Source organism: Pseudoalteromonas sp. 120-MNA-CIBAN-0494, from assembly GCF_040308885.1.
GTDB classification, from domain to species: domain Bacteria; phylum Pseudomonadota; class Gammaproteobacteria; order Enterobacterales; family Alteromonadaceae; genus Pseudoalteromonas; species Pseudoalteromonas nigrifaciens.
In genome coordinates, this window is record NZ_JBEOOE010000015.1 from 1 (window position 1) to 56519 (window position 56519).

Consider the following 56519-nt stretch of genomic DNA (forward strand, 5'->3'; position numbering starts at 1 on the left):
CTATGTGAAAGTAGGACATTGCCAGGCTCCAAATTGTAGAAAGCCCGACTAGAAATAGTCGGGCTTTTTTACGTCTGGAGAAAAGTGAAATGTGGGTGAGTAATGTACACAAGTCTCCCGCGTAGGTCGGGCGAGCGTAGCGACACCCGACACTCAAATCATAAAAATATCACCACTGACTAATGAGTGTGTCGCATTTGCACTGTGACTCTCCACTGCTGTGGGCACCACGACATTGCCAGGCTTCAAATCGAGAAAGCCCGATTGAAAATATTCGGGCTTTTTTACGTCTGCAGAAAAGTGAAGTGTGGGTGAGTGATGTACACAAATCTCCCACGTAGGTCGGGCGAGCGTAGCGACACCCGACGATAAAGAGCATCAAAAATAGCTCAAGGAGCCTGTAGCCTTTAACAATCGTTGTATTCTCAAGTTAGAAATTCATTTTTAAAATCATTTTGTTGCAACTTCACTGTTGGTTTAATAAGTGACCTGTGTAAAACTACTGAGGTTAATTCAGTAAATCAGGTGACATGAATGTCAAATATTAAAGCTTGGAAACTTCTCAGCCTGTTTTGTTTGTTTGCGGTGCTTATGGGTTGCCAATCTAAAGAAGAGCAACTGCAAAAAACAATTCAAGAATCGATTAAAAAAGCGGAGGTTGAGCTATCACAGCTAGGTACTGCGCTTGATAATGGTAGTTTGCGTAATGCATTATTACTTAAAGAATACGGTGTTCAGCTTAAAAATCAGCAACCAGAACTTTCAAAAGTTGTTGATGTCATTACCCTTGACGCCACTCGTCAAGGTGCACTTTATAGTGGTTTAACACAGCGACTTAAAGATATTAAGGGCACCTACCTTATTCCTCCTTACGAAGATACTTTGCACAGTATTGACTTATTGCGCGAAGCTGCAAAGCCTACGTTATTTTCAGATGCGTTAACCGATCCTATTAATATGCTTGCGGATATGTCTAAAGGTAATTTAGCGCGTATTGGTGCTATTAGTCAGCAAGCTGAAGGCGCTGGAGTTGGTAACCAAATGGTGGGTAATCCTAATTATGGTAACTGGCAATCTAACAGCAATGGTACTAGCTTTTGGCAATGGTACGGTATGTATCGTATTTTAGGGGATGTATTCAATCGTGTTGAATATGGTAGCTGGAGCCGAGGTCGTAAATATAGTTATTACAATGATTACGGCCGCACGCGCTACTCAAGCCCAAAACAAATTAAAGCGCAGAGCACGCTAGAAACACGTACGCGTCAATCATATCAACGCCAAGGTAAGCAGTTTACTAGCCCTTATGCGAGCAAAAAAACGGGGGCGTCAGGCTTAAGCCGAAGTAGCTACACACCACCTAAAAGTCGCAGTAGTTATTCTCGTTCGAGTAGTTATAGCAATAACTCGGGCTCAGTTCGTAACAGCGGTAGTAGAACCTCTCGTGGCGTGAGCCGTGGTAAGTAAAAGAATAAAGTTGGAGTTAGAGTAATATGTATGAATTTAATGGAATAACAATGTGGTCACTACAAGCGCTGGCGATTGATTTTGCAATTATTGTTTTGCTGTTTGTGAGTCTTAAATATATTAAGGGTTGGGTATCTAACCTGCATGCTAATGATGAAATTACTGAGCGTGATAACTTTGCATTTGGTATTAGTTTTGCTGCGGGTTTAGTTGCATTGGCGATTGTGCTTACAGGTGTAAGCAGCGGTGCTTTTGCAGTGTCATTACAGCAAGAAGCTCTGCAAATGTTGGGCTATGGTGCACTGGCTATTTTACTTATTAAGCTTGGGCATTTCTTTCAAGATAAAGTTGCGCTGCGTAAAGTGAGCTTACATAGCGAAATAGTTAAAGGTAACGTGACTGCGGCTGTTATCGACTTTGGCCACGTTGTTAGTGTCGCCATTGTAATTCGCTCGGCATTGCTGTGGGTGGCTACCGACGGTTGGCATGGTTTACCAATTGTGGTTGCTGCTTTTGTTATTGGCAGCCTAGTGCTGTTGTTAGTGAGCCAATATCGCGTACAGCTGTTTAAGCGCACCAATAAAAGTGGTGATTGCTTACAACAAGCAATTATTGATGGCAACTTAGCCGTGGGTATTCGTTATGCCGGTTTTTTAATTGGCAGCGCATTAGCCATTACCGCAGCAACGGGGATTGCGCCTTATGTAGCCGATAATATTAATGCGAGTTTGTTGTACTGGGCTATAAGTGCAGTAGTTAGTTTACTGGTATTTATTATTTTGCACTTAGTGACAATTAAAATAATTTTATCTGGCTGTGATATTTCAGATGAAGTGAACCGTCAAAAAAATGTGGGTGTAGCCGCTATTTCTGCAGCGTTATCATTTGCGGTAGGTATAACTATGGCAACACTATTAGGCGCATAATCGAGTGTCATCAACTATAAAAAGCCCAAGTAAATTTAGTTTACTTGGGCACGATATTTTACTTATTACCGTTATGGCCGTACTCGCAGGGTGTGGCCTTATTTATGAATACTTACTGTCTCATTATGCGGGGCGGGTACTTGGCTCAGTAGAAAGCGCTATTTATGCGATGATCGGCACTATGATAGTAGCAATGGGCATTGGCGCATTTTTAGCACGTTGGTTTAAAGATGCATTTACCGCCTTTGCTTGGCTAGAAAGTATAATTGCTTTGATTGGTATGGGCTGTATTTTAGCCATTGCCGGCGTTATTGCTGTTAGCTATTCACTGCCGCATATGTTTTCGAGTATTTTTAATTTACCTCCCGACGTAGTACTCAATGGCTATGTATTTCAAAAGCTACAAGAGTGGTCGCGTTTTTTACCCTATGTATTTGGCCTTATACTTGGCTTGTTTATTGGTATGGAAATACCGCTTATTGCGCGTATTCGTCAGCATGTTTATGGCCGTTTTTTAGAAAATAACGCAGGAACAATTTATGGTGCCGACTATATAGGCGCCGGAATTGGCGCGGCTATTTGGGTTAGCATTATGTTGTCTATGCCCATAATGCAAGCAGCCGCGTGGACTGCGCTGTTTAATATAATTGCTGGGCTTGCTTTTTTATGGCGGTATCACACCTATGTACGCTTTGCCAAACTGTTATTAGCGTGTCACCTGTTATTACTAGTATTATTTGCGTTTATATTGGTATTGGGCAGTAGTTGGATGGATAACTTGAGCAATGTTTTATACAAAGACAAGGTTATTTATTCTCAAGCCACTAAATATCAACATGTGGTACTAACCGAGCGGTTAAGTAAAAATCAGCCGCAGCCAATAACCGATTTATACTTAAATGGGCGCTTACAGTTCTCTAGTGTTGATGAGCAAATATATCATTCAATGTTAGTTTACCCGGCTATGTTGGCGTCAAACCGTCATGAGCGGGTACTGATCATTGGCGGTGGCGATGGGCTGGCACTTAGAGATGTTTTAAAGTGGCCGGTGAGCAAAGTAACCCTGATTGACCTTGATGGGCAATTGCTTAATTTGTTTGGCCATAAAGATGCTGAATTTACTTCGCCTGAAGATATTAGCCAGCGGTTGTTAAGCCTTAATAGCAAATCTATGCATGATCCGCGTGCAGATATTATTGTTGGTGATGCCTTTTTAGAAGTTGAAAAGTTGCTCGATCAGGCAAAGCAATTTGATACTATTTTAATTGATTTACCTGACCCTAATCATCCCGATTTAAATAAAATGTATAGTGACTACTTTTATAATCATGTACGCCAATTACTAGCACCAGATGGCGCAATGGCGGTGCAGTCAACTTCGCCTTATCATGCTAAAAAAGCCTTTTTAAGTATTGCTAAAACGGTTAAAGCGGCTGGATTTGAATATGTAGAGCAGTATCAACAAAACATTCCTTCATTTGGACAGTGGGGCTGGACTATAGCTACCAAAATGGGGCAATCGGCTAGTGGGCGAATCAACGATGTAACCGCAATGCCGATACCATCAAGGTGGATCAGTAAAGAATATTTACTGGCTAGTTTTATTTTTCCGAATAATTATTTCGAACATATTAAAGATATTGAAGTCAATAGGTTAGGCTCTGGCCAACTGTACGATTATTACCGTACAGCATGGCAAATAGAAAGCGAGTTGTATAAAAACTAATAAAACATGGTTGACATAATATGTCAGCCATGAGAATCTTAACTCAGACATAATATGTCAAACGACAAAAGGCAGAGACATGGAATTAAATGAACTTTCAATAAAATTAGCTTCTTTTGAAACAGAAGGCGCTAACTTTGAGTCTTTCTTGATTGCTAATCCAGGTGAGCAAGATGTATTACAAGTCATTGTTGATGAAAATGATGAGCTTCCAATTTTTGTTACGCAAACACAAGAGCAGTTATTATGCATTAGCTACTTGTTTGACGAAGATGAAGTTAAGCCGGAATTACGTAACGAGTTAAACGAAACATTACTACGTTTAAACGTGCCAATTCCATTAAGTGCATTTGCTAAAATCGATAATAAATACGCGATTTTTGGCGCACTGTCGGTAAATTCATCATTAGATGACATTACCCACGAACTAGTGACATTAGCCGATAATGCTATTGATGCACTAGAAGCCGTGACCATGTATTTAAACGATTAGTAGCGATTTAGTGGAGTTAAGATTATGAGTATTTTAAAAAAATTATTTACAGCAGTACGTGGCGGCGCGCGTGAAGCAGGCGAAGCAATTGTAGATAAAAACGGTATCCGTATTTTTGAGCAAGAAATTGCAGATGCACAAAATGCTTTGCACCGTGCTAAAAAAAGCCTAACAGAAGTTATGGCGAAAGAAATGCAAACTAAGCGTAAAATTAGCGCTGTAGATGCATCTATTGCTGAGCATGAAGCTTATGCTGGGCAAGCGCTGGAAAAAGGCAACGAAGCTTTAGCATTAGAAATTGCAGAAAAAATTGGCGAGTTTGAAGCTGAAAAAGCAGAGAACGAACAAGTATTATCTGGTTTTAGCAATCATATTGTAGCGCTTAAACAGCAAGTTAAAGAAGCTGAAAAGTCGATTAAAGAAAACCAACGCCAGCTAACTATGGTTAAAACCACAGAAAGCGTGCAACAAGCTACTATGGCTGTAAACAGCACATTAAACACTAACAGCTCGTCTATGACATCGGCTCGCCAATCACTTGAGCGTATTAAGCAACGCCAGCAAGACCGTCAAGATCAGTTAGGTGCAGCTAAAGAGCTTGAAGCCGATGTAAACGGCGACGATTTAAAAGCGAAAATGGCAGAAGCCGGAATTGGCGACAGCAGTCCAAAAAGTGCTGATATTTTAGCGCGTATTAAAGCCAAGCAAAATAGCTAATAATTACGTTCATATTTAAAAAGGTAACCAGGCTTTAGCTTAGTTACCTTTTTTGCTTAGAAGGCAGCCTTCCTATGTTTAATTTTTTCAAATCTAAAAAAGAGCCAGAGCGTCAGCTTAATCATGCCAGTGAGCTTAAAAAAGGTGACATGTTTACTGTCATCGATTCATTTGCTTATCCAGCGTGGTTAAAAGGGCAAACTCTTCGCGTTATTGATATACAAACTTACCAGTATCAACACAGTAGTGACACTGAGTTTGTGTTGGAAAGTGACAGCGGCCAAGTGGTATTTTTACAAATAGAGCAAGAAGATGGTGAGCAATGGGCTAACTTTTCTATAAAAGTACAACGTGATGAAGTAGAAGATATATTTGGCCTTGATCAGTTTGCGCGTATTTTTGATGAAGAGTCTTTAACGCATATCACAGTGCAAAATATACCAGAGCGTTTTACGCAGTTTTTAGCTAACAGCTATCAGCAAAGCGAATCGCCATTTGTGTGTTATTTTCATAATAAAGACTATCGCAATCAAGCTCTTCCACGTTATGAGCAAGAAGGTGGTGAGCTGTGTGAAATGATTTGTTTAGAGTCTGATGATAAAGGCTTTGGTTTAAATATTGAGATTTGGGATGGTGGCGAAACCGAAGTATCGCTTACCTTAACGCGGCCAATTACCGACATTGTTGACTTGTTTCCAGGAGACGCTAAGTGAGTGATGCTAAAGAAAAGTGGTTACGCCAAGAGCAGGCAGTGCGTGCCACGCAAATGGCATTTGATCTAAGTAGCGAAGTACAAAAGTCGATAAAAAAGCAAGCGATTGATCAAGAGCTAACACCTTCAGATATGATCCGCAAAATACTCGGTTTGGATGTAAAGTCTAAAAAAACCCGACAGCGTCTATCGTTTAATTTAAACGACGATGAAATAGCACAGCTTGCAAGCCGTTTTGATGTGCAAAGTGATGATAAGCGCGTAGTAAAGCAACGCGTTGCAGAACTTTTGATTGCTCATACAAAAAAAATTAAGTAGTTTTATGTTATAGACGCTATGCCCTTAAACTAAAAAGATAAAATAACGAGTTGCCGTGAATATAATTTTAATTGCTTACTTACTAATTTTTGCATTATTTGGTACTGCGGCAAGCTACTTTGTGCGTTTTATTTATGCGTATTGGGTGCTTAACAAAATGCCAATGCACTATATTATTAAGGCGGGGATTTGTTTAGTAATGGTGGTAATTATTTCAGCGTTAATCCCATATTTAGGATAACGCTGAAATTAAATTGTTTGCAGCATTATTTTATTTCAAAAGGTTGGCATTGCTGATTAATACATAGTGATTGTACTTCAAGCACTGATGGGCAGTCAGTTAAGCCTTGTGCCTTATTTAGCGTGTTTTCTTGTGCTGTTATTTGCTGTGCAATCTGCTCAGCTTGTTCTTGTTGGGTATTAAGTGTTGAGTACACCGTATACTTACTTGGCCCACCGCACGCACGCGCACCTACTTCAAGCACTTTACATTGAAAGCTAGCTGTACAGCTATTGTTACTAACAATATCGTTAAGTTGACTATTAAGACTCGCTAAACTCGTTCCGTGATCATTGCTTGACGATGTTGTGCTAGCACAGCCGCTCAGTAACAAAATACTAGTAGCAATACTTACAATTGATAGTTTAATTGCTGATGGCAAACAACTCATAACCTTATCCTTAAAATACACTTACTGCTGAGCCTTCAAGTTTAACACATTTATTTTCTACACACTGCGTGCTTGGCGCAGTTAAATGTTGGCAAATACTGACCATTTGATTTTGGGCATTATAGTTACTTTCAAAAGTAGTGATTTTTTTACTTAATGCAGTGACTTGCTCAGTTGTTGCTGTTGTCGTTGAATACACTATATAACTACTTGGGCCGCCACATGCTCGGCTACCTACAGCTTCTACTTGGCACTGCGTACTGCTATCACATTGTTTATTAGCAATGAGCGTATTTAATTCATTTTTAGCTGTTTTAATGTCATCAAGAGTAACTGTTTTCATGGCAGTATTTGATAGTTTTTCGGCTGGGGCATGTAATTCTGCTTTGTTACTTTTTTGCAGTTGTTGTAGTTTTTGCTGCGATGACGTTGTTGCTTCGCTGGCAGTTGTTTTTTCTGTTTCTGCTACGGGGTTATCTAAACAAGCGGTTAAACACAGTGGTAAAAATATAGCTAGCAATGGTGTACGCATAACAAATCCTGATAGTGGTGAATTATTCACCACTATCATACACTGTGCATTTGTTACGGCAATAAAAACTCTATTATCAAGCAATTAAAGCCGTTATTAATTACTGTGAATATTTACAGCCCGCCTTGGGTTAACTTGCTGGGGTTAAGTAGCTTTTCGAGCTCGCTGCGCGATAAATCAGTTTCTTGCTCGGCAACATCAATAATTGGGCGAGCTTCTTTATATGCTTGTTTCGCTATTTTGGCTGCTTTTTCATAACCGATCACCGGATTTAGCGCGGTTACTAAAATAGGATTTTTAGCCAGTGCCTTATCAATATTTAGCTGATTTACTGTAAAGCTAGCAATGGCTTTATCTCCCAGTGCTTGGGCGCTATTAGCGAGTAACTCTATACTTTGTAAAATATTATAAGCAATTACCGGCAGCATTACATTTAGCTCAAAATTACCTGCTTGGCCGGCAACGGTAATTGTAGCGTCGTTACCAATTACTTGGGCGCTCACCATAGCTGCCGCTTCGGGGATCACTGGGTTTACTTTGCCGGGCATAATAGATGATCCGGGTTGCAGTGCTTCAAGCTCTATTTCACCTAAACCAGCTAATGGACCAGAGTTCATCCAGCGCAAGTCGTTGGCTATTTTCATTTGCGCTACAGCAAGTACTTTTAATTGCCCTGAAAGCGCGACAATGGCATCTTGCGAACCAATATTGTAAAAAAAGTTACTGCTAGGCGTAAATCTAATACCTACGTTGGCACTGAGATTTTTAGCAAATAGCGGTGCAAATTGTGGATCGGCATTAATACCTGTTCCTACAGCGGTACCACCTTGCGCTAGTTCGCAAACACGCTCTAGGCTATGCCTTATACCAGCCGCGGCATGGTTAATTTGCGTTTGCCAGGCACTTAGAGTTTGCCCAAAAGTAACCGGCATAGCATCCATTAAATGAGTGCGGCCGGTTTTTACTATAGCGCCAACCTCGGCTTTTTTGTGTTCTAAATGCTGTGATAGTTTTTCTAGTGAAGGGAGTAATTCGTACACCACATTTATTGCGCTGCTCAGGGCAATGGCAGTAGGGATCACATCGTTAGAGCTTTGCCCCATGTTTACATCATCATTAGGATGAATGCTTTCATCGCCTAGCCGGCTTGCTAAAGTGGCAATCACTTCATTGGCATTCATATTTGAGCTAGTACCCGAGCCAGTTTGAAATATATCGACCGGGAAATGCTCATAATGGCTACCATCAATAATTTCTTGGCATGCTTGCTCTATTGCTTTAGCTTTAGTTTTGCTTAGGTGCCCAAGCTCAAAGTTGCTCTGCGCTGCCGCTTGTTTAATGTAAGCAAGGGCGGTTATAAACTGCTTAGGCATAGCTAAACCACTGATGGCAAAATTATTCACAGCGCGCTGAGTTTGCGCTTGATATAGTGCATTAGCAGGGACTTGTAACTCGCCCATGCTATCTGATTCTGTTCTAAACTGAGTCATAATATTCTTCCTTAAAAGGATTAAACCAGCGGCTGAGAATGCTCATTACGCACTCGCTTGGTAATTATTTATTGTAAGTAAACCTTGTACTCTATCTGTAGGCTGGTGTGGTAAATTGCAAGGGTTATTTGATAATAGTTATCATTACATTTTGAGCTAGGTGTTTCAATGTAAAGTACAGCTATAAAAGTATAGATTAATTAACTGGCTTTAAAGCGTACATTAGCGCACGACAAAATACGCTAAATTTGTTTTACTGTTGCGCATCAGTCTTTAACCTTGAGAGTAAAAATGATCAAGCCATTCTCACAAGCGTGTGAAAATAATAAACAGCCTATTTTAGCGCAGTTAAAATCTGTGTTAGCGAATGCCAAAACGGTGCTCGAAATAGGCTCAGGTACAGGTCAGCACAGCGTGTACTTTGCTCAGCAGTTGCCGCATTTACAATGGTATAGCAGCGACAGAGCGATTAATCATGAAGGTATTAATTTATGGCACCGCGAGGTTAATTTAACCAATTTACATGCTCCCCTTGAACTTGACTTAAACAATGCGTGGCCAATAGATAAAGTGGATGCTATTTACACGGCTAATACTTTTCATATTGTAAGCTGGCAACTTGTAGAGCATTTTTTTGCGGGTGTAAAACAGCATTTAAATGACCAAGGCATAGTATGTATTTACGGGCCATTTAAATATAAAGGCGAGTTTACTAGCCAAAGTAATAACGACTTTAATCGCTTTTTAATAGAGCGCGACCCACTTAGCGGTATTAGAGATTTTGCAGCAGTTGAGCTATTAGCAAAGCAAGCAGGGCTAACGTTAATAAGTGATATAGCCATGCCTGCTAATAATCAGTTACTGATTTTTAAACGGCAGTAATGCGCTGCATTGATCTTTATAAATATTAATATGCTGGCGTTCACGTTTTAAGTAATCGCTAATTGCGTTGCTAAAGTTATTATCAACTATATGGTGAGCTGAGTAGGTTAATACAGGGGCAAAACCGCGTGCTATTTTATGCTCACCTTGTGCCCCTGAATGAAAACAGCTGAGGTTATGCTTTATTGCAAACTCAATCCCTTGGTAATAGCATAGTTCAAAGTGCAGAGAATCTACCTCTTCGCTTGCCCCCCAATACCGCCCATACAGTGTATCTGCTCCTATTAGGCTAAGGGTTGCGGCAATAATAGCGTCTTCTTTTTTGGCTAGCATAATGACTAGCTTGTCGGCCATTAGCGCATGTAAAAGCTTAAAAAAGGGCATATTTAAATAGCCTAAGTGGCCAGAGCGTTTTAAATAAGTACGTTGATAAAATTCGCAAAATAGCTGCATAATTTCAGGCGTAATTTGCATCCCTTGCAGCCATTCAATAGTAATGTTTTGTTGGGTTATTTTGCTGCGTTCTTTTTTTAGTGATTTACGCTTACGTGAATTAAGCGTATTTAAAAAATCGTCAAAGCATGTAAAGCCTTTATTAAACCACTGAAATTGCACACCCACTCTAAGCATAGCGTGTTGCTCAGTGAGGTGTGTGGCTTGGGCTAAGTTGCAAAAATTAACGTGCCAACCAGACCAGCCTTGCTCTTTGCTGTGCAGGTTTAGTAACTCTGTAATGTATTTATACACTAAACTAGGATTGCTGTGCTCTATAGCAATACGGCTACCTTCAATGGGGCAAAATGGCACACCGCATAACCATTTAGGGTAGTACTCTAAGCCATGTTTCTCGTATGCTTCTGCCCAGGCCCAATCAAACACATATTCACCGTAAGAGTGGCTTTTTAAATAGCCAGGTGCCAGCGCAATAATATTTTCGCCCTCAAAAATAGCTAAGTGATAAGGCTGCCAACCACTTTGTTGATTAACACACTGACTTTGCTCTAATGCGTATAAAAAAGCATGTTGGGTAAATGGCTCGTCGCCAAACAAACGTTGCCAATGCGCTCGCTCTATTTGATTAATACTACTAAACCATTGATGCGAAAATGTCGCCATTACTACTTACCTTGTGCGTGTTCTACGTTTTTTATAAAGGTGCTTATTTGTTTTTTAAGCTCAGGAAAAAAGGGGTTATAGGTTAATCGTTGTAAGGTGGGATATTGCTTTAAGTTAGCAGCTGTACGTTCTCCAAGTTGCGGGCTTTTTGTGGTTTTACAGGTTTTATATAACTTTTCGCCGCCAATAAAACTGCCGCAATTACGATAAGAGGCACTAATACCATAATGCGGATTTTGTGGTGAGTTAACAATGGCAATATGCGATATACCATGGATTTTTAGACATGCTTCGCTGGCACACTGCGGATTTAATACTCTGTAATCTGCTGCAAAATTTGGGGGTAAAATAGTGCTGCTACCATAAAGCACTAGGGTATCGAGTTTTTTATAGCGACTTAAATTAGTATTATGTAGTGCATTTAATAATTTAAGGGTGGCATGGCTATCAATTGTCGCGTCAATATCGCTTATTACGCTAAATACAGGCAATGCCAAAGCAGGGCGCTTACTTAAGTTTTTAATGCTAACCAATGACATTGCATCATATGAGGCTGCTGCAGCATTGAGTGGAAACGACTCATACTTAGCAAAATCAACATCGGCGTCTTTATCTATCCAATTTAAAAATGGGATTAAATCAAGCCACTTGGCTATCCAACCTTGTTTATTATGCGGCTCGGAGCCCGGTGAAAATAACATAAGCGCCGTTATTTTTGATGAAAGCGCTTGCGTGATTGCATAGTCTATAAGTAGTGCGGCCCCCGTAGAGTAGCCCCCTAAAATAACCTCATCAAAGTCTTGTGTTGTGCGCTCTATAGCGTAACGCACAGCTTGTTGCCATTGCTGTAGGTCTACATCTTGTAACGCACTAGCAGCACTGCCGTGGCCGGGTAACAAAATAGTGCGTACGGTATAACCTTGCTGATAATACACTTGGGCTAAATCGTGATAGGTAAAAGGAGAGTCGGTAAGGCCGTGCACGAGTAATACCGCTTTTTTACTTTGTGAATGTTTTAACTCAAAAGGAGCAATAATGTCGGCAATAGTGGGGTTAGGCTTACGACTGCCTTGAGTAACTAGTTGCTGATACGTTTGAGTAAATACAGGGCATGGCATAGCAGCGCGAGGATTAGCTACACTAATATACTGATACGCATGATTGAGGTAGCTATTAAATGGGGCACGCGCTTGGTAATCAAAATACGCTTGGTGGTGATCCTTTGTATAGCGTAATAGGCCTTGCTGTTTACTCTTTTTAATAAATTCAAAATCGCTTGCCTGCGCAATACAATTTTCAGCGACAGCTAAGTGAGGCAAAAAGCTAAGCATACAAGTTAAAAATATTTTTAAAAACACACTATTATTGTTCATAAACCACTGCATATTGAGCAAGACACTCGGTTAGCTTAATTAGTTCAAGCGGTTTTGCAAGGTGTTGATTAAAACCAACCGCCTGAGCGTGTGCTTTGTCTTCGGGCATAACGTCGGCAGTTAAGGCAACAATTGGCAGTTCCTCAGCCGTTTTAAATTGCCTGATTAGGGCCGTTGCTCTATAGCCATCCATTACTGGCATTTGGCAATCCATAAGCACGAGGTCAAAATGCTGTTTTTTTATAATATTAACTGCAAGCTCACCATTTTCAACAACCTGTGGCACAATTTTTAGTGAGCCAAGCATGGCTTTTATAACCATTTGATTAACCGGGTTATCTTCGGCCACTAAAATTTTTAAAGCGGCTATATTAGTATTATCTGTAGGTTTTATAAGAGGTTCTTGCGCTTTAACCGTCTCTATTTCTAATGTAAATGTAAAAGTAGAGCCTTTATCAAGCTCGCTATGTAGCGCTATATTTGCATTCATTAATACACTAAGCTCTTTGGCTATGGCTAACCCAAGGCCGGTGCCACCAAACTGCCGAGAAGTAGAGTTATCGGCTTGAGTAAATGCACTAAATAACTTTTCATGTTGAGTTGCTTTTATACCTATTCCGGTATCAATAACGGCAATTGTTAGCTGTGCTTTATTGGGCGCAATAAGTTGCGTATCTACATTTAAAGTAACACTGCCAGCGTTAGTAAATTTAATAGCGTTACTGCATAAATTAAGCATTATTTGCTCTAATCGCATTGGATCGCCAACAAACCAAGTGTCTTTAGGGATATTGCTATTTATTTTCCACACAATTGCTTTGCTTGCAGCACTTTGTTCAAACATAGTATTAATGCGCTGAATAAGTGAGGTTAAATCAAATGGAATACGTTCAAGCACTAGCCGTTTTGATTCAATTTTAGATATATCGAGAATATCGTTTATCAAATTTAATAAGCTTTTAGATGACGAATTTATTTTATCTAAATAATCAATTAGGGTATTGGCGTCGTCTTCTTTACGGGCAAGCGAAGAAAAGCCAATAACAGCATTTAGTGGCGTGCGTATTTCATGGCTCATATTAGCTAAAAATTGACTCTTAGCCCGGTTAGCCAAATCAGATTGCTTTTTTGCTTGTGCTAACGAATAAGTACGCTCTGCTACTTGGCGAGTAAGTGCAATTTGCTGCTGATTAAACAGTAGTAAAATCAATAAAATTAATGAGCATACAACTACTTGAAGTATCAGCAGCAGTAAGGTGAGTTGATTATTATGTTGAGCTAAAAAGGCATCTTTAAGTGCCAGTTTTACGATCCATTGTTGCCCGCCAAAATCGACATTAAACGATATTAGCTTACTGCCTTGTGCAACATTAAGATTGTTTGAGTTACTGTAAAATGCGGGTTTGTTTATATCTTCATAAATAGCAATCGAAAACATTTTAGACTGCTGCTCAGTAATGGCCTGCTTAATAATTTGAGGGACTAAAAATACGCCTGTGGCATAGCCTTTAATGGTTTCTTTTTCATTGGATTGAGAATATACAGGCGCAAATAATAAGTAAGCAGCATCAGAGTGCTCAGTTTGTACGAGTTGAATTATTTTAGTTCCCACTGGCTGATACTTTATTGCGGGGTTGAGTAAGGATGCTTTGCGATCTGGGTTTGAATATACATTAAACCCAATTGCTTTTTGGTTGCTATTAAGCGGTGCTATATATTTTACAATAACGAGTGGATCGTTTGGCTCTAAAGGTTCACCAATAACATCATAATTTAAGTTATAAATGCTTGAAATTTCTTTAGAGAATGCTTGGCGTTGATGAGATGGGATTTTTACATTCCATGATAAAGCTTTTATAAATGAGTGCTTAGCAAGTAGGGTGTTGGCATATAGATTAAAGTCTTGCTGGCTTAATGTTGGCGATGACTGAACTTGGCTAGCTAAACTTTGCACAGCAATAATGCTGCGATTAGTATAGCGGTACAGGCTGTTTTCTATCACTTGCACTTCGCGCTCAGCAATTTTTATCGCATTAATACGGCTTTCACTATCGTATAATTGTGTGGTGGCCGCTACTGATACAAATAAAATGCAACATACCGAAAGTGTCGGTAGCACCGAAATATTATAGTTATCAGACTTCTCTGGTAATAACGAAAGTAAAAATGGAGTGGCAATTAACACCCCTAAAATATCACCTAACCACCAGTAAGTTGTGTTTTTCCAGTGATTATCTGCACTGTACATTGCATTAAATTGGCTTAGTGCAAACACGCCAAAATTAGCCGAAATTAAACTGACTAAAACACCTACAACTACAATAAAATAAATAATGTTTTGGCGCTTTTTAAGGCGCAGAGGGTGGCCTAACCAAAACTTTAATATTGCGGCCCCAACCATGGCCTGCAATACCACCCCAAAGGCAATATACATAGCCTCGTTTAATGAATTTCCTACCAATACCATTTCATGAGTTGTATTAGCAAAAAAATTTAAATTAAATGCGAGAGCCGCTAAAAATAGCGCAGGAATAAATCGCCACCACCACACAAAGCAGCCAACTAAGGCTATACCAGCAGGTAACCAAACCGGAATAATTTGCGAGTTAAAGGTTAGCTTGGTAAGTATTACTCCTACAAAAAAATAGGCTAAAGAAAAAATAATGTAAAAAACACTAGAGTAATACTTGGAGTTAAAATTTTTCACATAAATCCCTGTACAAGTAATATTCCCAATTTAAAATATCAGTATAGCTAACAGTAAGTTATTTGCGGTATTTTTTATAATGGTAATTGTTTTTTGCTAAAAGACTGCTTTAACACCACGGTTGATTCTATATTAGCGATACAGCTTAAGCTCCCTAGTTGATGCTTAACAAACTGCTCATAGCTTTCTAAATCATGCGCAATTATTTTTAGTAAATAGTCGTAACTTCCCGATATTACCGAACACTCTAGCACATGAGTGAGCTTTTCTACGTGTTGCTCAAATTGCCGGGCAGCACTGGCCGAATTTTGATTTAAACGTACAAATGCATACACCAAAACGTTTAGTTTAAGTGCCTTGGGGTTAATAGCAGCGTGGTAGCCGGTAATAATACTAGCTTGTTCTAGCTTTTTAATTCGTCTAAGGCAGGGCGTATCTGAGAGGCTAATATGACTGGCAAGATCTGCAACAGACATTCTGGCGTTGGCTTGTAAGGCAATGAGCAATTGCTGATCTTTTTTATCGAGCATATATAGATTCTTATTAATTATTTTTATATTTGTAGTGATTATTGCTAATGATGTTGATAATTACTAATTTTTTTAGCGTTTTACCCTCATTAAACTCTGTTAGCATTTAGTGATAACTATAATAACAGGAAACAATAATGAGCACCCATACAGCCATTTTTGATCGATGGATAAGAAGCGCCTTCCCACAGATAAACAGCGAGCTTGAGCAACTTTACTGGCAACAAGATGATAAAGCCAATGTAGAGGGGTTGGGAGAGCCTTTAAAACAGCAATTAAAAGATGAAGGTAACGCATTAATAAGTAATTTATTAGCGGAGGGAAATACCGATGAAGGTTTTGATAGTGCGTTTGATTTGCTCGGTAATGTAGGGCTTTTTATGGCGGCGTGTCGTCGTCATGAAATTACCGAGCCAAGCCGTGAGACCACATCGCCATTGGTAGAAGCGTCGGCACTAGCAATGCATATAGGTGCCTCTATTGGAGTAACGCCACGCTTTGCGACTGCCCATTTAACCACGCACAATAAAGCGCTAAATGGCACGTATAAACGTTTTACTAATTTACCCGACGAAAAACTATTTATTGATTACAACACCCAAGGTATTTTGGCATATAAACGCGCCAGCGATGCATTATTAAAAATATTACCATTAGGTATTTCGCACCCCACCTGTGCCGAGCTATTAAAAGTAGCAAAACAAGCGTTAATAGATGTAATTGAATCGAATAATGCACTTTATACTCAGTTAGACACAGAGCGCTTTTTTAATTGTGTGCGCCCTTATTATAAACCGCATCGAGTAGGCAATGAGATATACAGAGGTGCTAATGCGGGAGATTTTGCCGGCATAAACGTTATCGATATGCTACTTGGGCTGTGTAATGCCAACGAGCCAAGTTATTCACAAATGCTGGTGGATAAGTTTTTATATATGATGCCAGAAGATCAGCAAATATTGCGCGAAGCAATGCGCATGCAAAGCTTTATGGATGACTTTTTACAGGCGCAGCAATATAAAGACAATGACTGGTTTAAATACCACGCAAAGCTATTTATTCAGGTGTGTAAATTACATGGTGACACTGCAATCGGTCATCATAATCAATTGGTTGAAAAATTTATTGCGCAACCGTCAAAGCAAATGCAACAGCAACATATGAGTAAAGTAACAGCCAGTGGCCCACCATTACATGTTTTGCTCGATTCGTTAGAAAAACTCCGTGATAAACGTGCCAGCGCTAAACGCGACGATATAAAAACACGTTACGACGATATAAACTTGCTAAAACAGTGGATTAAATAAGATGAATCAACACGATTTTTGTATGGCCGAAGGCTGTTATTTATTAAGCCACTCAGTAGGGCGTCCACTGAAAAATAGTCAGCAGCATTTAGCGGCTCATTATTTTTCGCCGTGGGAATCGTCAAATAAAGAACCCTGGCAGCAATGGTTACCTGCAGTCGAGCAATTTAATACCGCATTAGGGCAGTTATTTAATGCGCCTAGCGAGCAATTTTGTCCACAAGTTAACTTATCCAGCGGCTTAACCAAATTGTTAATGTCGCATCCGCGATTACAGCAAAAAAATTGCAAAGTATTAATGACGCAAAGCGACTTTCCAAGTATGGGCTTTGCGATGCAAAAAGCTTTGCCAAAATGCGCGCAAATAACATTTATTCCTGAATATGAAAACTTAACCGATATTACCGTTTGGCAGCGTTATTTAACGGATAACATAGATTTAGTTTTTATCAGTCACGTATATTCAAATACAGGGGTACAAGCCCCTGTACACGATATTGTTGCTTTGAGTAAAAAAACGAATAGCTTATCAATCATTGACGTTGCGCAATCTGCAGGGGTGATACCGCTTGATTTAACCGCCTTAAATGCTGACTTTATGATTGGCTCTAGCGTTAAATGGCTATGTGGCGGCCCTGGTGCTGCTTACTTATGGGTTAACCCACAGCAAATAGCTGTTTGTGAGCCTAAAGATGTTGGCTGGTTTTCTCATCAAAATCCCTTTGAGTTTGATATAAATCATTTTATTTATAACAAGGGAGCGCTTAAATTTTGGGGCGGTACTCCCTCAGTTGTACCTTATATTATTGCAGCCAATAGTATTGCCTATTTTGCCGCATTGGGAATTGATAAAGTTAGGTCGCATAATTTAGCAATGCTTGCGCTTATTCAGCAACAGTTGGGTAAATATGTTGTGTCGCCCACGCTGCAGCATCAATGCAGTGGTACTGCTATTTTAAACTTTAACATGCAGCAACAACATGTATTGAATGAGCTTAATAGTGCAGGGATTAGTGTGGATGCCAGAAAGCTTGGTATACGAGTTTCACCGCATATATATAATAGCGCCGACGCAATACATAAGTTTATAGCGGTTATAAAAAAAGCGATTAAGGTTGTTGACTAAGTTGCTCTTTTTGCTGATTTAACGCCTCTATTTGTTGCTGTGCTTGCCCAATTAAAGCATCGTATGACTGTTTAAGAGCTGATGTTTTAGTTGCAATCGCATTGGCAATAGAGGAAGCCCCTAAACGATTGGCTTTATCTTGCGTCATGTAATCAATTTGCTGTTTTTTTTCTGTGTATTGCTGCTGATATTGTTTAATAGCCAGTTGGTAGCGTTTTATATCACGATTAATTTGCTGCGTTTTTAAGTAATCATCAACAGAAGTATCTGTAATTTTACTGCTAGCAGTTGTATTGCTATAGGCTGTGGTTACATTAATATTTTTTAGCGTAATGGCTTGTGCATCTAGAGCACAGGGCAGCTGGCTAAATGTAGGAACACCTTTAATAACGCATTTATAAACAGTAATGTTTTCTGCCAAGCTAAAGGTTGGCGCGGTTAAGCAAATTGATAGCAATATAACCCGGATCATAGTTAAACCTAAATTGGCTTAAAGTTAAGTTAATCATGCCCTAAGTTATAGTTTGGTACAATTTGTTTAGTTTTATAAATTATAGGCATAAAAAACCACAACTAAGTGGTTTAAATTAAATATGGTGGAGAGGGAGGGATAGACTTGCTTACCTCCATGTAATCAATCGCTGCTCGACGCTTGCAGCGGCCCAAAATGTTCCCGACATTTTGTTGAACCCTGTCGAGGGATCTCACCCTCCCAATTTAGTCTTGGTGTTAAATTATAGGCACAAAAAAACCACAACTAAGTGGTTTAAATTAAGTATGGTGGAGAGGGAGGGATTCGAACCCTCGATAGAGCTACAAACTCTATACTCCCTTAGCAGGGGAGCTCCTTCGGCCACTCGGACACCTCTCCAACGCATAACCGTTTTTTTATTGATGGAAATAAAAATTAAAGCCACCAATATAAATGTGGTGGAGAGATAGGGATTTGAACCCTAGATAGGCTACAAACCTATGCCGGTTTTCAAGACCGGTGCATTCGACCACTCTGCCATCTCTCCGTGACGCAGAATAATACTTAGGTCATACGCATGTGTAAATAGCAAAAAGACTGTTTGCTTAAAATTTAGGCTAAAATGAGGTTTTTTTTGTAAATAAGGGGAAATAAAGACAATTTTAGTAAAATTAAATAGGTTGCAGCAAGCAGTGGGAGCTAAATAAGAAGCTTTATTTAGTGGTTGGGTGCTTGCTGCACCGTATAAATAGTCATGGTTGTGTGACTATTTATATTGAGCTGTGCTACCAAGAGCGAGTCTTTTACCGAAGCGATTAAGCTTTGCTAACATTTTAGCTTTACGATTTGTTGGTTTAACGGCAATGTGAGTAGCAGCTGTTTCATTTAATGTGTTAATTGGGTTCATTACTTAACTCCGAGTTGTGGTTGGTGAAAACAGGGGCATTCTGCCTCTTAATTGTTTAAAAATAAAGCGATAAAAATTGAGTTCGAAGCATTAGTTATTTTAATCCGAAAGGATTTTATTAACCTGCCGTTCACTTGGTGGGTTTGGGTGTTTTTGCATTTTTATTCACGCCGTTAGTTTTTAAATCCCTTTTGTTATGGGGTCTCTGTGTTTGTTTTTATTTTTAATGCGATAAAAGCATTCTTTTTTGGTTATTTATTCAGATTAAATTATTTTAATTAAATGATTTTTATGCTGTTTAATTAGTGTTTATAAAATTAACTTTATGAGCGTTAAAAAAATTCCAGTAAAGTTCTAAAAAAAGTTTGTGTAATGCACTTTATATTTGCATTGCATGGGTGAATTACTTAGCTTTTTAGCAAAATGGTGTTTTTAATAAAGTTAGTATTACTAGGAGTTATAACGAACACTTGGCAGCTGTTTTTATATTAACCAATAAAAAAGCGCCTACTTTACAGTAGGCGCTTTTGCGTTAGTTGCGTTAATAACGCGTCTAACTGGGGACAGAGCCTCTTCTAGCAACCGCTCTGTTTGCTAAAAAGGCATTAATTCGTTTTGTTGGGGTAAGCACTATGGCGTTACCAAGTAGTACTAAGCTAAACCCTGCAAAGGTATTTGCATGCCATTCAAAGCCTTCATAAAAGCTGCTTAGTGTTACCGCAACTAAAGGAAACAGTACGATGACATAGCTGGCTTTTTCGGGGCCAATATTTTTTAACAGTGCAAAGTAACAAGCAAAGGCGATTACAGTGCCAAAAATAGATAAGTACAATAACGACAGCCAATAGCTAGTAGGTGCAGTGAAATTAAATTGCACGTCGCTTATAAATACATATAAGGCTAAGCCAATGGCACTGTATAACATGCCCCAAGCATTACCTTGTAACACACCAATTTGTTTGCGTGAATTACGTACACTTACCATGTTTCCTAATGAAGCCACAAAGGTGCCTCCAAGAGCAAGTAGTAACCCGACGAATGCACTGTTACTCAAGTTGAGTTGCTGTAATTGTGGCCAAAACAAGCAGGTGATACCTAAAATGGCAAGTACAGCACCGGAATAAATTCGTTTTGAAATAGGTTTGCCAAAAAATAATCGGGTATTAACTATATTCATTACTAATAGCATTGAAAAAGCAATCGAGGTCATTGCAGAGCTAAGGTGATTTTGTGCCCAGTAAAGCATTAAGTAATTTAGGCCAAAGTTAAACAGGGCCAATAATACGAAAAAACCATGATCGACTAAATTAAATCGCATTTTAGGTTTTTTGTATGCCACATATAACCACATTAATAATGCCGCGATTGCAAAACGATAAAATAGCGATAGTTCAACAGCAATATCGCCTAGCTGAAACTCTATGGCCAACCAGGTTGAGCCCCAAATTAAAACAGTTGTTATATATAGCGCTGCACTTTTCAATACTGCTCTCCAAAGTCGATTAAGCTGCTATTTTAAAGCTTATCTGTATACTTACCATATACAGAAAATGGAATATGTAACCTATACAGATTGAGGGTGTAATGATTTTAAAAGCGGTTAGCCATCAAGGTCATGAGTTTTTGTACCAGCAAGTTATTCAACTGATCAGGGATATGAGTGCTCAACAGGCTTTATTGCCCTCAGAAAAACTGCCGTCTTTACGTAAAATGGCTAGCAACCTTAATATAAGTATTCCTACGGTAAAGCAGGCCTATCAAGCGCTAGAGGATCAAGGGGTTATAGAGGCACGCGAAAAGTCAGGCTACTTTTTAAAAGCCGTTAACATGGCAAGCAGCTTACCAAAACGAGTTAAGCTGAGCCGCGAGCCCGTGATTGTTAACAAGCAGGCGCTGATTGAGCAGGTATACACAGCCATTCATCAGGCCCATGTGGTGCCTTTTGGAGTGGCTAACCCGGTTGCTGCAGCACCAACCGATAAAGCCTTAGCCAGAAATATGCGCCGAGTAATGACGCTTGCCGGTAGTAGTGCTATTAATTACGGGCCACTGGATGGTTATGCACCGTTAAAAAAGCAACTTATTCATCGCTATTTAGACTTTGGCATTGGCATTAATATGGATGAAATGGTGATCACTAATGGTGCGCAAGAAGCACTGGCAATTGCACTCAAATGCGTAACTAAGCCCGGTGATGTAGTGGCCATAGAGAGCCCTTGCTATCACGGAATTATAGAGTTAATAGAAAGTTTAGGCCTTAAAGCACTTGAAATACCTTTATGCCCAGATAATGGTATTTGGCTAAACGATTTAGCGCAGGCGCTTAATGAGCACGATATTAAAGCGTGCTTATTTTCTACGGCTATTAGTAATCCGGTTGGTAGTTTTATGCCAGATAAAAATCGAGAACAGCTGGTGGAATTAGTTGAAAGCCATAACGTAGTGCTCATTGAAGATGACGTATATGGCGACCTATACTTTACACCCAAACGAGGTACACCTGCTATAGCGTATTCCAAAAAAGGCTTGGTGCTAAGTTGTTCGTCTTTTTCTAAAACGGCTGCCCCTAGTTATCGTGTTGGTTGGCTTATTGCGGGGAAATTTGCAGGGCAAGCTAGGCGTTATAAAAGAGCATTGAGTTGTTCTACCTCACTAATTAATCAATGGACGTTATCAGAATTTGTTTTTAGCGGTGAATACGATCGTAATTTAAAAGTACTTAGGCAGCGTTTACGTACGAATAAAGAGCATATGCGACGTTGCTTACAGCAAGCCATGCCAAAAGGTACACGGATCAGCGATCCACAAGGTGGCTGTGTTATTTGGTTAGACTTAGGCTGCGAGTATGATAGCCAAAAGCTATTTTCGTTAGCGCTTGAGGTAGGTATAAGCATTACTCCAGGGTTGATATTTTCAGCTTCAAATAAATACAAAAGCTGTATAAGGCTAAGCTATGGTGTGCAGTGGGGTGAGCAAATAGAGCAAGCAATTGTCACACTAGGTAAACTTACCTTACTAGCAAAAAAGTAGCCTAATTTAAAGGGGATCAACAGCTTGTAACAAGTTTTTCGGCACAATAAAAAACAGCCGTTAAGTTAAGCGTAACGGCTGCAAAGGGATGTTAAATAATTACCTAAGTGAAGTTTGTAAACTAGTTTTGTTTAAAGCTAAATAATTGGTAACCTTTAAGTTCAGGTACTTGTACTACTAGCTGTTCTTCTTGTTTAGCTATATTGGCAAAATTTTCGCATAAGGCATTGGCACGTTTTTCGAGCGCATCGGCATGCTGCTCTACTTTTTCTTCTATTTGCGTACCCATATTTTCCATACGTTGTTCAAAGGCTTGCATGTCGCCTCCTGAGCCAAGTAATTCAGAACCTAAAGCAACTAAAATACTCCCCATAGATTGCATTACAGCAGACTCAACAGCGGTCTCTATTTGTTGTTCAAACTGCTGCTCAAAGTTTTCACCAAATTGGTTAAAGCTTTGCTGGCCCATAACAAAGGTATCTTGTTGATAAAAAGTATTTTGTACTTCAAGTTTAATGTCGTCCATTAACGATGAGATATTATCGAGGCCATCAATATTAAAAGCATTAGCAACTTCTTGCAGTGCAACACCTGCAATTTTAACGCCTTCTAAGGCTATATTTGCTACTTCGGGTAATTGCGTGCGTAAACTATCTGAATATTGAGTTAGCGCCTTTTGCTGGGAATGATTAAGCGCTACCGATTCACCATTAATGGTTAAATTGCCATTGGTATTAAATTGCATAGTTTGCTTATTGGCGGTAAAAATCTCTAGTTCGTCAGGCTTAATACGTACATCATTTTTAAATTCTACATTACATTGCTCATTATTAAATGACACTGTTGAATCGTTATCATTATGTGCCACAACGGCAGGTGCACATATTAAAGTGCTCATTAATAGTAATTTTTTCATATTTATTCTCAGTTTTTTATTGATGATAAATAAGTAATAACAAGTTTAGTGCCAATGTTTTTTTATTATATTAAACAATAGGTTGGTTTTATTTTTAGTATTGTCTATAGCAAAGGTTTATTATAAAAAAACTATTTTTTAGTCAAATTGGCTAAAGCTAGAGCAGTAATTAATTTTATTTATCGATACGATAAAAAACTCTCACTTTCCATAAAGCGAATTTAGCGCTATTTATTCACAGTATTGACATGGAGGCTATTTAAGATAGCTACATGGCTTTATTTTGGCGCTAAACTGCATTGCACTTTATGTGTCGAACATTTTAATTTTACCAATTATTGCGATTATAAAATCCTTGGTTGGTCTCAAACACTTTATGGAGTGGGTTGTGGGTAAGACATTTAGTTACGATGCGCTAGATGACGATTTTGTTGAAGACGAGTACGAAATGCTCGGGCGTAATCAGCACGATAAGAACAAGCAAAAGGTTAAGAAAAAGTTGGAAGACTACCTTGAGCAAAAGCGCTTGCGTAAAAACCTAGGCGAAGACGATTTAAGCGATTACACCGATTAAATTGCGCTAGTATAACTAAAGTACCAATGTGAATTAGACTCTAAATGTACGCATTTATGTATGTTTAAATTTTGATTAGATTGGCAATAAAGAGGCCGTGTGCCTCTTTATTACTTTTGAGCGGCGTTACTTATTACTTTGTTGCAGTGCTTTTTGAATGGTGAGCTCTAGCTTTTCTGGCTTGGTAAAGGGTGCATAGCGTTTAATTGGTGAGCCGTCTGCTGCGATTAAAAACTTAGTAAAGTTCCACTTTATTTTGCGAGTTAAAAAGCCAGGTTGTGTCGATTTCAAATAACGAAATACCGAATGAGCATGCTCTCCGTTTACCTCTACTTTAGCGGCCATTAAAAAATTAACCCCGTAGTTTATTAAACATCCTTGCTCTATCTGCTGTGCATCTCCGGGTTCTTGCTGATTAAACTGATTACACGGAAATCCTAAAATTACTAAGCCTTGGCTAGCATATTTATTATGCAAAGCCTGTAGTGACTCGTATTGGTAGGTAAAACCACACTTGCTTGCCGTGTTTACAATAAGCACGACTTTACCAGCAAACTCGCTAAAATTAATGGTGTTACCTTGCAAACTGGTGGCGCTTAACTGATGAAACTTGTGCATTATTTATGCTTTACCTTATCTTTGTTGATGCTCAATTTACTCTTTTAAGTACATTGCTTAATATGGTTGTTGTATATATTAAGACTATTTTTTAATTTAAAATTAAAAATAATCCCATACCCGCAATCGTAGTGTAGTAAATATTATGGGTTTTATAAGCCACAATAATAGCTACTATAGCCGCACTTAAATAAGGGTTTTGCCAATTTAAATTAATGCCATCATCGTTTAAAAATACAATAGGTACCCAAATAGCCGTAAGTACCGCTGGTGCACTAAAACTTAAAAATTGTTGCATTTTAGGCCCAACTTTAAAGGGTAAAGCGCGGTGCAAAAATAAGTAACGGGTAAAAAAGGTAATACAGGCCATTAGTAAAATAGTGGTCATCATAAGTTGCGCTCCTTTTTAGCAGTTATTCTTGCTGTAAAGTATCCTGCGCTCATGGCCAGTAATGCAGAGCTCACCAGCCATAACTCAAATCCGGTACTTTTAAACAGTGTAGCGCTAATGCCTGCGACTATAACTGTAACGAGTGAGGCGAGGCTTTTAACACCCGGAATAACTAAAGCTATAAATGTAGCGGCTATAGCAAAGTCGAGGCCCAAATGGGTTAAATCGGGGAGCATAGTACCAGCAACAATGCCTATAAATGTCCATAAATTCCATGCAATATAAAAGCTAAAACCGGCGCTAAGTGCGTAAATTAAACGTATTTTTGTACGATAGGCTTTAGGGTGGTGCGAAAATGCAAACAACTCATCGGTCAATACAAAGCTTACAGGTAGACGCCAGCTCAAAGGTTGATCAATTACTTTATGACGTACCGCTAAGCCATATAAAAAATGCCGAGAGCTAATTATAAAGGTAGTAAACAAAATGGTGAGTAGTGGCGTATTTCCCGCAATTAACTCAATAGCGACAAGCTGCGCAGAGCCCGCAAACACTAATAAAGACATCGCTTGAGTTTCAAGGGCAGTAAAACCATTTTGAATAGCCAGTGAGCCACAGAGTATTCCCCAAGGGATCACCGCCAAACAAAGCGGTAACATGTCAACAAAACCTTTTAAAATTGCACGCGATGGTCTGTTCATTTGCAGAAATATTAGCCAGTAAAATTAATTGCTTAAGTGTGCCATAAAGCATGCTTTAAATAATAGGTTTAATGCAAATCTAAACAAAGTTTGAAATAATGAAACAATAACTTAATTAGCGAGATAACTAATGTTTAAAGTAAAAGTATGGGATGGCTTTGTCAGAAGCTTTCACTGGTTATTAGTGTTTAGTATTGCTGTGCTCTATTTTAGTATTGAAGAAGGTATGATTGAACTGCACTTTATTGCTGGCTTTTTTACCTTAGCACTTATTTTAACGCGATTAATATGGGGGGTTATAGGCAGTAAAACAGCTAAGTTAAGCGCGTTAATACACTCCCCGCAAGCGGTAATAACCTCACTTAAAACTAATAAAACTCCGCTTGGGCATTCTGCGCCAGGTAGTTATATGGTGTTGTTGTTTTTTATACTTATTATTACTCAGCTTGTTAGTGGCTTAATGAGTAGTGATGGTATTTTAACTGATGGGCCTTTAGCGCAGTACGTGTCGAGCAGTACAGTTGATTTTGCTAATTGGTTACATAGTTTAAACTTTGATATTTTACTTTATGCGATAGGTTTGCATGTTTTAGCAATTGTAATTTATAAGATTAAAGGCAAGCCTTTAGTGAAAGCGATGATCACCGGAACGAAACAACAGCCAAATGAAAAGCCAGCAATACTTACAAAAGCACCTTGGTTAGCTTGGGTCGTATTTTTAATATTGCTTGTAGTGCTTATGACAACTTGGGGCAGTGAGCCACTTAGTTATTTACTTAACTTGGGTTGAAAATAAAAAGGTGCCTATTTAAATCCGATTATGAATTAAATAGGCGCCTTTATTATTTAAAAACTTAGTCTTTAAATTGCGTGTGGCAATCTTTACAGCCTTTGGCCCATGCGCCAAACGCTTTACCAATAACAGCTTTATCGCCAGACTGTGCAGCTACAGCAAGTTCATCTGCGTATTGCTGAAATGCAGTTGCTTTTTTCATAAAAGTGTCGTTTTCAGCCCAAACAGCGGCAAGTGCAGCAGTATCACCCTTATCAGTACCTTCGTAAAACGCTTCCCATGGCATTTTTGCCAGTGCAGCTGCGTTATTTGCACGTGCTTTAAATTTATCTGCATCAAAAGGAATTTTGCCTTTAAGCATAGCGCCCATGTCACTAATTTGTACTGAGAGCATAGAAAATGCAGCTTGACGATATTCAATAGCGTCGCTTGGCTCTTTAAATGCAGAATTTGCTGATACGCTAAGTGCGCATGTTGATAATAATGCCCCGATAAATACTTGCTTCAATTTCATTAAACTTATCCCTAGTAAAAGTTTCTAATTCTATCTTTGTATCTTAGCTGCCACTTTTATTCAAGTGAAAGCGATAGTTTGGTTTGCTTGAGGCTTAATCGTTAATATCGACGTCGGCGAATATCATGCCACGGCGCATACTGCGAGTGGCTAAAAACACTTCGCAAAGTAGCGACATAAAAGCAAATATAAGCAAAGCCATAGCAGCTACAAAACAGCTACCTATCGTTACGCCTAAGTTAACTGATTGAATATGCGATAAAAATAATAACATAACAACCGCACAAACCAACAATGCACTTAACACACTCAAGCTAAATGCAAGGTGTATACAACGAGAGCGCTTTAGCAGCGCTCTTAGCTCGGTGGTTAACGACAGATTAAAGTCATCATCAGTGCTTACTTTTAGTCTACGTTCAAGCAAACGAGCTCTATCTGTTATACGCGCTAAACGGTTTGATAAAACCCCTAAAGTGGCAGCAATACCTGTAATTAAAAAGACGGGAGCAACCGCGGTTTGAATCACTTTGGCCATGCTTAAAATATTAATTACTTCGTTATCCATTTACATCTCAAAATAAGTGTTGGTTGTTTACAATCATTCACAAACTTAATTTCTTTCTTTTCCCTTTGGAATCAGTTTGTTGCTAGTGTTTTCTCTGTTTTTATGTGTTGCTTGTAACTTAAATGTAACTAAGGTGTTGCTCACGTATGGGTTTAAGTTTTATATTTAAGCCCATGGTTGAATATAGTAAATACAATAATACATAACCTATCCTAGGGGAAATGATGTCTAAAAATATAATAAAGAAAACAGCAATTGCCACTGCTGTCTCAAGCGCATTTATTGCAACACTTGCAAGTGCAAGTAACTTACCTACGGCTAATATTACTTATCAAAAAGCTGAAGCAGTAAAAGAACAAGTTGCAGATAAAAAAGAACCATCGGCACATATGATTGTATTACGCGCTACAACATCAGTAGACGCCTATGTTGCAGGTACTTACCAGCAATCAAATAATCGTGAAATTACAGCTAACATAGAGCAACTTCAAGACACTATGACTCTTGAGTTAAATAGCTTAGATTTTGATGCGAAAATAATTGGTAAAACCAAAATATTAGCACCTACGTTAATCGTTCAAGCTTCGGCTGAAGCACTTGCTAAAATTGCTAAAGATTCACGAGTAGCAAAAGTATTACCTATGTTCGATAGCGAACTGCATGTTGCAGCAAGCTCTGACTATATTAATGCAAAACCACTTATTGTAGACGGTATTGCAAGCGGTAAAGGTCAGCGTGTTGCGGTATTAGATACAGGTATTGATTACACTCACCAAGCATTTGGTGGGGCAGGTACAGTTGAAGCATATTTAGCGGCGCAAGCCGATCCTACTACAGTGGCTTGGCCTCAAGGTGTTGTTAAAGGTGGTTACGACTTTATTAATGAAGACGCTGATCCGATAGAGAACGATCCTGCTAATTCTCCAGCAACAGGGGCTCCAACAAACCATGGTACTTCATCTTCAAACTCAGTAAATGGTATTGCGCCAGACGTTGAACTTTATGTTTACTCTGTATGTGGTGGCGGTTGTCCAAGTGCCGCACAGGCTGCAGCACTAGAAGCCGCAATGGATCCTAATGGCGATGGTGATATTTCTGACCGTGTAGATGTAATGAATATGTCTCTTGGTGGCGAGTTTGGCGACACATATACTGGCGGCGGTACACAATACTTAATTCAGCGTGCTGTTGAATTAGGCGTTAATATGGTTATTTCTGCGGGTAACGATGGTGATAACCCATTCCGTATAGGCGGCCCAAGTACTACACCTAATGCCTTATCTGTAGGTGCAATGACACACCCTACAACTGAAATAGGTGTTGCTACAGGCACTATTGCTGGTGTTGAAGGTGATATTCAGCCATCAAGCTTTGGTCCACAAGAAGCTTATACAATTACAGGTGCAGACATTGAGTTAGTTTATCCAGACGCTAACCAAAATGGTTGTGTTGCGTTTGCCGCCGATGTTGATTTTACCGGTAAAGCTGTATTAATAGACCGTGGTGCTTGTGCATTTACCGACAAAGTATTAAACGCACAAATAAATGGTGCAGAGTTTGTGATGATTGCAAACAATACTGATGATGGTACACCAGCTCCTATGGGTGGTTTTGATGCTGCTGTAACAATTAAAAACGTAGGCATTAATTTTGCTGCAGGTGCGGCTTTAAAAGCACAGTTAGCAGCAGGTGGTCCGGCAACATTTGATATTAGCATTGACATTAAAACTACATCTGGCGCTGTAGCTACGTTCTCATCTCGTGGTCCTTCAATGGATGGTTTATTAAAACCAGAAATTACCGCACCAGGTACTAGTATTGATGTTGCAGCAGCAGGTACTCAAACTGGTACTAACCCAGTTTCAGGTACATCTTTTTCAGGTCCAATTACTGCTGGTGCTGTTGCGATGATTCGTGAAGCACATCCAGATCGTAATGCCTTTGAAATTAAAGCAACAATAATGAATGCGGCTAATTTAAATGTAACAAACGAGCCGTTAGCAATTAATCCTGCTTCAGAATTAGCACCTATTAGTATGATTGGCGCAGGTTTAGTTAATGTAGCTAAAGCGGTTAATTTACCGGTTGCTGCATGGGTAAATAACGCTAAGTTTAATACCAAGCAAGCAGCGCTTTCATTTGGCTTAGAAAGCATGACAGAAACTGCATCGTTAACTAAAACGGTAACAGTTAAGAACTTCTCAGCTGACGCTAAAACTTATAACTTACGTACAGAAGCGCGTTACCAGAGCGATATAGATACTGCGGCTATTAGTTGGGATTTCCCTGCATCAATTACTGTTCCTGCAGGCCAAGCTATTAATTTTGACGTAGTATTAACCGTTGATCCAGCTAAGTTACCAGAGTGGAATCTAAATAACCCATTTAGCGCAGAGGAAGTTGCAGCAAGAAGTGCAGCATTAACCTCAGTAGAGTTTGATGGTGCTTTGGTGTTTGATGATGCCAGCACAGATACTGACCATGATTTACACCTTGTTTATCATGCAATGCCTAAAGCTGCTACTGAGCTAAGCGTTTCATCGCAAATCGTCGATAGTGAAATGGCTCTTGTTGTTACAAATAGTGGTCAAACTGAAATTATGCCACAAGCAGAAAGCATTGTTGCAGTGGGTGTTGAGAAAACATTTGCAGAAGCTGAATTTAATATTCTAGCAACTACTTTCTCGGCGTTTAATGCAGAGTTTTGTGACTCAGGCATATTTGTTACCTCATCGATTCAACTACGTGACCCACTAACGCATACCTTCCAAGCGGGTTACAGATTAGAAATTGATACCGATAATGACGGTGTAGCAGATCAGTTTATGACAAACTTAAACGACCGTGGCCGCGATACAGCGTTCCCTGGGCGTAGCCGTACGCTAATTGGTGAGACAGATGGCGCGGGTAATGATTCATGGGCGTGGGGTACTCCGCTTTATCACTCTGCGGGAGAGGACACCATTACCTTCTCTGGTTGTTCTGAACTACTTAATATAGATGGGACACTACTAGGCGAGCAGATGAACTTTAAAGCATCTGTGGGTTATGCTGCATATCAAAGTGGTGTATTTACTGAAACTGATAGTGTTACAGGTTCAACTGTATTTGGTATGCAACCTCAAGTAGCATTTACCTCGCTTGAAACAGGTGAAGCAGTTACAACACTTAAACCAGGTGAAAAAGCAGTTGTTACAGCAAGTGGTCCATTTGCGCTAACACAGGCTTCAGGCTTAGATGTTGTTAAAGTGATGGCAGCTGCTGATTTAGAGGTTCCAGATGTTTCAGCGCCAGCGCTTGTTGGTGGTGAATTTACTGTTTCTGAAGATGCAGCAAACGGTACCGTTGTAGGTGCTTTAACAGTAACAGAGTCTGAGTTTGATTTAGCTATTTCAGAGTACTTTGTTCAGTCAAATACTCACCAAGGTTTGGGTGTTGATGCCGATGGTCAAGTTGTTGTTACTAACACAGCTTTACTGACAGGTGATTCTTCAGCCCAGATACAAGTAGTGGCAATTGATACGCGTGGTAATGTATCAGAGCCTGCAATGGTTACGGTTAGTATTACTAAAGTAGTACCACCACCGGTTGTTGTAACACCAGAGCCAGAGAAAAAATCTTCGGGTTCATTAGCTTGGTTATTACTTACTGCGCCGCTTGCATTTATGCGTCGTCGTAAGCAAAAGTAAGCTTATAACTTAATTGTTACTTAGAGGGAGCTTCGGCTCCCTTTTTATTTAGCTTCACTAAAGTAAAGGCTTTATCTTATGAAACATATCCCTTGTGTTCTAGCTATATCATCTTTAGCTATTTTAAGTGGCTGCAATCAGGCGCCCGAAGCAGTCCAAACAAACGTTATAAGTACTACAGCAGAGCAGTTACCTCAAGTTGTTGCACCTATAGCTAAAAAAGTACCGCACGCCATGACTATTCATGGCGATACCCGCATTGATAATTACTATTGGCTGCGTGACGATGAACGCAAAGCAGCCGATGTTATTAGTTACCTTGAGGCTGAAAATAGCTATACAAATACCATGCTTGCTCATACTCAAGCGCAGCAAGCTAAACTTTTTGCCGAGCTTAAAGGGCGTATTCAAAAAGATGACGATTCAGTACCGATAAAAAAAGGTGATTATTATTACTCGTCGCAAACTCGTGGCAATAACGAGTACACTACTTATGTGCGTAGCAGTGACTTTTCAGGAACTAACCAACAGGTTATTTTAGATGTAAATGAACTTGCTAAGGCTCATGACTATTATGCTGTAAGTGGTTTAGATGTGAGTCCAAACGGTAACTTAATGGCTTACGGTGAAGATACTCTCAGTAGACGTATTTATACCGTTAAAATTAAAGATTTAAGCACCGGGAGGCTACTCCAAGATACGCTTGAAGGCACAAGTGGTAACCTTGTTTGGGCAAACGATAACAAAACACTGTATTACATTAAAAAAGACTTACAGACTTTGTTAGGCTACCAGGTTTATCGCCATACTTTAGGTACGCCGCAGGCCAATGACGAACTAGTTTACGAAGAAACAGACTCAAGCTATTACACAGGGTTAAGTAAAAGCAAAGACGGTACTGAAATTTATATTTGGCACAGTAGTAGCACTGCATCAGGTATGTCGGTGCTTAGCGCAAATAACGTTAAAGCAATGCCTCAACGCTTAATTAAACGCCAAGCGAATCTTGAGTATAGTATTTCTAAATTAGGTGAGAGTTATTATATTGTCACTAATTTAAATGCGGTTAATTTTCAGCTAATGAAAGTCGCTATTAATAAAGCACATGATCAAGCAAACTGGCAAACGCTGATCCCAGCACGTGATGATATAAAGCTAGAAGGGATAGAGTTATTTAATGACTATTTGGTTTACCAACAGCGTGAAATGGGGCAATCGCGACAAATAATACGCAATTTAAGCACTAATCAAGAGCAGTTATTATCTTTTAACGACAGTGCCTACACTATTAGTGCTTATGGTAATAACGATATAAACAGCAATAAGTTACGTGTTTACTATACGAGCATGACCACGCCGGGTTCATCTTACGATATAAACCTAAAAACAACGGATAAAACGCTTTTAAAACAACAAGCTGTGCTAGGCAACTTTAATGTTGATAATTACGCATCTGAACGTATATTTATTAACGCCCGCGATGGTGTAAAAGTACCCGTAAGCTTAGTTTACCGTAAAGATAAATTTAAAAAAGATGCGACGAACCCATTGCTACAATATGGTTATGGCTCGTATGGCGCCACTATGGATCCAACTTTTTCAAGCGCGCGTTTAAGTTTGCTTGATCGTGGTTTTGTGTTTTCTATTGCCCATGTTCGAGGCTCGCAAATGTTAGGTCGTCCTTGGTATGACGATGGTAAATTACTTACTAAAAAGAATACGTTTAATGACTTTATAGATGTGACTAAAGCACTGGTAGAGCAAAAGTATGGCGCTAAAGACAAAATATTTGCCCAAGGCGGTAGCGCTGGTGGCTTATTAATGGGCGCAGTAGCAAACCAAGCTCCTGAACTTTACAAAGGTATGGTTGCCGCAGTACCTTTTGTGGATGTGGTTACAACCATGCTTGATGAAAGTATTCCACTAACAACTAACGAATATGGTGAGTGGGGAAACCCAAATGAAAAAGAATACTATGAGTACATGCTATCTTACTCACCGTACGATCAAGTGTCTAAGCAAGCGTACCCTAATATGCTAGTAACTACGGGTCTGCACGACTCGCAAGTACAGTATTTTGAGCCAGCAAAGTGGGTTGCTAAGCTGCGTGACTATAAAACAGATGACAATAAGTTACTGTTTAAAATTGATATGGAAGCAGGGCATGGCGGTGCATCAGGGCGCTTTAAGCGCTTAGAAGATACCGCGCTAAACTATGCATTTATGCTCGATTTAATGGGTATTAAAGAGTAAGCAAAGTACAACCATTGAGTAATAAGCTAAAGGCATCATTTAAAAGTGATGCCTTAATTTATTACTAAGTTAGCTAAATAAGTTTATAAACTGAGTTATAGTTATGAAATACACACTTACACTCACGCAAAAATAGTAAATATAAGGATAGCGTTATGCATGATGAGCAACAGCTGGAACCCGTCAAAAAAGATGACCGCACATGGGCAATGCTTTGTCATTTAAGTGCCTTGTCTGGATTTATTGTGCCATTAGGCTCTGTAATTGGGCCGTTAATTGTGTGGTTAATAAAAAAAGATGACATGCCGATTGTTGATGTTCATGGCAAAAAAGCACTCAACTTTCAAATCACTATGATGATTGCTTACTTTGTGTGTTTTCTTTTAATGTTTGTTGTTATTGGTGTAATTTTACTGCCAATAGTCGCTATATTTTCGTTTGTAATGGTGGTTATTGCCGCGGTTAAAGCCAATGATGGTAAAGAGTTTGACTACCCGTTGAGTTTAAATTTGATAAAATAGCAATGTCGGTTTGTTAATAGCGTATTTTAAACCCAGCTTTTGCTGGGTTTTTTTTTATTTACTTCCTATTGTTAAGGATACTATGCTTTATCTCACGCTATTTTTTAGCGCTTTTATATCGGCTACTTTATTGCCCAGCTCGTCAGAGGTGGTAATGGTAGCTATGATGACCCAAGGTAAAGTAAATTTATTGTTGTTATGGCTAGCTGCCACTTTGGGCAATGTATTAGGGAGCTGCGTTAATTACTGGTTGGGTACTCAAGTACTGCGCTTTAAAGATAAAAGCTGGTTTCCAGTGTCAGAGCAGGGGCTTGAAAAAGCACAAAAGCAGTTTAATAAATACGGTGTATATAGTTTATTATTTGCCTGGCTACCTATAGTTGGCGATCCGCTTACCGTAATAGGGGGAATATTTAAAGTGCGTTTTAGTACGTTTTTATTGTTGGTAACACTAGGTAAGGGGGCACGCTACTTAGCCGTTATCGCCCTTACCTTAGGTGTCGAAAAGCTTATTTAAGCTTTCTTATTTATTCTAAATCAATTGATCCACACGTATTATTTAGCCCAATCTAACGTCAAAGACACAGAATCGGCAAAGCGTAATGCATGCGGTTTATCTACGCGAGCCTTAGCATAATGAACACTTGGGTGTGAATGACAAACAGCAAGAATTTCAGCAACCAGTTTTTCGAGTAATAAAAAGTCGCCTTGTTCTACTAAAGTGATTACTTCTTTGGTAATTACTTTGTAGTTTAGTGCTTGATCTACTTCATCGGTTTTACAGGCGTCGTGTGCAGGGTAATGAATTTCTAAGTTAATCACTACATCCTGCTTTTTCTCGCGCTCTTCTTGGTTAAAGCCAATAAAAGTACGCAGTCGTAAATTGGTTACGTTAATAATTGCATTAGCCATAAGTTAGCCTTTTATTAGCTGCAAAAACTCATTACGTGTTTTTGGATCGGCTCTAAAGTTACCCAGCATTACAGAGGTACGCATACTTGAGTTTTGCTTTTCTACGCCGCGCATCATCATACACATATGTTTGGCTTCAACAATTACGCCAACCCCGGTTGCACCCGTTACTTCTTCAACGGCTTTAGCAATTTGATGAGTTAGTTGCTCTTGAATTTGAAAACGACGGGCAAACATGTCAACAATACGGGCAAACTTAGACAGTCCCAATACTTTACCATTGGGAATATAAGCAATATGACAACGGCCAGTAAAAGGTAATAAATGATGCTCACACATAGAATAAAGCTCTATGTCTTGTACTAATACCATGTCGTCTGCATCTGAGGTAAATACGGCGTTATTAGTAATTTCTTCTAATGTTTGACGATACCCTTGAGTTAGGTATTCCATTGCTTTAGCAGCACGTTTTGGCGTGTCGAGTAAGCCTTCTCTGTTAGGATCTTCCCCTACAGCGGTAATAATATTTTCATAGCTTTGTTTTAATTCGTTATGCATAAATTTCTCAGTTAATTTAGTTTGGTTTACTTTAAATGCCGACCACCATCTACAGGTATAGCGCGGCCTGTGATGTAGTGGCTATGTAATAGTAAATCAATACTATTGATTATTTCTTGGCATCCTGGTTCGATACCCATTAATGACTTTTTCAGCGTTTTAGCACGATATTGTTCATCATCATGCTCATTAAAAATAATTAACGATGGTGCAACCGAATTTACTTTAATATTAGGTGCGTACTTGGCGCTGAACGACTTAGTTAAGTTATCAAGCGCTGCTTTACTTGCTGCATAAGCGACATGTTTTGGGCTACCTGTTTCTACTACGTAATCGGTAAGATGAATAATATCTGCGGGAGTATTCATCTCAGTTTGATAATTTAGTAATAACTCTGCACACAGTAAATTAATTAAATAAGGTGTTTTTGCATGAATTCGCATCATATTGTCAAACAGTTGCGCAAAGTTGGCGTTATTAGCTTCGCAGTCCCAACTGGAAGCATTATGCAAAATAGCGCGTAGTGAGTTGGTATGCTCTTTAAGTGCTTTAATAAAAGTGCTAATACCATCATCAGTACTAAAGTCTGCATAAATGCATACAGCGCCCTGCTGCTCCAGTAAATCAACTGCAGCGTGGCGAGTACGATAGGTAATAATTATCGGCTGCCCTTGTGCAATAAAATGTTTAGCTAAAGCAAGGCCAATGCGTTGCCCAGCACCTGTAATTAAAATCGGTGGTGTCATATATACTACAAAGCTCTCTTTTGGCAGGGGATCAGCGTTAATACCAATTTAATTAAAATCTTACGTAATACTTTAAGCGGTCGATCAGTCAAATTACTAAGGTATCGTACGATAATTACTGTATTAAAGCTCATCGTATATAGTTGGCACTGGTTGACGCTTATGTTGCGTACGCTGATAAATAGCGCTAAGTGTTTGTTCAACCTGTTGCGTAACCGGTTTACCTTCTAAAAAGTCATCAATTTGCTCATAACTTAAACCTAACGCTTCTTCGTCGGTAAGTCCTGGGCGATCACTTTCTAAATCTGCGGTAGGTGCTTTATTAACTAATACAGACGAAGCACCTAATGTACTACCTAAAGCGCGCACTTGGCGTTTAGATAAGCCAAAAAGCGGTGCAAGGTCACAAGCGCCATCACCAAACTTGGTATAAAAGCCGGTAATATTCTCGGCACTGTGATCGGTGCCAACTACTAAACCTTGGCAAAATGCAGCAATTTCGTATTGTGCAATCATGCGTTGACGGGCTTTAACATTACCCTTAATAAAATCAATTTTTTCTTGCTCAGGGAGTGATTCACCGTTACCAACAATAGCCGCCATTGTTTGTTCGTGTAGCGCATCGGTTGCGGGCTTAATATTTACCGTCATGCGGCTGCTAGGTTGAATAAAATCAACCGCTAGTTGCGCTTCATTTTCGTCGGCTTGCACACCGTAAGGTAAGCGTACCGCAACAAATTTATAATCAGTAGTGCTTTGCTCTTGGTTAAGTTCATTAACAGCAAGTTGGCATAAACGACCGCACACTGAAGAGTCGACTCCACCACTAATACCTAATACCAAAGACGTTGCATGGGCTGCTATTAAGCGGGCTTTAATAAAGTTAACACGACGGCTAATTTCAGCATTTACATCAATAACTGGCTGCACTTTCATTGCAGCCATAATCTCGGCGCGCATGGCCAACTCCTTAGGGTTAAATAATTATTTCGCTCAGCAGAGCACTTGTATTATGTGATTTAGGGCTAACAAATTAAAGCCCTAAGTGAGCTTTAATTTTTTGTAACTCGGTTTTTAACTCGTCTACTTCGGCGAGTAACTCATTGAGTTCTTCACTTTTTAACTCATCAGTCGTTTGCTCTGCAGGGCGTGTTATTTCACTTATTGGCTGCTCGCCAAGCAAATGCATATAACGACAGTCACGTTTACCCGATTCGCGCGCGAGTTTGGTTATTATGTCATTTTCAATTAATTTATTAAGTGCAAGCTCAACGTCATCTACACTATTAAAATTTGCTAATCGTGCGCATCGCGTTTTTAATTCTCCGGGAGTTTGTGCACCCCGTAACAGTAACAAGCAAATAATTGCGCGCTGCTGCGCACTAAATTTTAAGCTACTAAACTCGGTGTTACAAAAACGGTGGTCGTATTTATTTACTCGCCCAGAAAGCCCTTCATCAATGGTAACCAGTCGGGCATTTATTAATTCATCGAGTGCAATTTGCACTTCGCTGTCGGTTAAGTTTAAAACCGGTGCACGATTTGATTTTTGATTACACGCATTAGTTAGCGCATTTAACGACAAAGGGTAGTGTTCGGGAGTTGTACTTTGCTTTTCTAGTAAACAGCCAATAATACGCTGTTGATTTGCTGATAATTGCATAACTCATCTCAACTAATAAACTATATGATTAGCTTACACTTTTATTGAGTGCCAAGCCATTGCTGAAGTTTAGGGTGCAGTGCACTAAAATCGAGTGGCTTACTTAAGTAATCATTCATACCCGCTGCTAAGCACTTTTCTTTGTCTCCCTGCATTGCATTGGCAGTTAAAGCAATAATAGTTATGTTTTGATAATGCTTACCCGAGTCGCCATTTCTAATCGCTTTAGTTGCTTGGTAGCCGTCCATTTCAGGCATTTGGCAGTCCATTAAAATTAACTGGTAAGTATTAGCGGGTTGCTCATTTAGTTGCTTTATCGCCTCACATCCGTTTTCAGCAATATCAAATGAAATACCGGCTTGTTTTAATAAAGCCCCAGCAACAACTTGGTTAATTTTATCGAATCCTTCCGAGAAAACCCATTGATCGACGCGAAGCGGCGTCGATGGGATGAATCGGAATAACTAGCCCTGATTTTTGAATGTATTTTCGAATTGTATCAGCAGAAGCATTTCCTACTGAGCAAACAAAATACCCGTCAGACCAAAAGGTTTTCTCAATCCAGAATTGCTTTTTCAACCACTTAAATCTCGACCATAGGCTTTGTGTCGTTGATTGTTTAATTCTACGAACATAACTCGCAACACAAATGGTCGGGGAAATCGTAAGCAATATGTGTATATGATCTTTGTCTACCTCGATCTCTTCAATATTAAATTCTGAGCGCTCTGCAATTTCAGAAATTTTTTGTTTTACAAATTCACCTAAGTTACCTTGTAGCAATTGCCTTCTATATTTCACAACTAAGATTAAATGTAACGCTATTAGATATTTGCAGTGTGATTTAGTTTCATATTCGATCTTGACAACCCTTTCATATACAGTAGTCTATACAGTGTATGAAAAAGACGCTTAGATACAATTACAGACTGAATCCTACACCAGAACAAGAAGCTAAACTCATAGAGTTTGGCGCGACTGCGCGTGGTATTTGGAACTTATTACTGTCTGAAAATATGCGTCGATATGAGTTCGATAAAACATTCTTGTTCTACAATGATATGGCCTCGCTTCTTAAGGAAATAAAGCCTTTTGAAGAGTTTACGTGGATTAAGTCTTTTGACTCGGCAGCAGCTCAGCAAGTTGCTCGCGACTTAGAAACAGCGTTAAAGAACGCAATCTCGAAAGGCCGTTTGCAGCGCTTTCCAAAGCATAAAATCTCATACAAAAAGAAAAAACTTCACAACGATTCATTTCGAGCGGTAAACAATTCTAATTGCATCCGTATTGAAGATGGCACTATCAGTATTCCAAAAGTTGGTAAAGTGCCTATCATTTTACATCGCGAACTGGCTAGCAAAATCAAAACGGTAACTGTTCAGTTTCGCCACGGTAAATGGGAATGCAGTATTACTCAAGAAGTGGAGTGCAAAACAGCGCTTCGCGTTTTAAAAACAATCACAGGTTTTGACATTAACTCAAAGCAAACGGTAGTTGGCTCGAACGGCTACGTGGCCGACAATCCAAAGTTTTTAACGCAATCAAAAGCCAAATTAAATCAATTGCAACGTCAGCTTGCCCGCCGAAATAAAGGCTCAAATCGCTGGCACAAAACAAGACAACGCATCAATAAATTACACGGTAAGATCTCAAGGCAAAGGCTCGACTTTGCACACCAAATCTCACGACAGATAACCAATGAAAATGACATTTTAGTGTTTGAAGATTTAAACGTAAAAGCGATGCAAAAATTCAATGGCAGTATGGTAGCTGACAATGTGATGGCTCTGATAACTCAGCTTTCAAAATACAAGGCTGAGCTTGAAGGCAAGCTCTATCATGAAATTGGTCGATTTGAAAAATCGACTGGGATTTGCGCAGAATGCGGCCAGCACCATGTTTTAACATTGAACGATAGACATTTCATTTGTGTGGCTTGCGGAGTGCATCAAAATCGGGACCTTTCAGCGGCTAAAAGCATAGCGAACACAGGTGAGTTAGACTTAATAGCGGCTGGAATCGTCGGAAGGGTTAATCCCACTTTTCAGCGGAAAGCAGCTAATAAAATGAAAGTCTTCGAGCTATCGAAGTTTGCTGTTGGATCTGAGAAAAAAAGAAGCAGCCTAGCATTCATAAGCTAGACTGTAGAAGCCCATTGATCGACACGTAGTGGCGTCGGTGGGTAGTTCACAATTAATAGTTTAACTAAATTACGAGTCGCTAACCTCGCGTGCCCAATGCTGCTGTTTAGCTACATGGAGTTTGCGATAACCATCAAGTAATGCGGCATGCTTTGTAAAGCCAGTAAGCGATAAGCCTGGGAAGGTTAAACCGTTAAATAATTTACGACCTTCGGCTATTTCAATTGCTAGCGTTACATTGGCAGTACCAAACATTAAGCCTAATGCATCTTGATAGTCTGCATATTCGCGTTCGTCATCGTATTTTATTTCTAAAATAGCTTTTAAACAGCGAAAGTGACGCATTGCATCTTCGTTTACTTGCCCGGTATGTAATATCCAGTCAACCCAATCAATGGCTTCTTCGTTACCTGCGGCTAGGCAAAGGTGCGCTTTTAGTTCACCAATACGCAGCGTATCCCAAGATGTATCAGGGTCGGTTACTAAACCAATAAACTCGGCAGCGCGAATGATATCGCTATGGCCCGCTTCCTCTAGTGAGTCATAAATTTCCATCCATTGCTCAACGTCGTACTGATCAAGTGATAAAAATGTTTCGCGGAACTTAGCGCCTTCGTTGTTGTTACGCCAAATTAGTTCATCAACTGGGTAAATGTCTGACATACCAGGGACTAAAATACGACATGCATATACGTTTAAGTGAGTGTAATCCATGATGTAAATATCATGCCCCATGCTATGGATTAAGTCGGTACAAAAGTTATATTCTTGCTCAGTTGTGCCGCTAAAGTCCCAATGCACAAAGTCAAAGTCGGCTTTTGCGCGGAAAAAGTCATGAGAAATTAAGCCGCTAGAATCAATAAAGTGCAGTTCAGTGTTTTCTGGAGAGGCAACTTCATCATTATCAAAAGTAGCAGGTTGAAACACATCAAGTTGATCTAAACGACGACCTTGTAATAGTTCTGTTACGGTACGCTCAAGTGCCACTTCAAATGATGGGTGAGCACCAAAAGAAGCAAATACAGAGCCATCAGCTGGGTGAATAAGGGTAACGCTCATTACTGGGTATTTACCGCCTAGAGAGGCATCGGCAATACGTAAATGAAAACCATGGCTGCGTAACTCTTCACACGCTTCATGAATTTTAGGGTACAGCTTAACTACTTCTTCAGGCACGATAGGCAGACACAAGCCCTCAGTAATAATGCGGCTTTTTATAGCGCGTTCAAATACTTCGGATAAGCCTTGTACGCGTGCTTCAAATTTAGTATTGCCGGCACTCATACCGTTAGATACAAAAATATTACCAATAACGTTAACCGGAATATACACATCTTGGTTATCGCTTTGGCGGGTGTATGGCACAGTACAAATACCACGCTTAACATTACCAGAGTTAAAATCGAAAAGGTGCGATGCATTAAGTTCGCGCTCTGGGTCAAAGTAGTCCCATAAGCTTTCATCCATAATGCCCTCAGGCACTTCATCGTTTGTTACTGTAAACCACTTTTCGGTTGGGTAATGGGTAAACTCTGCATGGGCAAATTCTTCACCTAAATAAAAGTCAGCAAAAAAGTAGTTACAGCTTAAGCGTTCAAAGTATTCGCCTAATGCCGAAGCTAACGATGCTTTGTCGTTTGCGCCTTTACCATTGGTAAACATTACGCCACAGTCTTGGTCACGAATATGTACCGAATAACAGTTAGCTACAGGGTTAAGCCATAACGCTTCCTCAATATTAATATTAAGGGCTTTTAGCTTATTTTGCATAGTAGAGATCGACGATTCTAAATCGCGGTCTTTACCTTTTATAAATGTTTTATCAGTCATACTCATCTCAACTAGGGCTGCACAATATGTGGATTAGCTATTATCGTGGATTTTGAGGTTTATTTCATCCTTTGCGCCGCAGAATATGACTTTTTAATAGAAGGATAGTAAATATATGTTAATAATACTTTATTAGAATTTTTAAAGGATAGCTGGATGTTTAAAGTAATCAAGCGCTTGCTGCTGTTAGTAGTGGTTTTAGGGCTGGCCGGTACTGCGGTTGTTTATGGTGTACTTAGTTTGAGTTTACCAGCGCTTGACGGCAAAGGTCATAGCGAAGCGATTAATGAGCCGGTCATTATTTCGCGCGACGTACTTGGTCAAGCTGTTATCAAAGCACAAAGCCACAACGATGCCGCTTATGGTTTGGGGTATGCGCATGGGCAAGACCGGTTTTTTCAAATGGACTTACTGAGGCGTAATGCCGCCGGTGAGTTGAGCGAAATTTTTGGTAAGGCGGCGCTAGCACTAGATAAAAAAATGCGTTTTCATCAATTGCGTAAACGCAGCCAAGTTATTTTAAAAAACCTTCCTAAGTCGGATAAGCAATTGCTTAAAAGCTACGCTCAAGGGGTTAACGAAGGATTAGCGCAAATAGGTTACTCAAGCTTTGAATACTTACTCACTGGTGTACAGCAAAAACCATGGCAAAGCGAAGATAGCCTATTAATAATTTTTAGTATGTATCTTGATTTACAAAGTGCCACCTTTGAGCGCGACCAAGCATTAATTCAAATTGAGCAGCAATACGGCAAACATATGCTCAAATTTTTAACGCAACCTAGTCAATACCAAGCTGCGCTTGATGGCAGCCAATTAGCACCCTACAGCGCAGGCATACCTAAGCTACCAATACCCAAGCAACAAACGCAGCAATCATCCACTGTGCAATCATCATCAGCAATGTATGTATTTAATTCTTTTGCAGCAAGCCAAGAGCGCGGCAGTAATAACTGGGCAGTTACCGGCGCATTAACTACAACCGGAGCTGCTATGCTCTCTGATGACATGCACCTAGCAATGGCGGTGCCTGTTATTTGGTACAAAGCGCAATTAAATTATGTACATAATAATGTAAAAACCCAAGTTACAGGCGTGTCGCTACCGGGTGCGCCAGCTATTGTAGTGGGCACTAATAATCATATCGCATGGGGGTTTACCAATGGTTATATTGATACCGCGGATTGGGTTGCGCTTACAAGTAACGATAAAACGTGGCAAGTAGATGAGCAAATTGCATTACCGAATAATGAAGCCGAAACTTACACACTTACCCTGAGCGAATATGGTCCGGTAAAATATATTAACGGGCAAGCTTATGCACTGAGCTGGGCGGCGCATCAAAGTTATGCGGTTAACATGCAATTATTACAGCTCGAACAGGCAACTGAAGTTGATGATGCCCTAGCTATAGCCAGCGATGTAGGTATTCCGGTACAAAATTTAATTGTAGTTGATAGCCAAGGCAGTGCCGCATGGAAGTTAATGGGGGGAATTCCTGGGCGTAAAACACCCAGCGAGCTTAGTGTGAAAAGTACTGATTACTCGCCGCTTTGGTTGCAAAATGAAGCGCAGCGCCCCGTGGTTAAAAACCCAGTAAGTGGACGAATATGGACTGCAAACTCACGGGTCGTAAGTGCCCAAGATAACGAGCGCTTTGGTAACGGCGGCTATTCACTTGGCGCGCGTGCAACACAAGTGCGCGACCGCTTGTTTGAAAAACAAAAATTTGTTGAAGATGATTTTTATCAATTACAGCTTGATAACCAAGCACGATTTTTAATTCCTTGGCACGCTTTATTGCTCAAGCAACTCAAAGCCGATGAAGGTAATAACGCCGCGTATATTAGCGCTGTTGAAAACTGGCAGCAGTGCGCGTGTGCAAGCTCAGTAGGTTATACCTTGGTAAAGCATTATCGCGATGAAGTGATTAATATTACCTTTAGTACGTTGCAGCAAAGCTTAAGTGAGAAAAATGGCACGTTGAGCTACGTAAGGCGTGACTTAGAACCGGCAGTTTGGCAGCTTATTAACGCGCAACCAAGCAGTTGGCTCAATCCACAATTTTCAACTTGGGAGCAGCAGCTGCAGGGGGCATTTAGTCAAACTATTGCTAAACTCAGTACGCAATACGGTAATAACATTCAAGGCTGGCAGTGGGGCAAAGTAAACGAGCTGGTTATAGAGCATCCGTTTGCTAAACAAGTACCAATACTTGCCCGCTTTTTAAATATGCCAAAAACGCCAGGGTTTGGTGATAGTTACATGCCAGCAGTGCAGGGGCGTAGCTTTGGTGCTTCACAGCGCTTTATTGTACAGCCAGGACATTTAGAAAACGCCATTTTAACCGTACCTGGCGGGCAGTCTGGGCACCCGTTATCAAACTTTTATCGTGCCGGTTTTAGTCAATATATTAATGCAGAAAACACGCCATTATTACCACAAGCGCTAGTACATCAAATAATAATATCGCCAAAAGGCAAGTAGCTGTTTAGTGAACTAAGCTAGAGCTTGTTTATCTTTCGAGATTAAATTTACAGCCGTATGTTTGGTTTTTAGGTAAGGCAGGGTCTATGTCGTGTAATTATTCTTCATAAATAGACGATAATTAATTATAAATATAAGTGAGCACTAAAATGAAAAAATTACTTCCCGTATTAATCACTGGCTTGTTGTTAAGTAGTGCGGCTTATGCCGATGAAAGTGTAGTTAAAACGCAAAAACTGAGCGAGCATATTTATATGTTACTTGGTCAAGGAGGCAATATTGCTGTAAGTGTCGGCGACGATGGTATTTATATTATTGATGATCAATTTGCCAAGCTTTCAAGCGATATTAAAAAAACGATTAGCGATTTACAGCCCGGCAGTACTGAGTTTGTAATTAACACCCATCATCATGGCGACCACACCGGAGGCAACGAAAATTTTGCTAAAGCAGGTGCCCACGTTATTGCTCACGATAATGTGCATAAGCGCTTAGTAGCGGAGCATGGTGAAGGGTCAGATTTTTTACCGCGGATTAGTTTTAGCCACGATTTAAAGCTGCACTTTAACAACGAGCATGCTCATGTAATGCATTATCAGCATGCACATACTGACGGTGACGCAGTCATATTTTTTAACAAGGCTAACATTGTACACATGGGCGACATTTTCTTTAACTTTGGCAGCTTACCGTTTGTAGACGTAGACAGTGGTGGCAGTGTTGATGGTATTTTAGCGGCTGTAGATGACGTAGTGAAACAAATTGACGATAATACAAAAGTGATCCCAGGACATGGTCCGCTAAGCGATCGTTCAGGGCTGGTGGTGTATCGTAAGCTGGTGCAAAAAGCCAAAGATGTTATGCTTAAAGCAATGCAAAACAAGGCAAGCTTAGAGCAAGTACTTAACGCCGACCCATTGGCAGAGCTTGGCCTTGAATACGCTAGCTGGTTACCTAAAGAGCGTGTAACTACACTTTTTTATCGTAGTTTAAAACAATAAAAATGAATTAAGTAATAGCACATCAACTATTTTATTAAGCTGGGCGCATGTTCGGCTTTTTTATTCCCCATTCCTCAAGGAGTTGTGTATGACGGTAGAAAAAACCCATCTCGAAATTTGTAATTTAACTAAAGAGCAATACCCACAAATTAAAACCTTGATGGATCAAGCATACCCAGATTTAGGTGGTGCATGGCCTAGCCATACAATTTTTAGATTAATAGACCAGTTTCCAGAAGGGCAAATAGGCATTGTGGATGATGGTGTGCTGGTAGGCTTAGCATTAAGCGTGCAAGTAGACTATGCCCGCTTTTCTAACCCCCATACCTATGAAGACATAGCCGATGGTCATGACCGCGTATTTAGTGATACCGCTGGCGATGCACTGTATGGCTTAGATGTTGCGATTAGCGAAACGCACAGAGGTATGCGCCTTGGGCGTAGGCTGTACGATGCCCGAAAAGAATTGTGCCGCCAATACAACTTACGCGCTATTTTAGCGGGTGGTCGTATTCCGCGTTATTACAATCACAGTAATGAAATGACCCCAATGGAATATATAGCTAAAGTAGATCAAAAAGAGCTGTACGATCCTATCTTAAGTTTTCAGCTAGCAAACGATTTTCAAGTTAAACGCTTACTTAAAAAGTATTTACCCGAAGATCAAGAATCAGTAGGTTATGCCACATTACTGGAGTGGAATAACATATTGTACGAACCAACCGACACCGTTATTAATATCGTAAAGTCGATTGTGCGTGTAGGTGCGGTGCAGTGGCAAATGCGTAAGGTGGAGTCGGTAGAGGAAATGCTCAAGCAGGTCGAGTATTTTGTTGATACGGTTTCTGATTATCAAAGTGACTTTATTTTATTCCCTGAGTTTTTTAATGCCCCGCTAATGGGGTTAACTGAGCAAGTTAATCAAACCGAAGCGATCCGCAATTTAGCCGAGTACACAGAAACCTTTAAAAATGCTATGTCGCGTATGGCAATTGAATACAATGCCAATATTATTACCGGCTCAATGCCAGTAGCCGACGGGGATAAAATTTATAACGTCAGTTATTTATGTCACCGCAGCGGTAAAATAGATGAGCAACGTAAAATTCATATTACCCCGCATGAGCAAAATGACTGGGTTATTCAAGGCGGCGACAAAATAGCGGTATTTGAAACTGATGCAGGGCGTGTTGGTATTCAAATTTGTTACGATGTTGAGTTTCCAGAACTATCTAGAATTATGGCCAAAGAAGGCTTAGAAATTTTATTTGTACCTTTTTGGACTGATACTAAAAATAGCTATTTACGGGTACGTCATTGTGCTCAAGCACGCGCTATTGAAAACGAATGTTATGTGGTTATAGCAGGCTCTGTTGGTAACTTACCAGAAGTAGAAAGCCTAGATGTACAGTTTGCACAATCGGCAGTACTTACACCGTCTGACTTTTCATTCCCACATGATGCAACACTCAATGAGGCAACCACTAATACCGAAATGTTGTTATTTAGTGACCTTGATATGGATAAATTAAAAATTCTTCACAGTGAAGGGACAGTACGTAACTTAAAAGATCGACGTGAAGATTTATACGACATAATGCTAAAAAAAGTGAGTGACGATAAAAAGGTTAGTGCGGATAAGCAAAAAAGTAGCTTTTAATCACTACAAAATAGGTAGCTTATTAAAGTGTGAGCTGGTTAATTATCATTAATCTTGTTTATTGCTGTTAATGAATAAATTAGCTCGCTAAAATACCGCAAATTTTTAATAGAGTGAGTGCTTTAAGTGGCTTGGATGTATTTAATAATTGCGGGCTTGCTTGAAATTGGCTGGCCAATAGGCTTAAAAATTTCGCAACAAAGTGACAGCCGCTGGTTAGGTATTGGCATTGCGGTTGCATTTATGGTGGTTAGTGGTTTTATGTTGTGGCTAGCTCAACGTGATATTCCTATGGGTACATCTTATGCGGTATGGACAGGCATTGGCGCTGCTGGCACATTTATTGTGGGCATTTTGTTTTATGGTGATACCGCCACTTTTGGCCGTATTGCCGGTGTCTTAATGATTATTTGCGGTGTGATCACACTTAAAATAAGTCATTAAAAAGTAAACTCAACGCGGTTTAATCAAAAAAAGCGCAGGATTAAAAGCCTGCGCTTTTTTTGCCAGTAATTAATTGGGCAGCATGACTAAAATAGCGGCAACAGCAATGAGTAATAACCCGGCGCTGTCTTGTTTTTTAAGCGGTTGTTTTAGCCACAGTACGGCAATGAGTATGGTAAAAAACACCTCTATTTGGCCAAGCGTTTTTACATAGGCAACATGCTGCAAGCTCATGGCGCTAAACCAGCCAATAGAGCCCACACAGCTAAAAATACTAATCGCAACAGTTGTGCTTTTATATTGCCAAAGTTTACTGAGGGTGTGTGGCTCTTTTAATAATAAATAACCCAGCAATATTAGAGTTTGTAAGCTAATAACAAAAAGCAGTACCCAAGCAGCAGAGTGAGGAAATAATAGCCCTGAATTTAAACTGCCCTCACGTACCCATAATGAAGTAAGCGCAAAGCAAGTACCGCACGCAAGCCCTAATAAAGCTGTTTTGGCATCGAAGCGTTTAATGCTGGTTATACCGCTCATTAGCAGTACGGCAATAGCCCCTAAAAATACCCCCAACCAACCCAATAAGGTTAACGCCGAGCCAAAAAATAATACTCCTAAAATAGCGGCAACCAAAGCCTCACTTTTTGCAAGCCCAGCGCCCACAGCGTAATTATTCATTTTAAATAATTTAACCATTAAGCCAGTAGCAAGAATTTGCATAATACTTGCGCCAATAATAAAGCCCCAAAAAGCATTATTAAAACTAGGCATAGCGGTATCTTGGTATTGATATAAACCATACAAATACACAGCAGCAATAGGGCCTGCAACAATAAAACGCGATAGAGTAACGCCAGCTACGCTCACATTACTACTTAACTTACTTTGTAGTGCATTGCGCCACGCCTGCATAAAAGCGGCTAAAAAAGTGAAAAATACCCAAGTCATAATAACAATACAAAAATAATAGAGGGCGATAAGTTAACAAGGTATACAAAGTAAAGCGATAGTGCTTTAGGCTCAGCTGCGACAATATGCCGCAGTTTAACTGCCGTAAATTAGTTTATAGTTGGCTTGATGTTACTGTTTAGCCGTCAGGCGCTTATCTGGCGGCTTTTTTATAGTGGGTGTGTTATTTTAAATAATTAACAATAACAAAGAACCGTACTATGACTATTTTAATCGCTTGTGCTTTATTGGCCGTTGTAATGCCTTATTTAGCAAGAATACCCGCAGTAATCGAACTTAATAAATTGGGCGGCTACGACAACAAGCATCCGCGCCAACAACAAACTCAATTAACCGGTTTAGGAGCGCGCGCTTTAGCTGCACACCAAAACTGTTTTGAGTCGTTAGCAGTATTTGCCGTTGCACTTGCGGTGGTATTAGGTACTAATAATGTTAATGCGGTAACCGAAACCTTGGCGATGAGCCACATTGTAGCGCGTGTTTTATTTTGTGCTTTTTACTACCTTAACCTAGATATTATGCGCTCAATTATGTGGTTTGTTGGTATAAGTACAGCTATTGCAATGATTGCAGTGAGCTTTTAAATTTATTTTAAAACCCCAAAGCGTTTTAAAAGGCGCTTACTTTATAATATCGCTTTTATTAATTGCAATATATTGCCCTTGGGCAAGGTTTAGCGTTTGTAGGGTTAGCTCGCTAATTTGCTCGCGATACAAGTCAATTACCTTGTAACCACAATAGTGTGCCATTTTTCTAATTTGCCTATTAAGCCCTTGCTTTAAAATAATACTAAATTGTTTGTCTGCTATTTTTTCAACGCTACAGGGCAAGGTTATTTGCTTATCTACCGGTACACCTGCGGCCATTTTTTTACAAAACTCGGCATCAATGCTTTTATTAACGCTAACTAAGTAACGTTTTGGCTGGTGGAAGTCGGGATGAATTAGTTGGTTACACAACTCACCATCGTTGGTTAATATAAGCAAGCCACGGGAGTCTTTATCAAGACGGCCAATAGGGTAAACCCGCGTAATAGTAGGCAGGTGGTGATAAAGGCTAGCAGGGTCATTCTGATCAAGTTTGCAGTCAATACCTACAGGCTTATGATAAGCAAAATAAATTAACTCAGCAGTGCCTTTAATAATTTGCCCGTTAACTGTTATGTGGTCTTGCTCATCAACATGGTCAATATGATTAGCTGGGCGGTTATTTACTATCACTGCACCTTCGTCAATTAAACGTGAGGCTTGCTTACGCGAGCAAACACCGGCATGGGCAATGTATTTAGCAAGTCGAATTTTGGTGCTCATAAATGGTTGCTGTTAGTCGTTAGCAAAAGTGTGCAGCAGATTATAGCAAAGCTGCCAAGTAAACATTACTGAAGGTGGGTAAATAGCCATAACTTTAGTGTTAGGCGCTACAGAGTATGCATTTTATAAGTAGTTGTTGGTTTAATAATTTTTAATTTTATAAATATTAGAGGCGTTAATGTATCAATTATATGCAAATAATGACGATTGCTTAAATCAGGCGCTTCGTCAAAAAATAGTGGCGTTTAATAGCGCGCATTTTGATGCTGAGCGTATGTCTATTGGTTATCAGTTTTTAGACGCACAAGAGGAATTGGTCGCTGGGATTAGTGGCTGTGTATTTGGCAATTGGTTGCAGATAAATTGGCTTTGGTGCAGCGAGTTAGTACGTGGCAATGGCTTGGCGACTAAGTTATTAGTCGCACTTGAAGCAGCTGCAGTTGAGCTTGGGGCAACGAGGGGGCAGCTCGATACGCTTGATTTTCAAGCCAAGCCTTTTTATGAAAAGCACGGTTACCAAGTTAAGTATCAACTTAATAATTATCCGCGCACGGGTACTCGCTATTTTATGGAAAAATCGCTTATTAAACCCTTGCAGGGCGATTAAATAGCGTTAAGTGGCTCGCCTGTAAAGGTTACGCCTAAAAACGGGGTCACTTCAGGAGCAAGCATAAAGGTGCGAATATTCATATGATCGCTACCTTTGGGGTTGTTAAGCACATCTTGATGATAAAACTGACCAAAGCAATCGAGCGTATTTTGTTTACTAAGTTGGTTTAGTTTTGCAAAAGCGAAAATTTTGCAAGAACCATTGTTCTCGCTCGCAGCACTAAGTAAACCATGATTATTAAATGCGCAAGGGGTGAAGCGGTAATGTGTATCGATAATTGCCATAGTGTCGGTAAATTCGATGCTTTTTGGCTCATTTGCCAATTTTTCTAGGTAGTCACTTAGAGTCACTTTCTGTCCTTAGGATTATTTTTATACTTAACTCTAACCTATCTGTTTACTGATTTATATTAAACTAGTACACGTGCACTTAAATTAAGTGTGATAAGGCATTAATGTTAGTTATTTCAATATCGGCAAGGCCTTTGTAAGTATAGTTGGCAGCTTGGTTATTTAACCATACAGATTGGCAGCCGGCATTATTAGCGCCTTGCACGTCGCTATCTAGGCTGTCACCAATGTGTAAAATAGCTTTGTGTGGCACCTGTAAATGTGTAGCTGCTTGATCAAACAAGTTATTGTGCGGTTTAGCTTTACCGTGTAAACCCGCTTGCAGTACCAAGTTAAATTTATTATTTAAATTAAACTGGCTCACATCGGCATTGCCGTTGGTTATGGCTATAAGGGTAAAGCGAGTAGCGAGCTTATCGAGTAAGTTCAGTACGTCATCGGTCACGGTTATATTACTGCGAGCTTGAGCAAATACCTTGTACGCAGCACTTGCAAAGTGTTTTGCGTCGTTGGCATTAAAGCCTTGCTTAGCAAGAAGTAAGCCCAGTGTTTGCAAACGCCACTGCGTTACATCTTCAATTAATTTTGGCTGCTGTTGCAGTGCACAATCACGACAATGCAGCCATTGCTGCAAGCCCTGATGTTGATAACCCGGCAGGGTATTTAAATAATCAGTTTGCGCTTGTACGGCGGCTTTTATAATTGGGCGATTGTCGTAAAGGGTATCGTCTAGGTCGAAGCTTAATACCGACACAGGTGCAATGGCACGATTAAAGCGGATCATATTATGGTTTCCTAATCAGTTCGCTTTTTTGCCCTTGGGTGCGTGTTGTCGTACACCTTGGCTAAATGCTGAAAATCTAAATGAGTATACACTTGAGTGGCCGACAAACTACTGTGCCCGAGCAGTTCTTGTACCGCGCGTAAATCGCCAGATGACTCTAAAATATGCGAAGCAAACGAGTGGCGCAATTTGTGCGGATGCACTTGCGAGCTAATGCCTTGCTTGATGCCCCATTCTTGCATTCTTAAACGTACTTGGCGTACCGAAATGCGATTTTTTTTGCTACTTAAAAACACCGCCACTTCGTCAGGGTTTGCAAATTGAGGGCGTATTATGAGCCATTTTTTTAGCGCGTTTAACGCTTTACTGCCTACCGGAATTAAGCGTTCTTTATTGCCTTTACCGCGTACTAATATTTCACCATTTGCGGCGCTTATATCTTGTAGGTTAGCACCAACTAATTCGCTAATACGTAAACCTGATGAGTACATAAGCTCCATCATGGCTTTATCTCTAATGGCCAGAGGTTCGTCGTCGGGTATTTCGAGCAAGCGTGCCATTTGATCTACATCGAGATTTTTAGGTAAAGGCTTAGCAAACTTAGGCCCTTTTATGCCTACCGCTGGGTTATGGTAATGCGCTTGTTTAGCAATATTTTTGGCTTTTAAGAATTTATATAAACTGCGAATACAACTGAGCTTTAAACTAATAGTGCGGCCACTTAATTGTTTTGAGCGCAGTGCCATGCTGTAACGGCGAATATGCTCACCCTGTACACTAAACCAGTCGTCGCAGAGCTTACTAAAGTAAAGCGCTGCAAAGCCAAGTTGGCTGACATATTGGTTAACAGTGTGCGCTGAGTATTGCCTTTCAAACTTTAAATAGTCGCTAAATAAAGTAATAGGCGTGCGCCAGTTATCGCTTAAGTCGCTGATATTTGGCGCAGGGTTGTCACTCATGCAAGTTCCAGCAACCTTGACTGCAGAGCGACTACAAAGTCTAGTACAAAAAGGGTGTCTTGTGCGGGCTCAAAGTGGTTGGCGTTGTTGCTGGCAAAAGCCAAAATAGCAATTGGCTTGTTAATATCACCAATTAAATAAATAGCCGTTGATTGCGCCGTATCGCTAAATAACAAATCTCGTTCTTGCTGATTAATACGCCCTAAATAGTGCCCTGAATTACTCAGGCGATGCTCAACAAGTTGAGCATATTTAGTGTCGTACTTTACTAACCGACAGTCGCTAATATCTGGATTGCTACAAATAATATCTTGTAAGTTACTGGCAAGCGCATCGAAGTCGTTATTACTGCAAAGCTGTTGATGGCATAGGCTAAATAAGCGATACACTTGCTCATTTTGTGCAGCGTATTTGCTCATGCTGGCAATTTGATTTTTTAACAACGTATTGTGCTCGCGCAATTGCCGCTGCTGAATATGCACCAAAGATGTTGCACCTTGGGCTTGTTGTTGCAGCTCAAGCTGAGCAAGTAGCTCAGGGTGCTGAATTAAAAAATCAGGGTGGAGTTGTAAATAATCTACCACTTGCTGCGCGTTTAGCTCACTCATAGTGCCACTTGTCCATCAAACACATGCTCTGCTGGGCCGGTCATACGTACTGGGTGGCCTTCACCGTTCCAGCGAATTTGTAAACTGCCACCGGGTAAGTCTACTTGTACTGTGCTGATTAATTTATTTTGAATAAACCCAATAACCATTGCTGCACAAGCGCCTGTACCACATGCTAATGTTTCGTTTACACCGCGCTCCCACACTCGTAATTTAATATGCTCTTTGGAAATAACTTGCATAAAACCAATATTAGCTCGCTGCGGAAAACGCTCATGGTTTTCAAGTAACGGACCCAAAATATCAACTTTTGCGGTAGTAATATCGTCAACTTCTAATACACAATGTGGGTTACCCATAGAAACCGCGCCACTAAAAACAGTATGCTCTTCGGTACGAATAATATAGGTCAGTTCGCGCTTGGTTGCTTTGAGTGGGATTTTACTTGGCTCAAAATTAGGATGGCCCATATTTACAGTTACTTGGCCGTCTTTTTCTATGTATAGGGTTAAATTACCCGACTTAGTAGACACAGTAATTTTGTGTTTATTGGTAAGGCCTTTCATACGTACAAAGCGGGCAAAGCAACGTGCGCCATTGCCGCATTGCTCTACTTCGGTGCCATCGGCATTAAAAATACGGTAATGAAAATCGAGATCAGGGGAATATGGTGCTTCAACCATTAGCAGTTGGTCAAAGCCAATGCCAAAATGGCGATCGGCCAGTTTTATTATTTGATCTCGCGACAAAAAAACGTTTTGTGTAATATTATCAATCACAACAAAGTCGTTGCCTAAGCCGTGCATTTTGGAAAAATTAACTAACATAGCGCTCTAATTCGGTTTTGCTCTGCGCTAATCATGCCACAGAGCAGGGACTTACAAAAACGTTTAAGGTAAAATTTTCTCACCTTGATACAGGCTCTCTATGGTTTCGCGTTCGCGAATAAGATGGTGTTGACTGCCATCTACCATTATTTCTGCAACACGCGGACGAGAGTTATAATTTGAACTCATAGTAAAGCCATAAGCACCGGCACTTCTTTGTACCAGTAAGTCGCCTTGTTTAAGTGCTAACTCGCGGTCTTTACCTAAAAAGTCACCAGTTTCGCAAACAGGGCCAACAATATCAAAGTTATGAGTAGGGGTTTCGTCGTCGCGTACCGATACCGGAATGATTTTTTGCCATGCTTGATAAAGCGCTGGGCGCAGCATGTCGTTCATGCCTGCATCAACAATAGCAAAGTACTTATCTTGGTTTTGTTTAATAAATTCAACTTGAGTAACTAAAACTCCTGCGTTAGCAGCAATGGCGCGACCGGGTTCAAATATAAGCTCAAGGTGGCGATAATTAACTAGGCGCTCAGTAACTTGTGCTGCATATTCGCTAGGGTGCGGAGGTTGCTCGTCATTATAAGTTACCCCTAAACCACCGCCTATATCTAAATGGGTAAGCTCGATGTTACACGCTTTTAATTCATCTATTAGCGTTAGTAGCTTATCAAGTGCTTCAAGAAAAGGTCTGGTTTCGGTGAGTTGCGAGCCAATATGGCAATCAACGCCAATAATGTTTAATCCAGGCAGTGAAGCGGCATGCTGATACACGCTCACAGCTGTTTGAATATCTATACCAAACTTGTTTTCTTTTAAGCCGGTAGAAATATACGGATGCGTTTTTGCATCTATATCGGGGTTAACGCGAATAGAAATAGGCGCTGCTAAATTTAGCTCACAGGCCACTTCTGAAATACGTTCTAGCTCCGAGACCGACTCAACATTAAAGCATTTAATTCCGAGCTTTAATGCATAGGCTATTTCGTCTGCTGTTTTAGCCACACCCGAAAACACCACTTTGGAGGCGTCGCCACCGGCTTTAATTACTCGCGCCAGTTCACCCTTAGATACAATGTCGAAGCCCGACCCTAAACGCGCTAATATATTGAGTACCGCAATATTAGAGTTGGCTTTAACGGCGTAGCACACCAGGGATTTATGGTTTTTAGTAGCATTAGCAAAGGCTAAATAATGGCGCTCAAAGGTGGCTCGCGAATAAACGTAGCATGGCGTACCATATTGCTGAGCAATACTTGCAATGCTTACGTCTTCAGCAAATAATTGATTGTTTTTATAATTAAAAAAATCCATTTATTGCTCCTGCTTTTTAGGTGTATTAGTTTGCTCAGTTTGAGTTTCTGGATTAGCTACGTCTTGAGGTTTATTTTGTTCTGCTTTTTGCTCTGGCAAATAGAGCGGACCGCTTTGACCACAGCCAGCTAATGCGCTTAGCAGTACAGTGCTCATTAATAGTTGCTTAAATTGTGAAGTATGTATCGCTTTCATTAGATTAATAGTGTTGCTGGCTTTATAATCGCAGAGTAACAGAATATCTAAAAAATGCAGCTATTCGCGGATGATTTTATTCCTGTTACACTAGCTGTACAAAAACGCACCCACTATTAGGCGGCTCGCCTGCAAAGGAAATTAACCATGACTGATCATGAATATCACCAATTAGCCGAAGCACTTATGTTCACAATTGAAGAACAAGTTGATGATTGTGAAGCAGATTTAGATTATGAGTCGGCACAAGGTATTTTAGAACTAATTTTTCCTGACAACAGTAAAATTGTGATTAACAAGCAAGCACCTTTACACCAAGTATGGGTTGCGACTAAATTTAACGGACATCATTTTGAATTACGTGGTGATAAGTGGATAGATAATCGCTCTGGCGCAGAGTTTTGGCAGTTTATTAACGAGGCATCAACTCGCCAAGCTGGCCAAGACGTTAAATGGCAATCATCGTTATGAGTTTAGAGTTTGTAGAATATCCGGCTCAAGGTGAGCATAAAGCAACCGTTATTTGGTTGCACGGTTTAGGTGATTCGGGGGAAGGTTTTGCACCCGTAGCACCACAGTTACAATTACCAAATGAACTAGGGCTGCGATTTATTTTTCCGCACGCGCCTGTACAACCGGTCACCATAAATGGTGGCATGGAAATGCGTTCTTGGTATGATATTAAATCAATAGAATTAGATAAACGTGCCGATGAGCAAGGTGTAAGAGATTCTGCCGCTAAAGTAGAGCAACTTATTAACCAAGAAATAGCCAATGGTATTGCTGCTGATAAAATTATTTTAGCGGGTTTTTCCCAAGGTGGCGTTGTAGCTTTGCATTTAGCCCCACGTTTTGAGCAAAAGCTGGCGGGTGTAATGGCGCTTTCAACCTATATGTGTGTACCAGAAAAGCTGGCAGATGAAGCACTACACACAGATTTAAATATTTTTATGGCGCATGGCAGTCAAGATAATGTAGTACCGCCTAGTGCAGGTAAAAGTGCGTTCGAAGTTTTAACAGCACTTAGCATGGATGTAAGCTGGCAAGAGTACCCTATGGCTCACCAGGTTTGCGCAGAAGAACTGCAAGCTATTCGCCATTGGTTAATTGC

At 40.0% G+C, this 56519-nt stretch carries 59 protein-coding genes, 2 tRNA genes and 1 pseudogene (1 of these 62 running past the window's edge); 27 read left to right on the top strand and 35 right to left on the bottom strand.

Annotated elements, in window-relative coordinates:
* Window positions 1-534: 534 nt before the first annotated feature.
* From AAEY55_RS10700 to AAEY55_RS10735, 8 genes are all read left to right on the top strand, one after another.
* Window positions 535-1467, top strand: coding sequence for a hypothetical protein (locus AAEY55_RS10700; RefSeq protein ID WP_011326766.1), 933 nt, complete (start codon window positions 535-537; stop codon window positions 1465-1467).
* A gap of 26 nt (window positions 1468-1493) precedes the next feature.
* Window positions 1494-2393 (top strand): DUF350 domain-containing protein, encoded by a 900-nt coding sequence (locus tag AAEY55_RS10705; RefSeq protein WP_011326767.1) that lies wholly within the window; start codon window positions 1494-1496, stop codon window positions 2391-2393.
* Window positions 2394-2397: 4 nt separating this feature from the next.
* Window positions 2398-4119, top strand: coding sequence for a polyamine aminopropyltransferase (locus AAEY55_RS10710; protein ID WP_011326768.1), 1722 nt, complete (start codon window positions 2398-2400; stop codon window positions 4117-4119).
* Window positions 4120-4198: 79 nt separating this feature from the next.
* A complete protein-coding gene (locus AAEY55_RS10715; RefSeq protein ID WP_011326769.1) occupies window positions 4199-4612 on the top strand; it encodes a YjfI family protein in 414 nt (137 codons plus the stop codon).
* 24 nt (window positions 4613-4636) lie between these two features.
* Window positions 4637-5329: a PspA/IM30 family protein gene (locus tag AAEY55_RS10720; RefSeq protein WP_011326770.1), complete on the top strand. Its 693-nt coding sequence runs from the start codon at window positions 4637-4639 to the stop codon at window positions 5327-5329.
* A 74-nt stretch (window positions 5330-5403) separates the two neighbouring features.
* A complete protein-coding gene (locus AAEY55_RS10725) occupies window positions 5404-6042 on the top strand; it encodes a DUF4178 domain-containing protein (RefSeq protein ID WP_011326771.1) in 639 nt (212 codons plus the stop codon).
* The gene (locus AAEY55_RS10730; protein ID WP_041454305.1) at window positions 6039-6359 is read left to right on the top strand and encodes a hypothetical protein; all 321 of its coding nucleotides are present in this window, start codon (window positions 6039-6041) and stop codon (window positions 6357-6359) included. Before AAEY55_RS10725 ends, AAEY55_RS10730 begins: the two co-directional genes overlap by 4 nt.
* Window positions 6360-6414: 55 nt before the next feature.
* Window positions 6415-6600, top strand: coding sequence for a hypothetical protein (locus AAEY55_RS10735; RefSeq protein ID WP_011326773.1), 186 nt, complete (start codon window positions 6415-6417; stop codon window positions 6598-6600).
* 25 nt (window positions 6601-6625) lie between these two features.
* Here AAEY55_RS10735 and AAEY55_RS10740 read toward each other — a convergent pair whose 3' ends face one another.
* From AAEY55_RS10740 to AAEY55_RS10750, 3 genes are all read right to left on the bottom strand, one after another.
* Window positions 6626-7030 carry a hypothetical protein gene (locus tag AAEY55_RS10740; RefSeq protein ID WP_011326774.1) on the bottom strand — a complete coding sequence of 135 codons (405 nt, stop codon included), beginning with the start codon at window positions 7028-7030 and terminating at the stop codon, window positions 6626-6628.
* Between the two features lie 10 nt (window positions 7031-7040).
* The gene (locus tag AAEY55_RS10745; protein ID WP_172459217.1) at window positions 7041-7562 is read right to left on the bottom strand and encodes a hypothetical protein; all 522 of its coding nucleotides are present in this window, start codon (window positions 7560-7562) and stop codon (window positions 7041-7043) included.
* A 113-nt stretch (window positions 7563-7675) separates the two neighbouring features.
* Window positions 7676-9052: an aspartate ammonia-lyase gene (locus tag AAEY55_RS10750; protein WP_011326776.1), complete on the bottom strand. Its 1377-nt coding sequence runs from the start codon at window positions 9050-9052 to the stop codon at window positions 7676-7678.
* A 291-nt stretch (window positions 9053-9343) separates the two neighbouring features.
* Between AAEY55_RS10750 and AAEY55_RS10755 the strand changes: the two genes are divergently transcribed.
* Entirely contained in the window at window positions 9344-9934 is a 591-nt protein-coding gene (locus AAEY55_RS10755) for a DUF938 domain-containing protein (RefSeq protein WP_089367530.1), read from the top strand.
* Here AAEY55_RS10755 and AAEY55_RS10760 read toward each other — a convergent pair.
* The 4 genes from AAEY55_RS10760 to AAEY55_RS10775 form a co-directional block, all read right to left on the bottom strand.
* Window positions 9911-11050: a GNAT family N-acetyltransferase gene (locus tag AAEY55_RS10760; protein WP_011326778.1), complete on the bottom strand. Its 1140-nt coding sequence runs from the start codon at window positions 11048-11050 to the stop codon at window positions 9911-9913. The genes AAEY55_RS10755 and AAEY55_RS10760 overlap by 24 nt on opposite strands.
* Window positions 11051-11052: 2 nt before the next feature.
* A complete protein-coding gene (locus AAEY55_RS10765) occupies window positions 11053-12423 on the bottom strand; it encodes a carboxylesterase (RefSeq protein ID WP_011326779.1) in 1371 nt (456 codons plus the stop codon).
* Window positions 12413-15130 carry an ATP-binding protein gene (locus AAEY55_RS10770; protein ID WP_350551246.1) on the bottom strand — a complete coding sequence of 906 codons (2718 nt, stop codon included), beginning with the start codon at window positions 15128-15130 and terminating at the stop codon, window positions 12413-12415. The genes AAEY55_RS10765 and AAEY55_RS10770 overlap by 11 nt, the downstream gene beginning before the upstream one ends.
* 74 nt (window positions 15131-15204) lie before the next feature.
* A complete protein-coding gene (locus tag AAEY55_RS10775; RefSeq protein ID WP_011326781.1) occupies window positions 15205-15660 on the bottom strand; it encodes an Lrp/AsnC family transcriptional regulator in 456 nt (151 codons plus the stop codon).
* A gap of 137 nt (window positions 15661-15797) precedes the next feature.
* On the opposite strand from AAEY55_RS10775, the gene AAEY55_RS10780 reads away from it, so the two are divergent.
* Window positions 15798-16967 (top strand): monodechloroaminopyrrolnitrin synthase PrnB family protein, encoded by a 1170-nt coding sequence (locus AAEY55_RS10780; RefSeq protein WP_089367532.1) that lies wholly within the window; start codon window positions 15798-15800, stop codon window positions 16965-16967.
* Window position 16968: 1 nt separating this feature from the next.
* A complete protein-coding gene (locus AAEY55_RS10785) occupies window positions 16969-18093 on the top strand; it encodes an aminotransferase class V-fold PLP-dependent enzyme (protein ID WP_089367533.1) in 1125 nt (374 codons plus the stop codon).
* On the opposite strand, the gene AAEY55_RS10790 is transcribed toward AAEY55_RS10785, so the two are convergent.
* The 5 genes from AAEY55_RS10790 to AAEY55_RS10810 all read right to left on the bottom strand — a co-directional run bounded on the left by AAEY55_RS10790 (window position 18077) and on the right by AAEY55_RS10810 (window position 20955).
* Window positions 18077-18565 (bottom strand): RNA-binding protein, encoded by a 489-nt coding sequence (locus AAEY55_RS10790; RefSeq protein WP_089367534.1) that lies wholly within the window; start codon window positions 18563-18565, stop codon window positions 18077-18079. The two genes, AAEY55_RS10785 and AAEY55_RS10790, sit on opposite strands and share 17 nt — an antisense overlap.
* Before the next feature lie 306 nt (window positions 18566-18871).
* Window positions 18872-18964 (bottom strand) — tRNA-Ser (locus tag AAEY55_RS10795).
* A gap of 57 nt (window positions 18965-19021) precedes the next feature.
* Window positions 19022-19112: transfer RNA gene (locus AAEY55_RS10800), tRNA-Ser, on the bottom strand.
* A gap of 219 nt (window positions 19113-19331) precedes the next feature.
* Complete coding sequence (locus AAEY55_RS10805) at window positions 19332-19472, bottom strand: hypothetical protein (RefSeq protein WP_167376929.1); 141 nt, start codon at window positions 19470-19472, stop codon at window positions 19332-19334.
* A 553-nt stretch (window positions 19473-20025) separates the two neighbouring features.
* Window positions 20026-20955, bottom strand: coding sequence for an EamA family transporter (locus AAEY55_RS10810; RefSeq protein ID WP_350551251.1), 930 nt, complete (start codon window positions 20953-20955; stop codon window positions 20026-20028).
* 101 nt (window positions 20956-21056) lie between these two features.
* On the opposite strand from AAEY55_RS10810, the gene AAEY55_RS10815 reads away from it, so the two are divergent.
* Complete coding sequence (locus tag AAEY55_RS10815; protein ID WP_225740906.1) at window positions 21057-22502, top strand: PLP-dependent aminotransferase family protein; 1446 nt, start codon at window positions 21057-21059, stop codon at window positions 22500-22502.
* A gap of 121 nt (window positions 22503-22623) precedes the next feature.
* Here the strand turns inward: AAEY55_RS10815 and AAEY55_RS10820 are convergent, their stop codons facing one another.
* Window positions 22624-23418 carry a YggN family protein gene (locus AAEY55_RS10820; protein ID WP_089367535.1) on the bottom strand — a complete coding sequence of 265 codons (795 nt, stop codon included), beginning with the start codon at window positions 23416-23418 and terminating at the stop codon, window positions 22624-22626.
* Window positions 23419-23806: 388 nt separating this feature from the next.
* Between AAEY55_RS10820 and AAEY55_RS10825 the strand changes: the two genes are divergently transcribed.
* The gene (locus tag AAEY55_RS10825) at window positions 23807-23992 is read left to right on the top strand and encodes a PA3496 family putative envelope integrity protein (protein ID WP_007579801.1); all 186 of its coding nucleotides are present in this window, start codon (window positions 23807-23809) and stop codon (window positions 23990-23992) included.
* A 126-nt stretch (window positions 23993-24118) separates the two neighbouring features.
* Here the strand turns inward: AAEY55_RS10825 and AAEY55_RS10830 are convergent, their stop codons facing one another.
* From AAEY55_RS10830 to AAEY55_RS10840, 3 genes are all read right to left on the bottom strand, one after another.
* Window positions 24119-24610: a glutathione peroxidase gene (locus AAEY55_RS10830; protein WP_089367536.1), complete on the bottom strand. Its 492-nt coding sequence runs from the start codon at window positions 24608-24610 to the stop codon at window positions 24119-24121.
* A gap of 91 nt (window positions 24611-24701) precedes the next feature.
* Entirely contained in the window at window positions 24702-25001 is a 300-nt protein-coding gene (locus AAEY55_RS10835) for an AzlD domain-containing protein (protein WP_041454306.1), read from the bottom strand.
* Window positions 24998-25702, bottom strand: coding sequence for an AzlC family ABC transporter permease (locus tag AAEY55_RS10840; protein WP_089367537.1), 705 nt, complete (start codon window positions 25700-25702; stop codon window positions 24998-25000). Before AAEY55_RS10840 ends, AAEY55_RS10835 begins: the two co-directional genes overlap by 4 nt.
* A 130-nt stretch (window positions 25703-25832) precedes the next feature.
* Between AAEY55_RS10840 and AAEY55_RS10845 the strand changes: the two genes are divergently transcribed.
* Window positions 25833-26492, top strand: a complete 660-nt coding sequence (locus tag AAEY55_RS10845; RefSeq protein ID WP_089367538.1) for a cytochrome b/b6 domain-containing protein — start codon at window positions 25833-25835, stop codon at window positions 26490-26492.
* A gap of 64 nt (window positions 26493-26556) precedes the next feature.
* Here the strand turns inward: AAEY55_RS10845 and AAEY55_RS10850 are convergent, their stop codons facing one another.
* On the bottom strand, window positions 26557-27009 hold the full coding sequence (locus AAEY55_RS10850) for a cytochrome c (protein WP_011326793.1): 453 nt from the start codon (window positions 27007-27009) through the stop codon (window positions 26557-26559).
* A gap of 94 nt (window positions 27010-27103) precedes the next feature.
* Entirely contained in the window at window positions 27104-27574 is a 471-nt protein-coding gene (locus AAEY55_RS10855) for a DUF2721 domain-containing protein (protein WP_011326794.1), read from the bottom strand.
* A 224-nt stretch (window positions 27575-27798) separates the two neighbouring features.
* Here AAEY55_RS10855 and AAEY55_RS10860 point away from each other — a divergent pair, with 224 nt between their 5' ends.
* The 4 genes from AAEY55_RS10860 (at window position 27799) to AAEY55_RS10875 (ending at window position 34554) form a co-directional block, all read left to right on the top strand.
* Window positions 27799-31263: a S8 family serine peptidase gene (locus tag AAEY55_RS10860; RefSeq protein ID WP_089367539.1), complete on the top strand. Its 3465-nt coding sequence runs from the start codon at window positions 27799-27801 to the stop codon at window positions 31261-31263.
* 78 nt (window positions 31264-31341) lie between these two features.
* Window positions 31342-33516, top strand: a complete 2175-nt coding sequence (locus AAEY55_RS10865; RefSeq protein WP_350551256.1) for a S9 family peptidase — start codon at window positions 31342-31344, stop codon at window positions 33514-33516.
* A gap of 155 nt (window positions 33517-33671) precedes the next feature.
* Entirely contained in the window at window positions 33672-34037 is a 366-nt protein-coding gene (locus AAEY55_RS10870) for a DUF4870 domain-containing protein (RefSeq protein ID WP_086997064.1), read from the top strand.
* A gap of 82 nt (window positions 34038-34119) precedes the next feature.
* On the top strand, window positions 34120-34554 hold the full coding sequence (locus AAEY55_RS10875; RefSeq protein ID WP_089367541.1) for a YqaA family protein: 435 nt from the start codon (window positions 34120-34122) through the stop codon (window positions 34552-34554).
* Between the two features lie 38 nt (window positions 34555-34592).
* Here AAEY55_RS10875 and folX read toward each other — a convergent pair whose 3' ends face one another.
* From folX to tnpA, 7 genes and pseudogenes are all read right to left on the bottom strand, one after another.
* Window positions 34593-34949: a dihydroneopterin triphosphate 2'-epimerase gene (gene folX, locus AAEY55_RS10880; RefSeq protein WP_011326799.1), complete on the bottom strand. Its 357-nt coding sequence runs from the start codon at window positions 34947-34949 to the stop codon at window positions 34593-34595.
* A 3-nt stretch (window positions 34950-34952) separates the two neighbouring features.
* Window positions 34953-35507: a GTP cyclohydrolase I FolE gene (gene folE / locus AAEY55_RS10885; protein WP_058372272.1), complete on the bottom strand. Its 555-nt coding sequence runs from the start codon at window positions 35505-35507 to the stop codon at window positions 34953-34955.
* Between the two features lie 26 nt (window positions 35508-35533).
* Window positions 35534-36253 carry a dihydromonapterin reductase gene (gene folM, locus AAEY55_RS10890; RefSeq protein ID WP_011326801.1) on the bottom strand — a complete coding sequence of 240 codons (720 nt, stop codon included), beginning with the start codon at window positions 36251-36253 and terminating at the stop codon, window positions 35534-35536.
* A gap of 123 nt (window positions 36254-36376) precedes the next feature.
* The gene (nadE, locus tag AAEY55_RS10895) at window positions 36377-37213 is read right to left on the bottom strand and encodes an ammonia-dependent NAD(+) synthetase (protein ID WP_011326802.1); all 837 of its coding nucleotides are present in this window, start codon (window positions 37211-37213) and stop codon (window positions 36377-36379) included.
* A 73-nt stretch (window positions 37214-37286) separates the two neighbouring features.
* On the bottom strand, window positions 37287-37916 hold the full coding sequence (locus AAEY55_RS10900) for a YceH family protein (RefSeq protein ID WP_089367542.1): 630 nt from the start codon (window positions 37914-37916) through the stop codon (window positions 37287-37289).
* Between the two features lie 41 nt (window positions 37917-37957).
* A pseudogene (locus AAEY55_RS10905) lies at window positions 37958-38317 on the bottom strand (response regulator); the annotation flags it as partial.
* Window positions 38313-38777, bottom strand: a complete 465-nt coding sequence (gene tnpA, locus AAEY55_RS10910; RefSeq protein ID WP_350551295.1) for an IS200/IS605 family transposase — start codon at window positions 38775-38777, stop codon at window positions 38313-38315. The pseudogene AAEY55_RS10905 and the gene tnpA, both read right to left, overlap by 5 nt.
* Window positions 38778-38815: 38 nt before the next feature.
* On the opposite strand from tnpA, the gene AAEY55_RS10915 reads away from it, so the two are divergent.
* A complete protein-coding gene (locus tag AAEY55_RS10915) occupies window positions 38816-40057 on the top strand; it encodes a transposase (protein ID WP_350551261.1) in 1242 nt (413 codons plus the stop codon).
* 69 nt (window positions 40058-40126) lie between these two features.
* Here AAEY55_RS10915 and ycaO read toward each other — a convergent pair whose 3' ends face one another.
* Window positions 40127-41887, bottom strand: a complete 1761-nt coding sequence (gene ycaO, locus AAEY55_RS10920; RefSeq protein WP_086997093.1) for a 30S ribosomal protein S12 methylthiotransferase accessory factor YcaO — start codon at window positions 41885-41887, stop codon at window positions 40127-40129.
* 156 nt (window positions 41888-42043) lie between these two features.
* Between ycaO and AAEY55_RS10925 the strand changes: the two genes are divergently transcribed.
* The 4 genes from AAEY55_RS10925 (at window position 42044) to AAEY55_RS10940 (ending at window position 47479) form a co-directional block, all read left to right on the top strand.
* Entirely contained in the window at window positions 42044-44374 is a 2331-nt protein-coding gene (locus AAEY55_RS10925; protein WP_350551264.1) for a penicillin acylase family protein, read from the top strand.
* A 149-nt stretch (window positions 44375-44523) separates the two neighbouring features.
* Window positions 44524-45375, top strand: a complete 852-nt coding sequence (locus AAEY55_RS10930) for an MBL fold metallo-hydrolase (protein ID WP_086997043.1) — start codon at window positions 44524-44526, stop codon at window positions 45373-45375.
* An 88-nt stretch (window positions 45376-45463) separates the two neighbouring features.
* Complete coding sequence (locus tag AAEY55_RS10935; RefSeq protein WP_011326808.1) at window positions 45464-47035, top strand: bifunctional GNAT family N-acetyltransferase/carbon-nitrogen hydrolase family protein; 1572 nt, start codon at window positions 45464-45466, stop codon at window positions 47033-47035.
* 126 nt (window positions 47036-47161) lie between these two features.
* Complete coding sequence (locus AAEY55_RS10940; RefSeq protein ID WP_350551267.1) at window positions 47162-47479, top strand: multidrug efflux SMR transporter; 318 nt, start codon at window positions 47162-47164, stop codon at window positions 47477-47479.
* Between the two features lie 69 nt (window positions 47480-47548).
* On the opposite strand, the gene AAEY55_RS10945 is transcribed toward AAEY55_RS10940, so the two are convergent.
* Window positions 47549-48427, bottom strand: coding sequence for a DMT family transporter (locus AAEY55_RS10945; protein WP_208834495.1), 879 nt, complete (start codon window positions 48425-48427; stop codon window positions 47549-47551).
* Between the two features lie 221 nt (window positions 48428-48648).
* Between AAEY55_RS10945 and AAEY55_RS10950 the strand changes: the two genes are divergently transcribed.
* A complete protein-coding gene (locus AAEY55_RS10950) occupies window positions 48649-49032 on the top strand; it encodes an MAPEG family protein (protein ID WP_086997040.1) in 384 nt (127 codons plus the stop codon).
* A gap of 36 nt (window positions 49033-49068) precedes the next feature.
* Here the strand turns inward: AAEY55_RS10950 and AAEY55_RS10955 are convergent, their stop codons facing one another.
* Complete coding sequence (locus AAEY55_RS10955) at window positions 49069-49758, bottom strand: pseudouridine synthase (protein WP_350551272.1); 690 nt, start codon at window positions 49756-49758, stop codon at window positions 49069-49071.
* Between the two features lie 178 nt (window positions 49759-49936).
* Here AAEY55_RS10955 and AAEY55_RS10960 point away from each other — a divergent pair, with 178 nt between their 5' ends.
* Window positions 49937-50365, top strand: coding sequence for an N-acetyltransferase (locus AAEY55_RS10960; protein ID WP_089367548.1), 429 nt, complete (start codon window positions 49937-49939; stop codon window positions 50363-50365).
* Here AAEY55_RS10960 and AAEY55_RS10965 read toward each other — a convergent pair.
* The 7 genes from AAEY55_RS10965 to AAEY55_RS10995 form a co-directional block, all read right to left on the bottom strand.
* Window positions 50362-50718 (bottom strand): HopJ type III effector protein, encoded by a 357-nt coding sequence (locus AAEY55_RS10965; protein ID WP_086997034.1) that lies wholly within the window; start codon window positions 50716-50718, stop codon window positions 50362-50364. The genes AAEY55_RS10960 and AAEY55_RS10965 overlap by 4 nt on opposite strands.
* Window positions 50719-50797: 79 nt before the next feature.
* Window positions 50798-51502 carry an HAD-IA family hydrolase gene (locus tag AAEY55_RS10970; RefSeq protein WP_350551275.1) on the bottom strand — a complete coding sequence of 235 codons (705 nt, stop codon included), beginning with the start codon at window positions 51500-51502 and terminating at the stop codon, window positions 50798-50800.
* Between the two features lie 11 nt (window positions 51503-51513).
* Window positions 51514-52461, bottom strand: coding sequence for a tyrosine recombinase XerC (locus tag AAEY55_RS10975; protein WP_011326817.1), 948 nt, complete (start codon window positions 52459-52461; stop codon window positions 51514-51516).
* On the bottom strand, window positions 52458-53069 hold the full coding sequence (locus AAEY55_RS10980) for a DUF484 family protein (protein ID WP_179807254.1): 612 nt from the start codon (window positions 53067-53069) through the stop codon (window positions 52458-52460). Before AAEY55_RS10980 ends, AAEY55_RS10975 begins: the two co-directional genes overlap by 4 nt.
* Complete coding sequence (gene dapF, locus AAEY55_RS10985; protein ID WP_086997021.1) at window positions 53066-53896, bottom strand: diaminopimelate epimerase; 831 nt, start codon at window positions 53894-53896, stop codon at window positions 53066-53068. Before dapF ends, AAEY55_RS10980 begins: the two co-directional genes overlap by 4 nt.
* 63 nt (window positions 53897-53959) lie before the next feature.
* Window positions 53960-55213, bottom strand: a complete 1254-nt coding sequence (gene lysA / locus AAEY55_RS10990; RefSeq protein WP_011326820.1) for a diaminopimelate decarboxylase — start codon at window positions 55211-55213, stop codon at window positions 53960-53962.
* Complete coding sequence (locus tag AAEY55_RS10995; RefSeq protein WP_350551280.1) at window positions 55214-55408, bottom strand: LPS translocon maturation chaperone LptM; 195 nt, start codon at window positions 55406-55408, stop codon at window positions 55214-55216.
* A gap of 147 nt (window positions 55409-55555) precedes the next feature.
* Between AAEY55_RS10995 and cyaY the strand changes: the two genes are divergently transcribed.
* Together cyaY and AAEY55_RS11005 are read left to right on the top strand one after the other, a co-directional pair.
* Window positions 55556-55879, top strand: coding sequence for an iron donor protein CyaY (gene cyaY / locus AAEY55_RS11000; protein WP_011326822.1), 324 nt, complete (start codon window positions 55556-55558; stop codon window positions 55877-55879).
* Window positions 55876-56519 carry the 5' portion of an alpha/beta hydrolase gene (locus tag AAEY55_RS11005; protein ID WP_041454309.1) on the top strand. It continues 13 nt past the right edge of the window, so 644 of the gene's 657 nt are visible here — the first part of the coding sequence; it begins with the start codon at window positions 55876-55878; the stop codon falls past the right edge of the window. The genes cyaY and AAEY55_RS11005 overlap by 4 nt, the downstream gene beginning before the upstream one ends.

What these genes read in the sequence shown, in the direction of transcription:
- AAEY55_RS10700 (WP_011326766.1), top strand. Translation starts at nt 535, where the DNA reads ATGTCAAATATTAAAGCTTGGAAACTTCTCAGCCTGTTTTGTTTGTTT.
- AAEY55_RS10705 (WP_011326767.1), top strand. Translation starts at nt 1,494, where the DNA reads ATGTATGAATTTAATGGAATAACAATGTGGTCACTACAAGCGCTGGCG.
- AAEY55_RS10715 (WP_011326769.1), top strand. Translation starts at nt 4,199, where the DNA reads ATGGAATTAAATGAACTTTCAATAAAATTAGCTTCTTTTGAAACAGAA.
- AAEY55_RS10720 (WP_011326770.1), top strand. Translation starts at nt 4,637, where the DNA reads ATGAGTATTTTAAAAAAATTATTTACAGCAGTACGTGGCGGCGCGCGT.
- AAEY55_RS10725 (WP_011326771.1), top strand. Translation starts at nt 5,404, where the DNA reads ATGTTTAATTTTTTCAAATCTAAAAAAGAGCCAGAGCGTCAGCTTAAT.
- AAEY55_RS10740 (WP_011326774.1), bottom strand. Translation starts at nt 7,030, where the DNA reads ATGAGTTGTTTGCCATCAGCAATTAAACTATCAATTGTAAGTATTGCT.
- AAEY55_RS10745 (WP_172459217.1), bottom strand. Translation starts at nt 7,562, where the DNA reads ATGCGTACACCATTGCTAGCTATATTTTTACCACTGTGTTTAACCGCT.
- AAEY55_RS10750 (WP_011326776.1), bottom strand. Translation starts at nt 9,052, where the DNA reads ATGACTCAGTTTAGAACAGAATCAGATAGCATGGGCGAGTTACAAGTC.
- AAEY55_RS10755 (WP_089367530.1), top strand. Translation starts at nt 9,344, where the DNA reads ATGATCAAGCCATTCTCACAAGCGTGTGAAAATAATAAACAGCCTATT.
- AAEY55_RS10760 (WP_011326778.1), bottom strand. Translation starts at nt 11,050, where the DNA reads ATGGCGACATTTTCGCATCAATGGTTTAGTAGTATTAATCAAATAGAG.
- AAEY55_RS10765 (WP_011326779.1), bottom strand. Translation starts at nt 12,423, where the DNA reads ATGAACAATAATAGTGTGTTTTTAAAAATATTTTTAACTTGTATGCTT.
- AAEY55_RS10775 (WP_011326781.1), bottom strand. Translation starts at nt 15,660, where the DNA reads ATGCTCGATAAAAAAGATCAGCAATTGCTCATTGCCTTACAAGCCAAC.
- AAEY55_RS10780 (WP_089367532.1), top strand. Translation starts at nt 15,798, where the DNA reads ATGAGCACCCATACAGCCATTTTTGATCGATGGATAAGAAGCGCCTTC.
- AAEY55_RS10785 (WP_089367533.1), top strand. Translation starts at nt 16,969, where the DNA reads ATGAATCAACACGATTTTTGTATGGCCGAAGGCTGTTATTTATTAAGC.
- AAEY55_RS10790 (WP_089367534.1), bottom strand. Translation starts at nt 18,565, where the DNA reads ATGATCCGGGTTATATTGCTATCAATTTGCTTAACCGCGCCAACCTTT.
- AAEY55_RS10805 (WP_167376929.1), bottom strand. Translation starts at nt 19,472, where the DNA reads ATGAACCCAATTAACACATTAAATGAAACAGCTGCTACTCACATTGCC.
- AAEY55_RS10815 (WP_225740906.1), top strand. Translation starts at nt 21,057, where the DNA reads ATGATTTTAAAAGCGGTTAGCCATCAAGGTCATGAGTTTTTGTACCAG.
- AAEY55_RS10820 (WP_089367535.1), bottom strand. Translation starts at nt 23,418, where the DNA reads ATGAAAAAATTACTATTAATGAGCACTTTAATATGTGCACCTGCCGTT.
- AAEY55_RS10830 (WP_089367536.1), bottom strand. Translation starts at nt 24,610, where the DNA reads ATGCACAAGTTTCATCAGTTAAGCGCCACCAGTTTGCAAGGTAACACC.
- AAEY55_RS10835 (WP_041454306.1), bottom strand. Translation starts at nt 25,001, where the DNA reads ATGATGACCACTATTTTACTAATGGCCTGTATTACCTTTTTTACCCGT.
- AAEY55_RS10840 (WP_089367537.1), bottom strand. Translation starts at nt 25,702, where the DNA reads ATGAACAGACCATCGCGTGCAATTTTAAAAGGTTTTGTTGACATGTTA.
- AAEY55_RS10845 (WP_089367538.1), top strand. Translation starts at nt 25,833, where the DNA reads ATGTTTAAAGTAAAAGTATGGGATGGCTTTGTCAGAAGCTTTCACTGG.
- AAEY55_RS10850 (WP_011326793.1), bottom strand. Translation starts at nt 27,009, where the DNA reads ATGAAATTGAAGCAAGTATTTATCGGGGCATTATTATCAACATGCGCA.
- AAEY55_RS10855 (WP_011326794.1), bottom strand. Translation starts at nt 27,574, where the DNA reads ATGGATAACGAAGTAATTAATATTTTAAGCATGGCCAAAGTGATTCAA.
- AAEY55_RS10860 (WP_089367539.1), top strand. Translation starts at nt 27,799, where the DNA reads ATGTCTAAAAATATAATAAAGAAAACAGCAATTGCCACTGCTGTCTCA.
- AAEY55_RS10865 (WP_350551256.1), top strand. Translation starts at nt 31,342, where the DNA reads ATGAAACATATCCCTTGTGTTCTAGCTATATCATCTTTAGCTATTTTA.
- AAEY55_RS10870 (WP_086997064.1), top strand. Translation starts at nt 33,672, where the DNA reads ATGCATGATGAGCAACAGCTGGAACCCGTCAAAAAAGATGACCGCACA.
- AAEY55_RS10875 (WP_089367541.1), top strand. Translation starts at nt 34,120, where the DNA reads ATGCTTTATCTCACGCTATTTTTTAGCGCTTTTATATCGGCTACTTTA.
- folX (WP_011326799.1), bottom strand. Translation starts at nt 34,949, where the DNA reads ATGGCTAATGCAATTATTAACGTAACCAATTTACGACTGCGTACTTTT.
- folE (WP_058372272.1), bottom strand. Translation starts at nt 35,507, where the DNA reads ATGCATAACGAATTAAAACAAAGCTATGAAAATATTATTACCGCTGTA.
- folM (WP_011326801.1), bottom strand. Translation starts at nt 36,253, where the DNA reads ATGACACCACCGATTTTAATTACAGGTGCTGGGCAACGCATTGGCCTT.
- nadE (WP_011326802.1), bottom strand. Translation starts at nt 37,213, where the DNA reads ATGCGCGCCGAGATTATGGCTGCAATGAAAGTGCAGCCAGTTATTGAT.
- AAEY55_RS10900 (WP_089367542.1), bottom strand. Translation starts at nt 37,916, where the DNA reads ATGCAATTATCAGCAAATCAACAGCGTATTATTGGCTGTTTACTAGAA.
- AAEY55_RS10915 (WP_350551261.1), top strand. Translation starts at nt 38,816, where the DNA reads ATGAAAAAGACGCTTAGATACAATTACAGACTGAATCCTACACCAGAA.
- ycaO (WP_086997093.1), bottom strand. Translation starts at nt 41,887, where the DNA reads ATGACTGATAAAACATTTATAAAAGGTAAAGACCGCGATTTAGAATCG.
- AAEY55_RS10925 (WP_350551264.1), top strand. Translation starts at nt 42,044, where the DNA reads ATGTTTAAAGTAATCAAGCGCTTGCTGCTGTTAGTAGTGGTTTTAGGG.
- AAEY55_RS10930 (WP_086997043.1), top strand. Translation starts at nt 44,524, where the DNA reads ATGAAAAAATTACTTCCCGTATTAATCACTGGCTTGTTGTTAAGTAGT.
- AAEY55_RS10935 (WP_011326808.1), top strand. Translation starts at nt 45,464, where the DNA reads ATGACGGTAGAAAAAACCCATCTCGAAATTTGTAATTTAACTAAAGAG.
- AAEY55_RS10945 (WP_208834495.1), bottom strand. Translation starts at nt 48,427, where the DNA reads ATGACTTGGGTATTTTTCACTTTTTTAGCCGCTTTTATGCAGGCGTGG.
- AAEY55_RS10950 (WP_086997040.1), top strand. Translation starts at nt 48,649, where the DNA reads ATGACTATTTTAATCGCTTGTGCTTTATTGGCCGTTGTAATGCCTTAT.
- AAEY55_RS10955 (WP_350551272.1), bottom strand. Translation starts at nt 49,758, where the DNA reads ATGAGCACCAAAATTCGACTTGCTAAATACATTGCCCATGCCGGTGTT.
- AAEY55_RS10960 (WP_089367548.1), top strand. Translation starts at nt 49,937, where the DNA reads ATGTATCAATTATATGCAAATAATGACGATTGCTTAAATCAGGCGCTT.
- AAEY55_RS10970 (WP_350551275.1), bottom strand. Translation starts at nt 51,502, where the DNA reads ATGATCCGCTTTAATCGTGCCATTGCACCTGTGTCGGTATTAAGCTTC.
- AAEY55_RS10975 (WP_011326817.1), bottom strand. Translation starts at nt 52,461, where the DNA reads ATGAGTGACAACCCTGCGCCAAATATCAGCGACTTAAGCGATAACTGG.
- AAEY55_RS10980 (WP_179807254.1), bottom strand. Translation starts at nt 53,069, where the DNA reads ATGAGTGAGCTAAACGCGCAGCAAGTGGTAGATTATTTACAACTCCAC.
- dapF (WP_086997021.1), bottom strand. Translation starts at nt 53,896, where the DNA reads ATGTTAGTTAATTTTTCCAAAATGCACGGCTTAGGCAACGACTTTGTT.
- lysA (WP_011326820.1), bottom strand. Translation starts at nt 55,213, where the DNA reads ATGGATTTTTTTAATTATAAAAACAATCAATTATTTGCTGAAGACGTA.
- AAEY55_RS10995 (WP_350551280.1), bottom strand. Translation starts at nt 55,408, where the DNA reads ATGAAAGCGATACATACTTCACAATTTAAGCAACTATTAATGAGCACT.
- cyaY (WP_011326822.1), top strand. Translation starts at nt 55,556, where the DNA reads ATGACTGATCATGAATATCACCAATTAGCCGAAGCACTTATGTTCACA.